The following is a 56,001-nucleotide window of genomic DNA, read 5'->3' on the forward strand; positions in this document are numbered from 1 at the left end:
AAACGATCCTTTTCCCTTCTATGAGAATTTTTACGCAGGTGGTTTAGGATCGGTACGAGGCTTTACATCCAATACATTGGGGCAACCTACCACGCCGGGAGTTGAAGGAGGGCGTGATCGCACAATGGGCGGTAATGTGTTGGTGGAAGGTAGTGCTGAAGTGATCTTCCCCATGCCCTTTGTAGAAAATCAGCGTTCTGTGCAGCCTTCGCTGTTCCTGGATGCCGGTAATACGTTCTTGAGCTCCTGCTACAAGGTATTAGAAGCTGATGTGGGTCGTCAGCAGTGTAGTTCTGGCGTCGACCTGGGCGATTTGCGCTATAGTGTGGGCGTTGGCCTTTCCTGGTTAACACCGGTTGGTCCGCTGACCTTTAGCATCGCGGAGCCGCTTAAAGACAAAAGCGGTGATGACACACAGTTCTTCCAGTTCTCGCTGGGACAAACATTCTAACTTTGCTAAAGGGGCGCGCCCTTGGTAGCGCCCCCGCTTGATGATAAGGAAGTGACTCGATGCGTAAACTGACAGCGGCCGTGTGCTTATTTGGTGCGATTGTTTTACCGGTTCATGCAGCAGAAGCTGCAGAGGTTGCCGTGCTGGATTGGCGAGCTGCGCTGATGAATACCCAGTCGGCTCAAACCTCGCTAAATCAGCTGGAAAACCAGATTGGCAGTCAGCAGAGTGAAGCCCAAAGCCTGGGAAATGAGTTACAGCAGTTGCAAGAACGCTTGCAGCGCGAAGGCGAAACGATGTCTCAGTCGCAGCGCGAAACACTGATCGCTGAGCTGCAGCAGAAAGGTTCGCGTTTTGAGCAGTTACGTCGTGATGTTATGGAGGCTCAGCAGCGTTCAGAGCAGCAGTTTCTGGAAGGTGCGGAACTCAAGCTTGAGCAAGCGGTGGAGCAAGTGCTGAACCGTCACAATATTGATGTATTGGTTGAGCCTCAAGGAGTGCTTCATTCCTCGGTTGATTTGCCTAATGTGACTGATGAAGTTACGCAAATATTTGATTCGATGTAATTAATTTTTTAATGACTGTTGGTGTAGCTGTGCTGCACTATTGCTTTATTGGGCTCCCATGACGCACGCATCTCACCATCTTACACTTGCGGACATTGCTCGCCATTTAGGGGTCACCTTTGAAGGTGATGCCGCGCTACCCATTCGTGGTTTAGCAACACTTAAAGAGGCCACATCTGATCAAGTGGCCTTTTTAACAAATCGCGCTTACCTCAAGGATTTGGCCACCACTCAGGCGGCAGCCGTGCTGCTTCACCCTGAGCATGGCAAGAGTTGCCCGGTGCCAAAGCTTGAGATGGAAAACCCCTACCTGGGGTATGCCAAACTCTCTCAGCTATTTGACCCATTGCCTGCACGTGATAAGGCCGGTATCCATCCCACCGCGGTCGTTGCCAACAGCGTAACGCTGGGTGAAGGCGTCTCGATCCAGGCCCACGCCGTAGTAGAAGCGGGCGTAACACTGGGTGACCACGTTGTGGTGGGCGCTGGGAGTGTCGTTGGGGCTGATAGCGTTATCGGCGAAAATACTCGGCTGCATGCCAATGTGACCGTGTGTCATGGCGTGATTATTGGCAAGCGGGTCATTTTACAAAGTGGCTGTGTGATTGGTGGAGACGGTTTTGGATTTGCCCACGACGGTGAAGGTTGGCACAAAATTGCCCAGTTAGGTGGCGTTGTGCTGGGTGATAATGTCGAAGTTGGCAGTTGCTCAAGCATTGACCGTGGTGCGCTAGGCGATACCCTGATTGGCGATGACGTTAAAATCGATAGTCAGGTACAAATCGCTCATAACGTCACTATTGGTGCCCATAGCGCTTTGGCAGGCTGTGTCGGTATTGCAGGGTCCACCAAAGTAGGCAAGCACTGCATGTTGGGTGGGGGGGTTGGATTATCAGGCCACCTAACGATTTGTGATGGCGTTCAGGTCACCGGAATGAGCCTTGTGACCAATTCGATTCATACTCCCGGTGTCTACTCGTCAGGTACGGGGGCAATGAGTAATTCGCAGTGGCGTAAAAATGCGGTGCGGTTTAAGCAGTTGGATGATATAGCCAAGCGGTTGTCTCGGCTGGAAAAAACGACGCGTGACACCTAAAAGCCATATTGTTTACTAAGTAAGTAGCTTGAGACGAGAGGGCGGCAGGGTATAATTCCTTGCCCTTTAACCAGACGAAGTGCTGGTATTTGCCTGATGCCTATCAGGCGTTTTTCATTTTGAGGTCGTTACGATGGTCATGGATATTAACGAAATTCGCGAATACTTGCCCCACCGCTATCCGTTTTTATTGGTGGATCGAGTGACAGCATTAACTGTGGGCGAATCCATCGTTGCGTTCAAAAACGTTAGTATTAACGAGCCATTTTTCAACGGCCACTTTCCACATCATCCGATTATGCCGGGTGTGCTGGTAGTCGAAGCACTGGCCCAGGTTTGCGGTATTTTAGGCTTTAAAACAGTTAACAAGCTGCCAGCGGATGGCTACGTGTACTACCTGGTGGGTAGCGACAATGTACGTTTCAAGCGCCCGGTTATGCCTGGTGACCAGCTTCAACTGGAGGCTAACGTAATTCGTGGCAAGCGAGGCATTTGGAAATTTGCGTGTCGCGCCACGGTTGACGGAGAGCTTGCCTGTGAAGCAGAAATTATTTGTGCTGAGAGGAAGGTTGCTTGATACATCCTACTGCACTGGTTGACCCAACGGCAACGCTCGCAGATGACGTTGAGGTTGGCCCTTTTAGTGTTATTGGGCCTAACGTCACGATCGGCGAAGGCTCCATAATCGGCCCGCACGTCGTGGTCAAAGGACCCACTGTGTTGGGGAAGCGCACGCGTATTTTTCAGTTCGCCTCGGTAGGTGAGGATTGTCAGGACAAAAAGTACGCTGGTGAACCTACTCGTCTGGTCATGGGCGACGATAACGTTATCCGTGAAGGCGTGACGCTTCACCGTGGTACGGTACAAGACCGTGGTGAAACGACGATTGGTTCCCGCAATCTGTTTATGGCCTACGTACACGTGGGCCATGACTGTGTCATTGGCAATGACTGTATCCTCGCCAACCAGGTAACGCTCGCCGGGCACGTAACGCTGGGTGATTACGCTATCCTGGGTGGCCTGTCTGCCGTGCACCAATTTTGTCACTTTGGTGAACATGCCATGGCGGGCGGTGGCTCTATTATCACTAAAGACACGCCTGCCTATGTCATGATTAACGGCAACCCGGCAGAAGCGCGTGGTCTGAATCTGGTCGGCTTAAAACGCCGCGGCTTTAGCCGTGAGGCAATTAATGCACTGAGCGTTGCTTATAAGATGGTCTATCGCCAGGGGCTTACCGTCGAGCAAGCGCTTGAAGAGATGCGTGCGCGCTTTGATATAGAGGAAGTGACGGAGTTCGCTGACTCTATCGAGCGTTCGACCCGCGGCATTACGCGCTAACCATGTCCATTCGCTTATGACCTTGCAGCGTGTTTATCTGGTGGCTGGCGAGCTTTCGGGGGATATCCTTGGGGCTGGTCTGATGCGTGCGCTTAAGTCGCGTCATCCAGAGGTTGAGTTTCGTGGGATTGGCGGGCCTCGCATGATCGCTGAGGGGATGCAAAGCCGCTTTCCGTTGGAAACGCTTTCTGTGATGGGGCTGGTTGAGGTCATCAAACACCTGCCTGAGCTGGTAGGTGTGCGCCGCACGCTGCGTCGCGAAGCGCTCGCCTGGCAGCCGGATATCATGGTTGGTATCGACGCGCCTGATTTTACGCTCGGCCTGGAAAAGCAACTGCGTAATGCCGGAATCAAAACGGCCCACTACGTCAGTCCTTCTGTTTGGGCGTGGCGACAGGGGCGTGTGAAAGGCATTGCCAAATCCGTTGATGGAATGCTCACTCTGCTGCCCTTTGAGGCCGATTTTTACCGGCACCACAGTGTTCCTGTCGTGTTCGTGGGTCATCCGCTTGCCGATGAGCTGCCGCTTGAAAATGACCGCATCGCAACGCGACAGGCACTAGGTCTTGATGAAGATGCGCCGGTGCTTGCTTTGTTGCCAGGCTCGCGCAGCAGCGAAATACGTTTCCTGGGTCATACGTTTTTAGCCGCCGCTGAACTGCTGTGCCAGCGCCATGCCACGCTAAAGGTTTTGATTCCGGCTGCCTCAGCACTGCGTCATGACGAAATTCAGGCGCTCTTGTCTCACTATCCAACGCTTGCCGAGCGTGTGCAGCTGTTAAATGGCCAAGCGCGAGAGGCAATGGTCGCCAGTGATGTGGTGCTCCTGGCATCCGGGACCGCCGCGCTTGAAGCCATGCTGTGTCACCGGGCGATGCTGGTTGCGTACAAGATGGCGCCGGCCACGCATTGGCTCGCCAAGCGTATGGTGAAAACCCAGTGGATATCGCTACCCAATCTGATCGCGCAGCAAAGCGTGGTGCCTGAGCTTATTCAGGACGCGGCGACACCGGAAGCTATCGCAGACCAGCTTTATGAGTTGCTTAGCGATCACGAAGCACGATTGGCGTTAGAGGCACGCTTTGCAACGATGCACGCCGACTTGCAGCGCAACGCCAGTCGACGCGCCGCTGAGGCAATCACCGCTATCGCCTTAGGCCAATCACTGGAGCAGCACAATGCCCGCTAAATCAGGCGATTTTCCGCCGCTTGAGATTGCTTATGTGGGCGAGCGCTTGGCGGGGGTCGACGAGGTTGGGCGTGGGCCGTTAATCGGTAGCGTCGTGGCCGCAGCGGTGATCCTGGACCCAGCACGCCCCATTGACGGTCTGACTGACTCTAAAAAGCTCACCGCCCGTAAGCGTGAAGCGTTAGACGTGCTGATACGCGAACAGGCGTTAGCCTTTGTGGTCGCTGAGGCAAGCGCTGCCGAAGTTGATCAGTTCAATATTTACCACGCCACGCACTTGGCAATGCGTCGTGCGATTGATGGTTTAGCCCCTGCGGCCGAGTACTTGCTGGTGGACGGTAACCGTTTGCCGGGACATAGTTTGCCGGGGCAAGCCGTGGTCAAAGGCGATGCGCGCCATCCCGCCATTGCTGCGGCGTCGATTCTTGCCAAGGTCGCGCGCGATGCCCAGATGGTTACGCTGGATATGCGCTATCCTGAGTACGGCTTTGCACGTCACAAAGGCTACCCAACGAAAGAGCATCTTGAGGCGCTATCCGCTCACGGGCCGCTTGAAGAGCACCGCCGAAGCTTCGCCCCCGTTCAGCGCCAATTAGCCCTCATTTAAGTGCTGTCGCTACGTTAAATTAACGTTATTTCATTTCTTTTTACCGAGATTCTACCGAGAGTGTCATGACGGTACCGTTTGTTCATCTACGTTTGCACAGTGAATACTCCCTGGTCGACGGCTTGGTAAAACTTAAGTCGTTGGTCAGCACTACCTTTGATCGCGGTATGCCGGCATTGGCGCTAACCGACGAAACAAATCTGTTCGGCTTGGTGAAGTTTTACAAGGCCGCTCAAGGGGCCGCACTCAAGCCCATTATTGGCAGCGACTTATGGCTCTTTAATCCCCACGATGAGTCACATCCTTACCGTATAACGCTGCTGGCGATGAACGATGTCGGCTATCGCAACCTGACCGAGCTGATCTCCAAGGGCTGGACCCACGGCCAGCGTCAGGGGCGGGCCATTTTGGATAAGCGCTGGGTGCTTGAACAAAGTGAAGGCCTGATTGCGCTTTCCGGTGCGCGGGAGGGCGAAATTGGCCGCCATCTGCTTTCCGACCATGAACGTGAAGCGCGCCAACTGCTTGAAGAGTGGCAGGTTGCCTTTCCGGATCGTTTCTATTTGGAGCTGATTCGTACCGGGCGTCCGCTTGAAGAGGCGTGCGTGCATGCCAGCGTCAAGCTTGCCATCGATACCGGCACGCCAGTGGTGGCCACCAATGACGTACGCTTTCTTGAGCGGGAGGATTTCTGGGCGCATGAAACGCGTGTCGCCATTGGTGAAGGCAAGGCGCTGGACGACCCGCGCCGTGAACGCCGCTACACTGAAGAGCAGTATTTAAAAAGCCCGGACGAGATGGCAGCACTGTTCTCGGATATCCCCGAGGCGCTGGAAAACAGCGTGATGATTGCCGAGCGCTGCAGCGTGGATGTACGTCTGGGTGAGATATTTTTGCCTGAGTTCGAAATCCCCGAGGGAATGACCCTGGATGAGTTTTTCCGCAAGGTCTCCCACGACGGCCTGACGGATCGTCTGAACTTCCTGTTTCCTGTCGAGCGCTACCCGCGCGATAGTGACGAATACAAGGAAATTGATCAGCGTTACCGCGACCGGCTGGAGTTTGAGCTCAACGTTATTATTCAGATGGGCTTCCCCGGCTACTTTCTGATCGTCATGGACTTCATTCAGTGGGCCAAGGATAACAACGTACCGGTCGGGCCCGGGCGAGGTTCCGGTGCGGGCTCTCTGGTTGCCTACGCGCAAAAGATCACCGACCTTGACCCCATCGGCTACGACCTGCTGTTTGAGCGCTTTTTGAACCCTGAGCGTGTTTCCATGCCCGACTTTGACGTCGATTTCTGCATGGAAAAACGCGACAAGGTGATCGAGTACGTGGCCGAGCGCTACGGGCGCGACGCGGTATCGCAGATTGTTACCTTCGGCACCATGGCGGCTAAAGCCGTGGTACGCGACGTGGCACGTGCTCAGGGCCGGCCGTACTCACTGGGTGACAAACTCTCCAAGCTGATCCCGTTTGAAGTGGGCATGACACTTGGCAAGGCGATCGAGCAGGAGCCTGCGCTTAAAGAGTTCATTGCTAACGACGAAGAAGCTGAAGAGATCTGGGAAATGGCCCTCAAGCTTGAGGGCACGACCCGGGGCACCGGCAAGCACGCGGGTGGCGTGGTCATCGCGCCCACCAAGCTGACCGATTTCTCGCCCTTACTGTGCGATGAAAGCGGCAATGGGCTGGTGGTTCAGTTCGATAAAAACGATATCGAAGACGCCGGGCTGGTCAAGTTCGACTTTTTGGGGCTGCGTACGCTGACCATTATCGACTGGGCGCTTGAGATGGTCGATAAGGTTCGCGGCGTGAATGGCCAGGAACCGCTGAACATTGATGCGATTCCGTTGGATGATGGCAAAACGTTTGAAATGCTCAAGCGTGCTGAAACCACCGCCGTTTTCCAGCTCGAATCTCGCGGCATGAAGGAGCTGATCAAGCGCCTGCTACCGGATTCGCTGGACGACATGATCGCTCTGGTGGCGCTGTTCCGCCCCGGCCCGCTGCAGTCAGGCATGGTCGATGACTTTATCAACCGTAAGCACGGCCGTGCCGAAGTATCTTATCCACACCCGGATTACCAGCACGAGCTGTTAAAACCGGTGTTGTCGCCTACCTACGGTATTATCCTTTACCAAGAGCAGGTCATGCAGATCGCTCAGGTAATGGCCGGTTATTCGCTGGGCCAGGCCGATATGCTGCGCCGGGCGATGGGTAAGAAAAAGCCCGAAGAGATGGCCAAGCAGCGTTCAGGCTTTATGGAAGGCTGCGCGGCCAATGGTATCGATAAGGATCTTGCCGGTAATATCTTCGACCTGGTGGAAAAGTTCGCCGGTTACGGGTTTAACAAGTCGCACTCTGCCGCCTATGCGCTGGTGTCTTATCAGACCGCGTGGCTGAAGGCCCATTATCCAGGGCCATTTATGGCCGCGGTTATGTCCACCGAGATGGACAACTTGGATAAGGTAGTGCCGTTAATCGAGGAGTGCCGCAACCTCAAGCTGACCGTTACTCCGCCGGACGTTAACGTAGGCGGCTACAAATTTACCGTGGATACCGAAGGGCGCGTGGTTTACGGCCTGGGGGCGATTCGTGGGGTGGGCGAGGGGCCCATCGGGGCAATTGTCGAGGCGCGCCAGACGGGTGGGCCGTTCACCGACCTGTTCGATTTCTGCCGTCGGCTTGACCCTAAGCGTATGAACAAGCGCACCCTGGAAGCGCTGATTCGCTCAGGGGCGCTGGATAACCTTGGCCCTAACCGGGCCGTGCTGGCGGCTTCTATGGAAGATGCCCTGAAGGCCGCCGCCCAGAACCACACCAACCAGAGCCTGGGCATGCTGGACATGTTCGGCGAGGCTTTTGCTGATGCCGAAGACGAAGCGCTCGATGTCTACACTGAGTACCTCGGTGCGCGAGAATGGACCGACCGCGAGCGCCTTTCAGGTGAAAAAGATACCCTCGGGCTTTATCTTACCGGGCATCCGATTGATGAATATGAGCGTGAATTAAAACGCTTTGTATCAACACGTATTAGCGATTTAAAACCCTCCCGCGAACCTCAGCGGGTGGCCGGGCTGGTGGTTGCGATGCGTACCATGAAGTCCAAACGTGGCGATACCATGGCGTTTATCACCCTGGATGATCGCACCGGGCGTATTGAAGCATCGTTGTTTGGTGAGCTATTCGACCAGTTACGTGGTCAGATAGAGGCTGATCAGGTATTGATTGTTGAAGGCGAAGTTTCCAGTGACGATTTCTCGGGTGGGCTGAGACTGCGTGGAAAAGATGTAACGCCTATGGTCACTGCCCGTATTCGCTATGGCGATGCCGTTGAGCTTGCACTGGACGCCGAGCGTATCAATGGCCGCTTGGTCGAGAGTCTGCGCGATAGTTTAGCGCCCTACCGGGATAATGGCGGTTTGCCGGTGCGGTTGCAGTATCGCCATGCCCAAGCCGTCGGCTGGCTGGAGCTTGCCGGTGAATGGAAAGTCGCGCCCAGTGATGACTTGCTGCTTGCGTTGCGCGATGTGGAAGGGCAAGCGGGGGTTCAGCTACGTTACCGCTAAACCTGACCGTATGACGGTTGGGTAGTGTCGTTGAGCAGACCCTGCCTTGCGTGGCAGGGTCAGGATGCGATAATACGTCTATTAGATACTCGTTTCGACAAGGCCTTTTTATAGGCAGCTTACAGGCAGAGCCGATGAATCCCAATTATCTCGATTTTGAACAGCCCATTGCCGAGCTTCAGGCAAAAATTGAGGAGCTACGTTTGGTTAGCTCCGACAGCGTTAATCTCTCCGATGAGATATCCCGGCTGGAGGAGAAAAGTCGTAAGCTGACCGAATCGATCTTCAAGGACTTGACGCCCTGGCAGGTCTCTCAGCTATCGCGTCATCCTCAGCGCCCTTATACGCTCGACTATCTTGAGCATATGTTTAGCGACTTTGACGAGCTACATGGCGACCGTAACTTCGCTGATGACGCTGCTCTGGTAGGCGGCGTTGCGCGCTTGAATGATAAGCCGGTCATGGTGATCGGCCACCAGAAAGGGCGCGATGTTAAAGAGAAGGTGCGCCGTAACTTCGGTATGCCTCGCCCCGAAGGTTATCGTAAAGCGTGTCGTCTGATGGAAATGGCCGAACGCTTCAAAATGCCGATTTTAACCTTTATCGATACCCCCGGTGCTTACCCAGGCATTGACGCGGAAGAGCGTGGTCAGAGTGAAGCGATTGCCTACAACCTGGCGGTCATGTCGCGCCTGAAAACACCGATTATATCAACGGTTGTTGGCGAAGGCGGCTCCGGTGGGGCATTGGCGATCGGCGTATGTGATGAGCTGTACATGCTTCAGTACTCCACCTACTCGGTTATTTCGCCAGAAGGCTGTGCGTCTATTCTCTGGAAAAGTGCCGAAAGAGCCTCTGATGCGGCCCAGGCAATGGGGATCACCGCAGAGCGCTTAAAAGTGCTTGGCTTTGTAGATGGGCTGATTAAAGAGCCGCTAGGCGGTGCGCATCGTCATCCGATGACGACGGCGGAGCGTGTGAAAGAGACCATCACCGAGGGCCTTGAGCGCCTCCAGGCACTGGATGCCGATGCCCTGCTGGAGCGCCGTTATAAGCGCTTAATGAGCTATGGCGCCCCAACTGCCTAAGCAGCTTGAACGCCTGTTAAACGACGCCCTGGTGGAAACCCCACCGGGGCGCTCTATTTGGGTCGCGCTCTCCGGGGGGCTTGATTCCGCATTGCTGCTGACGCTGGCAGCTTCTGTTTGCCGCCAGGCCAATCGCCCGCTGCGCGCCATCCATATTCATCATGGCTTGCAGGCCGCCGCCGATGACTTTGAACAGCACTGCCAAGCGCTTTGCAAGCAGCTTGGCGTGCCGCTTAGTGTGGTGCGCGTTACGGTCGACGCCGCTGGCGGTATTGAAGCGGCAGCGCGTCAGGCGCGCTATGCTGCGTTTCATGAGCATGTTCCCACGGGAGACACCGTTTGGCTGGCCCAGCATCAGGATGATCAAGCGGAAACCTTTCTGCTGGCTGCACTGCGGGGAAGCGGTATTCGTGGGTTAGCGGGAATGCCACACTGCCGTCATGCACACGGCCTTACCTTCGTTCGGCCCTGGCTCTCGATTGCCCGGCGCTGCCTGGAGGGGCGAGCCTACCAAATCGGCCTTGAATGGCGCGAAGACCCTACTAATAGCGATGTTACGCTTGATCGTAACCGCCTGCGTCATGACGTGTTGCCTCTTCTCAAAGCGCGCTGGCCCGACATGGCTGGCGCGTTTTTCCATAGCGCTAAGCATGCCGGGGAAGCGGATGCGCTGCTTAGTGAGTATGCCCAAGCGGAGTTGGAGGCGCTTCGCACAGATGCTAACAGCGCCGACTTGGAGTGTATTGATGCCCTCGCGTTGGCCACGCGCTCACGGCCTCGCCAGCGATTGCTGATACGCTCCTGGTGCCAGCAGCGATTATTGCCGACCCCGCCTCAGCGTCGTCTGGAGACGCTACTTGATCAATTAACGGCCGCACCGGACGCGAGTGTGCACGTCACGTGGCCAGGAGCGGAGGCCCGGGTGTGGCAACAGCGGCTTTATCTAATGGCGCCGCTTGAGCCGCTACCGGCCTGGCAGTGTGCCTGGGATGGCAGGGCAGGGCAGGCAACACCGTTAGGTGCGCTGGAACTCTCGTTGAAGTCCGATACGCCGCTAACGTTGCGCTGGCGCCAGGGAGGAGAAGTGATTGCGCTTGCCGAGCGAGGGCGCCGAGACGTTAAAAGGCTGCTTCAGGAGGCCCAAATTCCCCCATGGGAGCGCGAGCGGCTGGTGATGGTCATGGCGGAAGACACTTGCCTTGGCGTGGTTCAGCCGCCAGCCAGAGTGCTCTGGAAAGCGGCTAACGTAAGGTTTGTCTCGTAGGCGGTGTGCCCGTCTGTCTCTTAGTCTTCCTGTATGACGTTCAGCGTGAAGCCTGCGGCGTCCATATACGCCTGCTCCTGCTCAATATCGGTGCTGAGTAGCGTTGGTTCATCGCTGGCGGGCAGTGCCAGCGTTAAGCTGTCGGTATCAACACTAATATTCGGCAAGGGTGGGGCGTTTTCGGGGCGTGAGTGGTTAATCAGTACCGCCAGGCGCAGCAATAGGGCAAGCCGTATGCTGTGCGTGTGCTGCGCCTTGGGGAGCGCCTGCCACTCCTTGAGCGGGAATTTACGCCGATGGGCACGCACTAGAAAGGCCAGCTGATGCTGCTCCGGACGTGAAAAACCCGCCAGATCAGAGTTTTCCAGCAGGTAAGCGCCATGGCGATGAAACTGGCTATGGGAAATAGCCAAGCCAATTTCGTGTACATGGCTGGCCCACTGAAGATAGTAACGGTGTTCATGGGTGAGCGACCAGACGCCTTGCACCTGCTTAAACAGACGTAGTGCGGTCTCGGCCACGTTATCGGCCTGTCGGGTATCCACGTCGTAAATGCGCTGGAGAACGTCAAGGCTTTTGGAGCGCGTGTCTTCTGCGCTATTGCGTCCAGCCATATCATAGAGCACACCCTCGCGCAGGGCGCCGTCGGCAAAACGCATTTGATTCAGATCAAATGCCTCGAAGATGGCACTTAAAATGGCCACCCCAGCAGGGAAAACTCGTGCGCGGTCAGGCTTTAGCCCGTCGAGCTCGACTTTGTCCAGCTGTTTGCACTTGAGCAGGCGCTCACGCAGTTTTTTGAGCCCGCTACGCGTAATCACACCTTCAGTGGGTGTGTCGCCGTAGGCGAGAAGAACGCTGGCTACTGCTTTAATAGTGCCACTGGAGCCTACTGGGTCTTCCCAGCCAAGGCGCAGGTAGGGGCGCTGGATATGGGCAAGTTCTGATAACGCGGCCAGTTCGGCGCGGCGCATGCGCTTTTCACTCATCTCGCCGTCAGGAAAGTAGCGGCTGGTAAAGGTCACACAGCCCATGCGCAGGCTTTCCAGCGCCTTGGGTTCAAACTCTTCACCAATGATAAATTCTGTTGAGCCGCCACCAATATCGACAATCAAGCGGCGTCCGTTTTCGGCCAAGGCATGAGCAGCCCCTAGATAGATAAGCCGGGCCTCTTCACGGCCCGCAATAATTTCGATGGGGTGACCAAGCTGTGTTTCAGCCCGTTCAATAAACGCTTGGCTATTGTGGGCGTCACGCAGGGCGTTGGTGCCCACGATACGCAGGTTTGCGCTCTCAATATCGCTTAAAAACGGCGCGAAGCGACCCAGGCAATCCAGGGCGCGCTGAATGGCTGCTTCGTTAAGCTTGCCTTCTTCATCCAGTCCAGCCGCCAGTTGGACTTTTTCACCCAATCGAGCAACGACTTGTAGACGCTCATTTTGATAGTTGGCTACCAGAAGGTGAAAACTGTTGGAGCCGAGGTCAATGGCGGCTAGCCGCTGTGGTACTGCGTTTTCCAGTTCGCTAACAGGAGGTGAAATGTCCTTGGGCATGAGCTATCCTTCGTATTGGCTTTGCCAAGGTTGCGGTGCACTTGGGCTATTGTCAATTGGCAAAGACTTGCGTTTATCGCGGGCCTTGACTACCATCGAACTACAGGCCTGACTCGACCTTGCCTGCTACAGGGCTGATTGCTAGAAATTACCCAAAAATTACTAGAAATAGCTCTGCTGACAAGAGATCGTTGATAGCGTGTCGATTCAGCTGTCTTAGTATTATTTATTTAATGCTGTACTTACCTTGGCTAAGCACGCGATGATTGTGCTGCGCATGTTGACTAACTAACGCTTATCCAGCATGTTAACAAGATACTGCTTATCCATATAGCATCAGCCATATTTCCAAGTCGTCAGATGACCCGCTGATTGGTTCTTTCCTTATGCTAATCAGAGCAAACAGCTGCATGTACCCTCGAACTGAGCCATAACTCATATGCCTCATTGCACCAACGCCATGAGTTTGCACATGCCCAGCGGCTTACCATCGAGTACGTGCTTTATCGGGATCTGAACGCATCACACGGCGCCTAGCCATATCAGTACGTGCTACGCCTCCTGTCTTATTCTGGCGCCTTGCGCCTAGCTTCCAGAGCAACTTTCTAACACACCGATGAATCTCACTGAACTCAAGCAAAAAACCGTTCCCGAGCTGCTCGATATCGCCCGCGAAATGGGTATCGATAACCTGGCCCGTTCGCGCAAGCAGGACATCATTTTCGCCATCCTCAAACGACACGCTAAAAGCGGTGAGGATATTTACGGCGACGGTGTACTGGAAATTCTTCAGGATGGCTTTGGCTTCCTGCGCAGCGCCGACAGCTCGTATCTCGCCGGACCGGACGATATCTACGTATCGCCCTCGCAGATTCGCCGCTTTAACCTGCGTAAAGGCGACTCCATTTCCGGCAAAATTCGCCCGCCCAAAGAAGGCGAGCGCTACTTTGCCCTGCTCAAAGTTAGCCAGATCAACTTTGACCGTCCGGAAAATGCCAAGCACAAGATTCTCTTTGAGAACTTAACGCCGCTGTTCCCGGATGACCGCATGCGGATGGAAATCGGCAACGGTTCCACCGAAGATCTTACGGCCCGTATCATCGACCTGACTGCGCCGATTGGTAAAGGTCAGCGTGGCCTGCTGGTGTCTCCGCCTAAAGCGGGTAAGACACTGATGCTGCAGAACATCGCCACCTCGATTACGCGCAACAACCCTGAGTGCCATCTGATCGTACTGTTGATCGATGAGCGCCCGGAGGAAGTTACCGAAATGTCGCGTACCGTACGCGGTGAAGTCGTGGCTTCCACTTTTGATGAGCCGCCGGCGCGCCACGTTCAGGTCGCTGAAATGGTTATCGAAAAAGCCAAGCGTTTGGTTGAACACAAGAAAGACGTGGTCATCCTGCTGGACTCGATTACCCGCTTGGCCCGTGCCTACAACACCGTCGTGCCGAGCTCCGGTAAAGTGCTTACCGGTGGTGTCGACGCGCATGCGCTTGAGAAGCCTAAGCGCTTCTTCGGTGCGGCGCGTAATATCGAAGAAGGTGGCAGCCTGACCATTATTGCCACGGCCCTTGTGGATACTGGTTCGAAGATGGATGAAGTCATTTTCGAAGAGTTCAAGGGTACCGGTAATATGGAAGCGCACCTTGATCGCAAGCTGGCGGAAAGGCGCGTCTTCCCGGCAATCAACATTCGTCGCAGCGGCACGCGGCGTGAAGATCTGCTGGCGTCTGAGGAAGAAATGCAGCGCATGTGGATTTTGCGCAAGCTGCTCAACCCGATGGAAGACACGGCTGCCACGGAATTCCTGATTGATCGTCTGAAGGATACCAAGACGAATCTTGAATTCTTTGAAGCGATGAAACGCCGCTAGGGTTGATTAATACTTGCATAGCGGCGTAAGCCTATCGGGGAGTGTGTCTTGAAGTATAACGACTTGCGCGACTTCATCGCGGCGCTGGAAGCGCGCGGTGAACTCAAGCGTATCCAAGCCGAAGTCGATCCTTACCTGGAAATCACCGAAATTTGCGACCGCACGCTGCGTGCCGGTGGCCCGGCACTCTTGTTTGAGAATGTGAAGGGCCATGATATGCCGCTGCTGGGCAATCTTTTCGGTACGCCAAAGCGCGTGGCGCTGGGGATGGGGCAGGAGTCGGTCGAAGCGCTGCGTGAAGTGGGCAAGCTGCTGGCCTTTTTAAAAGAGCCAGATCCGCCCAAGGGGTTGAAAGATGCCTGGGACAAGCTGCCTATCTTCAAACAAGTGCTTAGCATGGGGCCTAAAACCGTTAAGCGGGCGCCTGTGCAGGAAGTCGTTTTTGAAGGTGACGAGGTTGATCTTGACCGCCTGCCTATTCAGCACTGCTGGCCGGGCGATGCAGCGCCTTTGGTCACATGGCCGCTGGTCATTACCCGAGGCCCGCATAAAAAGCGTCAGAACCTGGGGATTTACCGGCAGCAAAAGATCGGCAAGAACCGCCTGATCATGCGCTGGCTCTCCCACCGTGGCGGCGCGCTGGATTTCCAAGAGTTTCAACAAGCGCATCCAGGCGAGCCTTTCCCGGTTGCCGTGGCGCTGGGTGCCGACCCGGCCACAATCCTGGCGGCCGTTACCCCCGTTCCTGACTCACTCTCCGAATATGCGTTTGCCGGGCTTCTGCGCGGCTCGCGTACCGAACTTGTTAAGTGCGGCCATTCAGACCTTGAAGTGCCTGCCTCCAGTGAGATTATTCTGGAAGGGGTTATCTATCCTGATGATATGGCACCGGAAGGCCCGTACGGTGATCACACCGGCTATTACAACGAGGTGGATCACTTCCCGGTCTTTACGGTAACGCGTATGACCATGCGTCGGGATGCGATATATCACTCCACCTATACCGGGCGACCACCGGATGAGCCTGCCGTTCTCGGGTTGGCACTCAACGAAGTGTTTGTGCCGATACTCTGCAAGCAGTTTCCCGAAATTGTCGACTTTTACCTGCCGCCTGAAGGCTGCTCGTATCGCATGGCGGTTGTCACCATGAAAAAGCAGTACCCAGGTCACGCCAAGCGCGTGATGATGGGGGTATGGAGCTTTTTACGTCAGTTCATGTACACCAAGTTCGTGATTGTGCTGGATGACGACGTTGATGCGCGCAACTGGGAAGACGTGATCTGGGCGATTACCACTCGTATGGACCCGGCGCGAGATACCGTGATGGTTGAGAATACGCCTATCGATTATCTGGATTTCGCCTCGCCTGTCTCTGGCTTGGGTTCCAAAATGGGGCTCGATGCGACCAACAAATGGCCAGGCGAAACGGACCGTGAGTGGGGCACACCCATCGTGATGGACGATACGGTCAAAAAGCGCGTTGACGAGCGGTGGGAAGAGCTGGGAATCGGTATTCCTCTGCCAGCACCGCGGCATGGCGGTTAAGAAGGTAGTCAAGTTTAGCGGCGCACGTTGATCGATTTTTCATATAGAGGTTTTCATGAGCGCAAGGACGTTAACCTGCCAGGTAACGGCCGTTGAGGATTTAAATCCTGACGTATTTGGCGTGACGCTAAAAGGGCGCGCAGAATCAATGCAGCATGCGCCTGGGCAATATCTAGAACTTAAATTGGATGACAACACCTGGGTGCCCTTTTCAATTGCCAGTGCCGAGCAGGGCGATGGCGTCATTGAACTGCATATTCAGCACTGGCCTGAGCGTGATAATTCAGTACGACTTCGAAACTTGCTCCAGGTGGCCAATCAGCTAACGCTGCGCTTGCCCGGCGGTGAATGTGTGGTTGACGCGCAAAGCGAGCGTCCGCTGCTACTGATTGCTGCCGGCACAGGGTTTTCACAAATGAAAGCGATTGTTGAGGCCACCCTGCGTGACCAGCCCGAGCGGCCAATCTCACTCTGGTGGGCTGCCCGTGAGCATCGCGACCTTTACGCTGAAAGCCTGGCGACTGAGTGGGCGCAGCGCTATCCCAATGTAACGTTTAAAGCGGTCACCGAATTTCCGCTAACCGAGCCTTTGGCAAGCGGCGAGCGTATTCATCACCATCAGGGCCGGGTTGATCTTGTACTGGAGAAAGCGGCGCTGACGTTCAGCGATTATGACGTGTATCTCTCCGGCTCGCCCGGCATGGTATACGCCTGCCTGGATGTGTTGGAAGCCAGAGGCGTGGTGAGTGAGCGGGTTTTTTCCGACGTATTTGCTTATGCGCCGCGTGGGTGATTGACCCACGGTGTTAGTCTGTCACTTTTGGCTATGGCGCTGTTTGTTAATCAACAGTTGCCATTTGCCAAGCTTAAGGGCAGGATAAAGATATACATTTTTTAAAACGACTTTTCGCGGCCCCTTGGCTTGCCAATCATCAGGAAAAATATGCACACACAAGCGCCTTTTCACACTACTAACCGCCTGCCTTTTGTGGCGGTTAGTAGTGTGCATGAGCGTTGTGGCCTATTTTGGATATTGGTTTAGCCACGGTGTGCCCGCGGCCGACGGTTAACGTCGCGCTACCAGGCACACCTTCCAGGTTGCCTGCCGAATCTTCAAGCCCCGGTTGGTAACCCCGCCGGGGCTTTTTGCGTTTAACGGCTTTTGCCATAGGAATTTCATTAAGGAGCTTCACCATGATGTATCGCGCTTATAACGTCACTATCGCTACCGGCTATGTGGGCTATGGCTGGCGATTTAGCGACGCGCGGTCGGTGCAAGCTGCCACCTCCGACCGTGCCCGTTTGGGTGGTAACGCCAATCAACGATGTCATGTGATACCGGAGAGTTAATGATGAATGCCCAGGCAAGCCTAGCCCCGATCAAGAATGCTAACGCCAAACCCCTTGGCGACAGTACGCCCAGCCCTGTTAATCACTTACCAACACCCGCCGAGTTACGCCAAAGCGTTGCCGTTGATGCTCGGTTAGGCCAGCAAATTTCTCAACAGCGAGAAGCGGTTCAGAAAATATTAAGTGGTCAGGATAAAAGATTATTGGTGGTGGTAGGCCCCTGTTCTATCCATGACCCGGACGCAGCGCTTGAGTACGCTGACCGTTTGGCGGCGCTAAGTGAACAGGTGGATGAGCAGATTTTACCGGTAATGCGGGTTTACGTTGAAAAGCCGCGCACGACGGTTGGCTGGAAAGGGCTGGCCTATGACCCTGATTTAGATGGTCGTGGTGATATGCCCAAGGGCATTACCCTCTCTCGTGAATTGATGCATGCCGTTGCCGCCCGAGGCCTGCCGGTGGCCACCGAGCTGCTTCAGCCCATGCTCGCGCCCTACCTGGATGACCTCTTAAGTTGGGTAGCGATTGGTGCGCGCACGACAGAGTCGCAACTGCACCGTGAGCTGGCCAGTGACTTGGCCGCGGCGGTCGGATTCAAAAATGCCACCAGCGGTGATGTACAGGTCGCGATTGACGCCATACAAGCTGCCGCTCATGGGCATCAGCGCTTTGCTCAGGACAGCCATGGACGTCCCATCATGCAGCAAACAGCCGGTAACCCTCATACGCATGTCGTGCTTCGCGGTGGGCATGGCGAACCTAACTATCAGGCAGCGCATGTTCATGCAGCGATCAAGGCGCTGCATGAGGCGAGTCAGAACCCACGTTTAATGGTCGACTGTAGCCACGCCAATGCACGTAAAGATCATCGTCGCCAGAATGAAGTAATGCTGGATGTACTGGCTCAGCGGCAGGCGGGCAACGCCAATCTGGTCGCCTTGATGCTTGAAAGCCACCTGTTTGAGGGCAAGCAGCCGTTGAATCCTAGTGCACTGCGTTACGGTGTCTCGGTAACCGATGCCTGTGTTGGCTGGGAGGCAACCGAGCGGTTGTTAAAAATGGCCGCAGAACGATTAAGCTAACATTAAGCGACTCAGGCTTGTTTGCGTTGGTCAGCCCCGTATTATAGGGCACTCATTTGGATTGCGAGGTTGGCCATGGTGTTTACCCTTGAGCCGCATGATGTACAACGCTACCGCCGTAAGGCGCGTATGATTAGCTTTGCGATGGCGGGCCAGCTGGCCATTTTTGGAATGCTGTTTTCCATGCTGCTGACCTCTGCCCTGGGCAGCAGCTTATGGCTCTACGCGTTGGGTATCTTCTTGGGGCTTCTAGCCACCAGCGCACTCTTTGCGGTGCTGCGCGAACGGCCCTGGATGACTGAGATGCGCTACGTATGGCAGTTAAAGCAACACCTGTCGCAAATCAGGGGCTATTTACCTACGCTTAGGCGTGCACTTGAAGATGATAATCAAGCCGCGCTTAATATCGTGACCTTTTACCATCAAGGGATAACGCAGCTAGCCGAGCTAAATGGTCGAGAGCCCTCTCAAGACCCCACGTGGCTGGACGAGAAGCATCACTTGGCGGAAAAACGGGCAGCATTGGGATTGCCGCCCAGGTTTGATACCTTTGATCCGCAGGATCTACACGCCTTTAAGCGAAGCTAGTGCATTACACAATAAATCACGCGCGCAGGGAGCCTTGATAGATGACGTTTTTTACCCCCCTTCGACTAGCCGCTGTGGGTGCTTGTTTGATGGCACTCACCGGCTGTGCCTCTACGTCTTCACCAGCAGACGAGTCTGGCACAATGACCGTTAACAGCAGTGCCCCATTGCTGCCCTCGGTACTTTTTGCTGGAAACGCCGAGCAGTACCAAGGCTGGCACTGTCAGCCCGCTGACCAGAATTTAGTGACAGCGACGAATACTAATGACCTACGGCTTTGGTCGCTGCACGGTGCCTGGCAGCTGCCTCAAGCGGTCGTCGCCAACGGGGCTCGCTACCAGGATGGCGGTATCAGTTTTTGGAATCGAGGTAACCAGGCCATGGTAGAAACACCGCGTGGCCAGCTGCAGTGCACCCTTGGCGAAGAGAGAAACGTTCTTACTCGTTCAGAGCGTCCAGGCGTTATGTTTTTTGGGCATGGCAATGAGCCTGGTTGGGTGGTAGCGCTCGCACACGATTCCCCCACGTTAACCCTGGAGCTTAACTACGGCGAAGAGCGTATTGAGTTGCCCTATATGGTGAGCGTGATGGACAACGAAGCGGGCCGGGTGGTGCTTGAAAACGCCCGCGTTGAGCCTTTCTTTCGGGTGCGTATTGAAGCGGGCGCTTGCTTTGACAATATGAGCGGTTTTCCCTTCCCTGCGCGGGTAACGCTCAGCTACGGAGGTGAGCAGTTCAGTGGTTGTGGGCAGGGAATCGCCCCCTAAGCTTTTATTTCAGCGCCTATCAGCCATCACTGCTAGCGGTGCGGTGGCCACCGCTTAGCAGTGGTATTGACGCGGGGCAGCGCGCCACTCAGGCGAGATAAAGTCGCTTGCACAAAGCGCCATGGCATCTCCAGCGGCCCTTGCTGCGAGACGCGACAGCATATTTAGCTGCAGCCCACGTGCAGTCTCGATCTGCTCGCTGACATCCACAGGTATCCATGTGTCATCCTGCAGCGCTGCGAGGGTGAAGCTGAACGGGTGAAAGCCGGGATAGCCCAGCCGAAGATCGGTAGCAATTAATGTTTCATGTCCCTCAATATTGATGGTGTCATAGCGCAAAAAAGGGCCAGTAAACCACATTAGCCGCTGGCCAAGCGGGCCCGCCAACGCACTCTCTTCAAGCGCTATATTGCGGTATAACGGCTCCAAACGTGGCTGACGCTTGCCATCAAATACGCTAATCAGACCTTCATAGTAGTGATCCTCATTGACCACGGTAGCCCGCCATAGCACCGTGTTAAAAGGGGTTGGTTGAACCAGTAAAGGCGCCTCCTCTAGCCCCATCTCGGCAAGAACCGTTGCCAGCCGGTGCTCAATGTTCAGCTTCGCTCCGGCTGCTAGTAATAAGTAAACGCTTGAGACAGCCAGCGCGGCCGTAGCGTACTTTTGTACCTGTTTTGACGCGATGCCTACGATTAAACCAATTAGAAGAGGCAGGGTGTAGAGCGGGTCAATGATAAATACAATCGGCCAAGCGACCGGTGATGTTTCTAGCGGCCAGAAGAGCTGCGTGCCATAGGTGGTCAGAGCATCAAGCAGTGGATGCGTGATTAGCGTGAGTGTAAAAAACCACCACCAGTGGATGAAGGAAATATCGCGTGCAGGGGCAAAACGGCGGCTAAGCAGGGCTAGTAACGTCGCGAGTCCGGTCAGTACAAATAACGAGTGGCTAAATCCACGGTGCTCGGTCACATTAGCGATAGCATCGCCATAGTCCAGCGCTACGTCCAGGTCGGGCAGTGTGCCCATTAGTGCCCCTATGAGAATGGCTTTACGGCCCAAGCGCCGACCCAGCACCGCACCGCCAATCGCAGCGCCCAACGCCGCCTGTGTGATTGAGTCCACTAACGTCTCCTTTGAGATAGCCCTCAAATAGCACTATACAGATTTTTCTTTGAATTCGACCTTGTATACTAAATCTGTCTAATGGTTGGTTAAAGCAGGCCGTCATTTAAACCGATAGTGGTGTAGGTCGGGCTGAATAATGAGCTTTGATGAGCATTTGGGCATAAGCCATCTGATATGCACAAGATTTGCTGGTTAAGGCCTATTCTGTTTCCATCCACATAATGGATATCCGCGTTAACATTCATTCACCGGTCTTAATGAAAAGGAAATAACATGCAGTTTTTACACACGATGGTACGTATCAGCGATCTGGATGCATCGCTTTACTTTTACTGTGACCTGCTGGGTCTTAAAGAAGTACGCCGTAAAGAGAACGAAAAAGGCCGCTTTACGCTGATCTTTCTTGCCGCCCCCGAAGATGAAGAGCGCTCTGCGCAGCTCTCCGCTCCCGAGCTTGAATTGACGTATAACTGGGACCCTGAAACCTATACTGGCGGCCGTAATTTTGGTCACCTGGCCTATCGGGTAGACGATATTTACGCGCTTTGTCAGAAGCTCCAGGACGCCGGTGTTACTATTAACCGCCCCCCACGGGATGGGCACATGGCATTTGTAAAATCGCCTGACGGTATCTCAATCGAGCTACTGCAAAAGGGTGACACGCTAGCACCTCAAGAGCCATGGGCTTCCATGGAAAACAGCGGTAACTGGTAAAACCTATAAGGTGACGATTATGTCCATGAAGACGTTAACGCTGCGTCATTGCTTGCTGCCCTTGTGTGTATCGGCGGCTTTGCTTTTGAGCGCATGCAGCAGTTCGCCCGCGCCTCAAGAGGGGCATGAAGCACCGAGCAGTGCGGAGCTTTCAGGAGCGATAGTAGATCAGCGCTGGGATCTTTTGTTGATCGGAACAGATGAGAAATTAGCGTTTAACGAAACGCCGTTTTTTGAAATCTCTCGCGATGGAACGATTGCCGGTTATGACGGCTGTAACCGCTTTACGGGGCAGATAAGCTTGGGCGAAGGGCACCGCTTCGATGTAAAAGAGCTGGCGAGCACGCGTATGGCGTGCCCCGATATGGAAAACGCCGCGCAGGTAACGAACATGCTGGAAGGCGCCTATCGTTATCTCATTGACCATGACCGGTTGGTCTTGTTCGGCCCGGATAGCCGAGTGCTTGGCGGCTGGCGTGAAGGTAAATAAGCATCCCTCCATGGTTGGGCTACTGGTATTTCGTGATCCGGAATATCAGTAGTCCACTCTTCAACCGTTGAGGGGGCTTGTCCAGTAGGCCCGAGCGAACGTTTTAAAAGCTTACTTGAACGATGGCGTTTCCGTCGCGCTGTGCGTTATTTGTTGTTCTGCTCCGCCGATGTGACCGCGCGGGGCGCTGAATGGATAGCAGGTTTCAGTGACGCTAATTGCTGAGCGGTTGTGATAAACTGCCTGTTAGTATGAGATATTTCTAATGCAGCGATGGTCAGTGCCAAATCGTCTGCCAGTACTCGCGCCATACGAGCCTCGTAGGTAAGCCAGCAGCTCAGTGCTCGATGGATGGCACTATCGACATGCTTATTGGTAAAGGGTTGGTCTCTAAACAAGAGCAACCATCCGTGATGCGTGCCAGCTAGGCTCAACTTGACCGCGAGACTTCCCTGATGGCTGCCCTCGAATTCGATGACATCCGTTTGCTCAGCGTCATTACTTAACCATGACAGCTGCTGCAACAGCTGATGGTCAGAAGGGCAGTGACCAAAGCGATGGAGCGCGCCCTGAGAGGCTAGACAAATACCGCATGCATGGAAAATATCACGCCATCTTTGGCGATGCCGATCGAGAATTTCCTCAATGTTTGTGAAGAGATGGATATCCTTGCTGAGTAGTCTTCGCGATGTTTTTAGCTTTGCCTGCTGCCTGTCGATACATTTAGCACTTAATAAACCCAATTGATGCATTGCTATATCTACCAGCGAGCTGATCCAGTGTGTAGAGCCTATGTACGAGGATGGCGGGTGAGCAACGTAGCCCCAGGTTTCATGCTCTCCGTTTAATGCATAATACGTCAGCTGTGAATGGGATAGGGCTTCAAAGGACCGGATCGAGCTTATTTCATCTTCGTACTCAATATTACTGCCAAAGGAAAAATAGTAGATCAAACGCAACTGCCCGGTAGGGAGATAGTGATATAAAGCGACAGGTGTGTTTTTGGTCACTAACATATGGTGAAGCGTTTTCGTTAACTGCCTAGAAAGTTCGATGTGATTAGACGCAGACAAGAGTAAAAAGCATTTATCGTGAAATTCTGCAAAATGCTGGTCCCGCAGATAAATTATCTCACCCATCTTGAAGCCTCCTGTAACGTCAAGTCTTGCCGCTTACAGCTCCGCGAAGCAGCCGGAATGATCCAAAACTCAAAATTGAATTAATGATTCAATCAAAAGGTGAACTGCTATTCAACCATTATTGAATAATCAATTCACATTGTGGGCATGAATGAAAAGCTAATGTTTGCGGAGCGTTTAAAAATAGCGATGGTTTCGGCGGGATATGATGTTCGGCCGTCGACTCTAGAACGCGAGTTCAATTTGCGCTACTGGGGAAGACCCATCACTTTCCAGGCAGTTAGGCGCTGGTTGCGTGGTGATTCGATTCCCAATCAGGACAAACTGCAACTTTTAGCGAAGTGGCTGTGTATTGATCCGCACTATCTGCGCTATGGAGAAGGAAGTGCCCATCGCGTCAGTGAGCCGCATGCTGCTTGGGAGGTATCTTTCAGTAACGAGGAGCGTCACGTGCTGTCGCTGTATCGTAATCTACCGGCTGCTCAGCGTAAGGTAGTACGTGACGTGTTGGAGACATTCGTAAAAGCTTATTCAACCGACCCGGACGGAAAAGAGTAACAAGTCGTTTTATCCCGGTTCAAAGAGCGCATACGGTGAACACGCCGAGCATAAAAAACGCCCGGCTCCAGAAAGGAGCCGGGCGTTTTTTGAAAGGCCGGTGGGGGAGAGCTTACAATGCCTTGATCTTGGCCCGTTGCTCTTCCAGCAATTTCTTGGCCGCTTGGAACTCGGCTAGCTTGCCGCGCTCTTTTTCGACGACGGCATCGGGGGCTTTAGACATAAACCCGGGGTTGCCCAGCTTTTTCTCAATGCCAACCATCAGCTTGTCCTGCTTTTCGATCTCTTTATTCAATCGGGCAAGCTCGGTGTCTTTGTCGATCAAATCGGCCATCGGCACCAGAACTTCCATATCGCCCACTAATTGTGTGGCTGAAAGCGGGGCATCGTTTGGGTTTTCAAGCCAGGTCGCGCTTTCCAACTTGGCCAGCTTGGCCAGGAAATGGCGGTTACTTTCCAGGCGCTTGGCATCTTCCGGTTTGCCCTTGGTTAACAGAACGTCCAGCGGCTTGCCGGGGGAAATATTCATCTCGGCGCGAATGTTACGCACGGCGATAATGACGCCTTTGAGCCATTCGATATCGCGGGTGGCCTGCTCGTCGATCTTGTTCTCATCGGCTTCCGGCCATGCCTGAAGCATCAATGAGGTGCCTTCGCCCATAAACGTGCCCGCGAGGGGCGACACGCGCTGCCAAATCTCTTCCGTAATATACGGCATCATCGGATGCGCCAGGCGTAGAATGGTTTCTAGCACGCGCACCAGCGTACGCCGTGTGCCGCGCTTGGCTTCAGCGGAGGCATTTTCGTCCCACAGTACTGGTTTGGAAAGCTCAAGGTACCAGTCGCAATACTCATTCCAGACAAACTCGTAGAGCGCTTGCGAGGCGTGGTCAAAGCGGTATTCGTCCATCGCCTTGGTCACCTGGGCTTCGGTCTTCTGCAGCTCGGAAATGATCCAGCGGTCGGCCAGCGACAGTTCCACCTCGCTGCCCTGACCTTGAGAAGCGATGCCGCAATCTTCGCCTTCGGCATTCATGAGCACGTAGCGCGAGGCGTTCCACAGCTTGTTGCAGAAGTTGCGGTACCCTTCCAAGCGGTTCATATCAAATTTAATATCGCGCCCAGTGGTGGCCTGGGAGAGGAACGTAAAGCGCAGCGCATCGGTGCCATGGGCTTCAATGCCGTCTTTAAATTCGTCTTTGGTCGCTTTGGCAATCGCCTTGGCTTTTTGCGGCTGCATCATATTGCCGGTGCGCTTTTCAAGCAGTGCATCCAGCGTAATGCCGTCGATAAGATCAATTGGATCGAGTACGTTGCCCTTGGATTTGGACATCTTCTGGCCCTGCCCATCACGTACTAGACCGTGGACATACACGGTTTTGAAGGGCACCTGGCCGGTGAACTTTAGGGTCATCATAATCATCCGGGCTACCCAGAAGAAGATGATGTCAAAGCCTGTCACCAACACGCTGGTGGGGTGGAAGGTTTCAAGTTCCGGGGTTTTTTCTGGCCAGCCAAGTGTGCCAAAGGTCCATAAGCCTGAGCTGAACCAGGTGTCCAGCACGTCTTCGTCCTGAGTCAGCGCTATATCAGCGCTCAGGCCGTGCTTCTCTCGGGCTTCGGCCTCGGTGCGGGCAACGTAGACGTTACCTTCGGCGTCATACCATGCCGGAATACGGTGGCCCCACCATAGCTGGCGGGAAATACACCAATCCTGCAGGTCGCGCATCCATGCAAAATACATGTTTTCGTAGTTCTTGGGCACGAACTGGATGTCGCCTTTTTCCACCGCCTCGATAGCGGGCTTGGCAAGGTCTTCGACTGCCACGAACCACTGGTCAGTCAGCAGCGGCTCAATCACATCACCCGAGCGGTCGCCATAGGGCAGGGTGTTGTTGACGGCTTCCACTTGCTCCAGTAGGCCAAGTGCGTCCATATCGGCAACAATTTGCTTACGTGCTTCAAAGCGGTCAAGGCCTGAGTACTTGGCGGGCAGGCTAGCGTCTTCTTCCGGCTGGGGCTGGCCTTTAAGGTTGAAGATTTCCGCCTGCTCAAGAATCGTGGCGTCTTTGGAAAAGACGTTGATCAGCAGGTGGTTTTGGCGCTTGCCGACTTCATAGTCATTGAAGTCGTGGGCCGGGGTGATTTTCACACAACCCGAACCTTTCTCCATATCGGCGTGTTCGTCGGTCACTACAGGGATGCGGCGGCCCACCAGCGGTAGCTCAATAAATTTGCCCACCAGCGAGGCGTATCGCGCATCTTCTGGATTAACCGCAACGCCGGTATCGCCCAGCAGAGTTTCGGGGCGAGTAGTGGCCACCACGACATAATCCTTGCCATCGGCGGTTTTAACGCCGTCGGCCAGCGGATAACGGAAGTGCCAGAAGCTGCCTTGCTGCTCCTTGTTCTCCACTTCCAGGTCGGAAATCGCCGTGTGCAGCGTCGGGTCCCAGTTGACCAGCCGCTTACCACGATAAACCAGTTTCTCTTCATGCAGGCGCACGAAGACTTCCTGAACGGCTTTATAGAAGCCGTCATCCATGGTGAAGCGCTCGCGACTCCAATCAACGCTGGCGCCCATGCGGCGCAGCTGGCGGGTAATGTGCCCGCCAGACTCTTCCTTCCACTCCCAAACTTTATCAATAAACGCATCGCGGCCCAGGTCGTGGCGCGTTTTGCCCTCTTCTGCCGCGATCTTGCGTTCAACCAGCATTTGCGTGGCGATACCGGCGTGGTCGGTACCTACCTGCCACAGCGTATTGTTACCCTGCATTCGCTTCCAGCGCGTCAGGGTGTCCATGATGGTGTCCTGGAACGCGTGGCCCATGTGCAGGCTGCCGGTGACGTTGGGCGGCGGAATCATGATGGAGAAAGGCGCGCCCTTACCCGAAGGGGCAAAGCGGTTATCGGCTTCCCAGCGCTGATACCAGTGGGTTTCAATCTGTTCGGGTTGGTAGGTCTTTTCCATGGGGAGTCGGCTCACAACGTGCAAAAAATGGTGACAAGTATAGCGCGATAAGAGGCAGAGCGTCAGGCCTTTGCCGAGGGGAGATGTAACCCACGCATCGCGATTAAACCCAACACAGGGCCTGGCAACAACCACCAGATAACCGCCACGCTCTGGCTTGCCCAAAGGGCGGTTACCAAGGCAATGGAGGGAATGGTCAAACCAAAGCCGATAGCGTTCATCATGGCCAGGGCCGCGCCCAGCCGTTCGGCGGGCGCGTGGGCCGATGCCAGCGCCGAAAACTGCGCTGAATCGGCTATCACGCTAACGCCCCAAACGCCCAGCAGCGCCAGCAGTAACCAGGGTGAAAGGCTGCCCAATAGCGGGTAAACTAGGCAAAGTACGCCCGATGTTAATAGCGCCACAAACGCAACGTGGGCGCTACCCGCTTTCCGGCTCCAGCGGCCTGCCCACACGCAGCCAGGCAGGCCAAGGGCAATAACGGCAAAGCTTAGCCACGGCTGCAGGCTTGCTGATGCATTGAGCCGCTCAAGCTCGCGGCTAACCAAAAAGGGCACCAACGCCCAGAATGCATAAAGCTCCCAACAGTGGCCGAAGTAGCCCAGCGCGGCCTTGCGAAACGGACGCTGCTTGAACGCACCAAGCCCGGCCCAGGGGCGCCCGCTTCCGGCTTTGGCGGGTAGGTGGGGGCCAACACCTAGCCGGAAAACCATCAACGCTGCGACCAGTGCCAACAGCGATGCCAATAGCAGTGGCCATTGCCAGGGCAGATGCAACGTTAATCCGCGCAGTAAATGGGGCGAGGCGATGCCTAGCGTTAACATGCCGACAAGCCAACCCAGGGCCGCGCCCGCATGCGAAGGTGTCCAACTCACCACCAGCTTCATGCCCAGCGGGTAGATGCCTGCCAGGCATAGGCCGGTGGCAAAGCGTGCCACTGCCGCCAGCGTTATGCTGTCGGCAACGCCAATAAATGCCGCGTTGATAAGCGCACCGAGCACCGCTGACAGCGCAAACAGATGGCTTGCCCGCATGCGGTCGGCAAGGCCGGTAATGGCGATTAGTAGCGTACCGGTGATAAACCCGGCCTGCACCGCGATGGTCAGTAAACCGAGATCACCTTCACTAAGACCCACCGCCTCCTGCAATGCCAAGCCAACGCCATTAACGCTAAACCACAGCGAGGTGCCAAACAGCTGAGCGAGGACGATAACTGCCAGTGGGTAGCGGGTTAGCCTAGAGGAGGTCTGCATTAGTACTCTCGTGCGTTGAGTTATTGTTGTTAAAACTGAGTATCCAAAGAGAACTACTCCTGTTCGCTCGATAAGCGAGCTCGAGCGCTTTCAATAGATTGATGCAGTTTGGCCTGCAAGGCCTCGCGGGATGGTAGGACGGTCAGGTATTCCGCCACGTGAATACCGCTGTTATCTAGCTCCAGCAGTTCAATCTGTTCCTGTTGCTTACCGGCACAGAGAATGATTCCTAGCGGCGGATTTTCATCAGCTTCTTGCTCATGTTTAGCCAGCCAGCGCAGATAAAGCTCCATCTGGCCTTTAAATTCAGCCTTGAAGCGCCCCAGTTTAAGGTCGATCGCTACCAACCGCTTAAGCTTGCGGTTGTAAAACAGCAAATCAATGTAGAAATCCTCGTCATCAATCTGAATGCGCTTTTGGCGCGCCACAAACGTAAATCCTGCGCCCAGCTCCAGAAGAAACTGCTCAATCTCGCGAAGAATAGCGTCTTCCAGATCTCGCTCCAGGTAACGATCATTTAAGCCGAGAAAATCCAGCACATAAGGATCTTTCAACAGTAGCTGTGGTGAGGGTTGGCCAGCGTTGCGCAGGTTTTGTAACTCATGATGAATGGTTTCATCCGGCTTGCGGGAAATAGCGGTTCGCTCAAATAACATTGACTGGATACGCTGCTGTAACTGACGGGACGACCAGCCTTCAAGCTGAGATAGCTCAATATAAAAATCGCGCTTGAGCGAATCGTCGAGATAAATCAGGCTTTTTATATGGGTCCAGCTTAATTGTCTCCGCAGTGCGGAGACTTTCTTCTCTTCAGGAAACGTCTCGGCGAAGCGGATCATATGGCGTAGATTCTTTGCCGAAAATCCACGGCCGTACTCACTCGTTAATTGTCTCCCCAGTGAAGAGACAATTTGCTCACCATAACCGGCCCGCTCTTGCCTCAGAATTTCCCGATGAATGCGGTTGCCTAATTGCCAATAGAGAAGCGTTAATTCAGCATTGACGGATATTGCTGCCCGCTCTCTTGCTATGTCGATTAATTGGCGAAGCTCAGGCAGGAGTATTGAATCCTGAGTTGAGGGCTGGCTCATACCGTTTGATCCTTTCGATCAACAAGACCTGAATTATGTTCTTCGGGGGTTGATTGGGCGCTTTCGCTGAGCTCTGGCATTACCCAAGCTTATGCGGCACCACTTCGTGGCCCAGTTCTTTATAGCGCTGCCAGCAGGCGCGTTTGGCGACCAGAACGTGTTGATGCTGGTTGATAATTTCGGCAACGCGCGCATAGCGCTCAACGCCATCAGGAATATCGGGGTGCAGATTGAGAAGCGCGGTTTCTGCTTTGGGCGTAGGCAGGGTTTGCCAGCCCAGCGTTATCGGTACGCTGGCCGCCATTTCACTGTCTTCAAGCGCGTGGGGTAGGTAGGCATCTTCGCGAAAATTCCACAGGGCCGCGTCAGCCTGCTCGGCCAAGGCCTTGTCTTCGCAGTGAAGGTGTAGCCGGTACCCCTTACGCCAAATGGTTTCGGCCAGCTTACAGGCGAATGCCAAACGCGCTTCCAGGGTGGTATCCGGGAGGATATAAAAATCGATGCGCGCCATAGCGGCTCCAGCTCTTTCAAAACGCGTTTAAAACAGTGCCGCCGCCAGGGCTGGCGGCGGAGGGAGGCATTACACCAGCCGGGTGAGCCAGCCGTGCTTGTCTTCACTGCGCCCGTACTGCACGTCGAGCAGCTTTTTACGAATGCGCATGGCCACGTCGTTGCCACCGTCGCCGTTCAGGCGAATACGCTCATTTTCCGTCACCAGCTCGCCCACCGGAGTGATGACTGCCGCGGTTCCGCAGGCGAACACTTCGCTAATCTCGCCGGACGCCGCGCCTTCGCGCCACTCGTCAATGCTGATGGGGCGCTCTTCGGGGGTTAAACCTTCGTCTTTCGCAAGCGTGAGCACCGAGTTGCGGGTAACGCCTTCCAGAATGGTGTCGGTTAAGCGTGGCGTCACCAAGCGCCCATCCTTGAAAACAAAGAACAGATTCATGCCGCCCAGCTCTTCAACCCATTTGCTTTCCTCAGCGTCAAGGAAGGCCACTTGGCCACAGCCGTGAGCTTCGGCCTCTTTTTGCGCGGCCAACGAGGCGGCGTAGTTACCGCCGCACTTGGCAAAGCCGGTGCCGCCTGGGGCGGCCCGTTTGTAGTGCGAGGAGAGCCAAATGGAAACCGGGCTGATGCCGCCTTTAAAGTAAGACGCTGCCGGAGAAGCGATCACGTAGTAGTCCACTTCATGGGCCGGGCGCACGCCCAGGAAAGCTTCCGAGGCGATCATGAACGGGCGGAGGTAAAGGCTGCATTCGTCGGCATCGCTTGACGGCGTGGGCACCCAGGTCGTGTCCTGAGCCAGCAACGCCTTGATGGAGCCAATGAAGTCTTCATCGGAGAGTTCCGGCAGTGCCAGGCGGCGGGCGCTACGGCGAAAGCGCTCGGCGTTTTTCTCAGGGCGGAAGGTCCAGACCGAGCCATCGGCATGGCGGTAGGCTTTGATGCCTTCAAAAATTTCCTGGCCGTAATGCAGGACCGATGCGGCCGGGTCGAGCGTCAGCGGGCCGTAGGGGCGTACCTGGTGGCCGTGCCAGTCGGCATCGACCGTCCAGCGGATATTGACCATGTGGTCGGTGAAGTGCTTGCCAAAACCTGGGTTGGCCAGGATGTTGTCACGAATGCTGTCGGCCGTTGGCTGATTGGACGGCAGGATTTCAAAACGAGTCGTAGAGCTAGTGGGCACGGCGTGTTTTCTCCGCTAGAGCCAGGCCCCGAAGGGCGATATAAGCGTGTCGTTAGCGTAGCGCGTGCCATAAACGATAGAGCACACGCTAATACTTCCAGATTTAACGGTTGTGGCACTCAAAGGCAACCATTGAGCGCACGATCCGTGTGATTAGTTGGCGCTGATTTCTACCTGGCCGTCGGCTTCACGGTCCAGCAGGTACTGGGAAAGCAGGCCAACCGGGCGGCCGGTGGCGCCTTTCTGTTTGCCCGAGTGCCAGGCGGTACCGGCGATATCCAGGTGCGCCCATGGGAAATGATCGGCAAAGCGCGATAAAAAGCACGCGGCGGTAATCGTACCTGCCGGGCGCCCGCCAATATTGGCCAGGTCGGCAAAGTTGGATTCCAACTGCTCCTGGTACTCATCCCACAAGGGTAAATGCCAGGCGCGGTCCCAAGAGGCTTCACCGGCTTCCAGAAAATCGAGCGCCAGGTCGTCATCGTTGGAGAGCAGGCCCGTCGCGTGGTGGCCCAGGCCAACAATCACCGCGCCTGTTAGCGTGGCGATATCGACAACGCTTGCTGGTTTAAAGCGCTCGGCGTAGGTCAGTGCGTCGCACAGTACCAGGCGGCCCTCGGCATCAGTATTAAGCACTTCAACCGTTAGACCTTTCAGCGTTTTAATAATATCGCCAGGCTTGGTGGCAAGGCCATCGGGCATGTTTTCTGCGGCGGCGACAATAAATACCAGGTTGAGCTTGGGCTTGAGCGCAAGCATGGTCTTCACGGTGCCGAATACGCTGGCGGCGCCGCACATGTCGAATTTCATTTCGTCCATGCCTTCGCCGGGTTTCAGCGAAATGCCGCCGGTGTCAAACGTGATCCCTTTGCCTACCAGGACGTGGGGGGCTTCTTCACTCTCCGTCGCACCGTTGTACTTCATGACAATCAAGCGCGTAGGTTCGTGGCTGCCTCGGCCAACCGACAGTAGTGAGCCAGCGCCGAGGGCATCCAGCGCCTCTTCGTCGAGAATGTCCACCTCTAACGCGCCGTTGGACGTCTTACCCAACTGCTCGGCCTGTTGGGCCAGGTAGCTTGGCGTGCACACATTGCCCGGTAAATTGCCCAACGTGCGGGCGTAGTTGATGCCTTGGCCAATCGCTGCGCCAATCTGGGCGCCTTGCTGGGTAAGCGTCGCGTTTTCAGGCTCGCTAAAAAGCGTGAGTGCGTTAAGGCGCGCTAAAGGCGCTGGCTGCGACTTAAACTGGTCAAAGCGGTAAACCGCGCGTTCCGCGGCCTCCAGCACCTTGCGCGCTTTCCAGCTGCTGTCGCGGCTTTCAAGAGGAACATCATTAAACGCGATGCTTGCTTCATCGACTGGCAACTTGGTCAGCGCCACCATGGCCGCATCCAGCGCTTTTAAAAAGGCGCCTTCTTGGCACTTTTCGCGCTCTCCGAGGCCTACTAACAAAAGCCGTTCTGCGCAAAGCCCCGGCGCGAAAGGAATCATCTGTACGTTGCCAAGCGTAGGATCGAAATCGCCGCGCTCAAGCAACTGACCGATTAAACGTTCACTGGCGTCGTCCAGGCTGGCGGCCGTGGGCAACAAGTCGCTACCTTTAAACATGGGGATGACGAGACAAGCCGTTTCGGTTTTGGCCGGATTGGCGGTCTGAACGGAAAATTCCATAACGTCTCCAACAAGACAAGCATCGAGGGATTCGGGATAATGCCCCGTACTGGGTGTTGGGTTAGTGTACCCAAGCCATGGGCGCATTGCATGGCATCCTGCACGATTAGCCGGAGAGGGCATTGATTTTATTTCGGTACTTAACTCGCGAAGTGTTACTCACCATGTCGGCTGTGGCAGGTATCTTGCTGCTGGTCATTATGGGCAGTCGTTTTATTCGTTACTTCTCTGACGCGGCGGAGGGAGATATCCCCGTTACCATTCTGGGTAGCTTGATGATGTTTCATCTACCCGGCTTTATGGAACTGGTGCTTCCGCTCGCGTTTTTTCTAGGCATCCTGCTGGCCTATGGCCAAATGTATATGAACAGCGAAATCACCGTGATGGTGGCCTGTGGCATGAGCCCTCTGCGGCTGTTGCGAGTAACGTTGCTGCCCGCCTCGGTAGTGGCGGTGCTGGTGGGCTTTTGTAGCTTGTGGCTAACCCCCGCCGGGGCGTTGCAAACGGCAGCGACGCTTGCAGAGCAGCGCAGCCGGTTGGATGTTTCGGTACTGGCACCCGGGCGGTTCCAGGATTTCGGTGGTGGGCGTACCGCTTATATCAGCGATTTCAGCAGCGATGGCACCGAGATGCAGGAGGTGTTGGTTCATGAGCAGCCTAATACAGAAAACCCACATAGCTTTGTTACTCGGGCCGGTTCCGGGTATCAGGAAACGCGCGTTGAAACGGGCAGCCGCTTTTTAATATTGGAAAATGGCGAGCGCTACGGTGTGGTGCCGGGCCAGCAGGATGCCCAGCGGCTAACGTTTGAGCGCTATACGATGCGCCTGGGGTTAAGTCGTGGCCTTCAGGAGTTTGATTCTATTGAGTACGCTACCACAGCAGCGCTTTGGGATGACCCCAATCCACGCGCTCAGGCGCAGTTTCAGTGGCGTACCGGCTTGCCGTTCATGGTCTTTGTATTAGCGCTCATCGCCCAGCCACTTTCTCGGGTGAACCCACGGCAGGGCCGGTTTGCCAAGCTACTACCGGCGGTATTTTTGTATGTGGCTTATTTGAGTTTACTGCTTGCTGCGGTCGATGCGATTGGCAGTGGAAAGCTCTCGCCATTGGTTGGCGTTTGGCCCGTGCATCTCTTGTTTTTAGCCCTCGGCTTGCTGCTTTTGTGGCGCTCACAACGTAAGGGGATGCGCTAATGCTGGCTGATCGTCTGGATCGTTACATCGCTCGCAACGTGCTGGGGGCAATTATCGTTGTGCAGTTCGTACTGCTGGGGCTGGATATCACCATTGCCTACATTGGCGACCTGAGCGACGTACAAGGGAATTTTACCGCGTTTGATGTGTTTCTCTATCTACTGATGCGCGTGCCTTGGCGATTTTATCAATACGCGCCCGTAGCGGTACTGATAGGTGCACTCATTGGCTTGGGAAGTATGGCTTCCAGTAACGAGCTGACCGTGATGCGTGCTTCAGGTCGTTCGCTGGCGCGCATCGTTTGGGGCGTGATGAAACCGGTGTTGCTGGTGGTTGTGGCCGTGCTACTGGTTGCTGAGTTTGTAAGCCCGCGCACCGAGCAGTTTGCCGAAGCGTGGCGGCTTGAGCAGCGCCAGGGGGAAAGCGCTCAACCCGCCAGCCGTAGCGGCTGGCAGTTTGAAGGCGACAGCGTTTACCGATTTGGTGCCATACGGGCCGATGAGGTCGTGCTTGATTTAACCCGTTACCGGTTTGATGGGCGCCGCCTGGTGGAAGCCACCCACGCTGACCGGGCGCACTGGGAAGAGGGCGCTTGGCGGCTTGCAAACATCACCACGACACGTATCTATGATGACCGCACTGAATCCGACTATCAGGCCAGTGCTGTTTGGGAAACACAGATTACGCCGGTGCAGTTAGAGCGGCTGCTGCACTCGGTCGATAGTCAGGCACCCAGCGAGCTATGGGCGTATTCACGCTACCTTCAAGAGCAAGGCTTAACGGCGGATCAACCGCTGTTGTACTTTTGGCAAAAAGTCTTAATGCCCCTCACCATGGGATCGCTGGTATTGATAGCGGCGTCCTTCGTGTTTGGCCCGCTGCGTACTGTAGCGGCAGGGACTCGCGTCTTTTATGGCGTCGTGACCGGGCTGTCATTTAAATATATGCAGGATCTGCTTGCGCCTGCGTCGACGATCTTTGGGTTTTCGCCCGTATGGGCAGTGCTGGTGCCAACACTCGCCTGCGCTGCTGTTGGGGTTTACTTCCTGCGCCGTAATGGCTGACGTCATGGGCGCTGGTTTAGGTCGCCGCCTGGGCGCTCTGCTCTACGACAGCGTGTTGGTGGTGGCGCTCTGGCTGATTGTAACCATTGTCCATCTGGTTTTTTTTCGACTGATGTTGGGGCAGCCCGTTGAAGCCGTGGGTGTTTCTGCGCTATCGGTTTGGAGCCTGCGCGCGCTGTTACTTGTTTCCGTCACTTTTTTCTTCTGCTTTTTCTGGTCTCGTAGCGGCATGACGCTGGGTATGCAGGCATGGCACCTGCGCGTGCAAACACCGAACGGGCAAAGAATTACGCTTAAACAAGGCCTTGTTCGCTGTGCCACGGCTTGGCTCTCGTTGGCGGCGCTGGGCATGGGCTATGGGTGGGTGTTTGTCGATAAGCAGCGGCGTAGCTGGCCAGATATCGCCTCCCATACCTGTACAGTGGTAGTGCCAAAACGCTAGGACAAAAAACATTAGTTTCTTCGCAACTAAATAACTAACAAGCTGAATTGAATAATAAAAGCTAGATGCTAAGGGCAATCACTGCTAAAGAGCATCTGTTTTTACTTGCAAAGATGTATGCGAATCATTTACATTCGCCTCATGTGATTAATGAGGTGTCGCCATGTACGTTTGTGTGTGCAAGGGAGTAACCGATCATCAGATACGTCAGCAAGTGAGCGACGGAGCGCGCAGCTGGCGAGAAGTACGTGAAGCCACCGGCTGTGCGACCCAGTGCGGCAAGTGCGCTTGTATGGCTAAATCGCTAACGCGTGAAGCGGTACAAAATGCCCGTTTGGAAGCCGATATGAGTCTCGCTTACGCCGTATGACGCGAATCACTCTTGTTAGAGTTATCGTTAGCAAATAACTGATTTGTTTGAATTTTTTGATCTCTTCTTTATACTCTCAGAAAGCTGGGAGTATGCCTTTGCGTGGCCTATACTCCTTTGTTAACGTAACTGTTTGATTGCTTAGATGAACTCTCAGCATTACAACGAAAAGGTGACGTCATGAAAGGTGATCCCCAGGTAATTCAGCATCTCAACAAAGCGTTAGGCAACGAGCTTATCGCTATCAATCAGTACTTCTTGCACGCCAAGATGTACAAGGATTGGGGCCTAAAAGCACTCGCCAAATGGAAATATGACGAGTCCATTGAAGAGATGCAGCACGCCGATAAGCTAATTGAGCGCATCCTGTTCCTGGAAGGTATTCCTAACCTTCAGGACTTGGGCAAGCTGCACATTGGCGAAAACGTTAAAGAGATGCTCGAAAGCGATCTGCGTATTGAGCACGACGGCCGTAACGACTACATCGAAGCCATCACGTATTGTGAAAGCGTTAAAGACTACGTTTCACGTGATTTGCTGCGTGATCTGCTCGCCGATGAAGAAGAGCACATTGACCATATCGAAACCGAGTTGAAGTTGATTGAGCAGGTCGGTATTCAGAACTACATGCTGCGCCAAATGCAGCTGGCGGGCGACCACGAGTAAGCGCTAGCCCAGCACTTATTGACGACCGCTCACAAAAATGCCCCCGACAGTGTCGGGGGCATTTTTTTTGCCTGTCATGAGTGCTATCGCCTAACGGGCGGGCTTGCTTGACCCCACAAAACTTGAAAGCGATACCGCCAGTACCGAGAGCAGCACCAGCGCCAGCGCAGGAATCAGCACCGCCCAGGGCGCACGCTCAATGTACGGCATGCCTTCTGCCAGCACTAACCCCCACTCTGGCGAAGGTGGCCGTGGCCCCAGACCCAAGAAGCCCAGTGCCGCAAGCGCCAGCGCAACCCCTGGCAAGCGCAGCATGGCGTGGCGAAATACCGGGCCAATCACCGCAGGAAGAATATAGCGGCCCATCAAGCGCAGTTGCCCCACTCCTAGGAGGGGCGTTATGCGCACGTGGGGCTGGGCTTTTGCCTCGGCGACCAGCGCTGCTGTATGCGCCGCCAGGGGTGCCCAGGCCACCGCGGTAACCGCAATAACGGCGCCGCTGGTGCTGGGTCCCATCAAGCCGGCGACGATAAGACCCGCAATGGTGGGCGGCGTTGCCTTGGTAATCTCAATGGGGCCGGTGGCAAGCTTGGGTGCCAGGCCAATCAAGAGCCCCAATATCAGCGTGAAAAATACTACCGCAACCGCCATGCCAATCGTGGAGAGCGCGCCATGGGCCACGCGGGCCAGAATATCGCGCCCAGTGCCGTCCGCGCCTAGCGGCAGGCCAAGGCTGGGTGTTTCCAGGCGCATAAAGGCCGAACTAAACGGGTCGCGGGTAATGCCTGCAATCACTAGCACACACAGCAGAAGAACCGCGACGCTCGGGACGATCCACGCTCGCCGCGATACGCTTTGCTCGGTGTGGGTAACGGGCAATGCGCCCAGCCGAAATGCCCGGCCGAGCAGCAGCGCACGGCCAATGTTGGCAAGGCTGCCCAGCACAATCGCAATCACCAGCAGAATAAGAATGCCGGTTTGCAGTGCAGGCATGTCCTGGGCTGATGCCGCTCCCAGCGTTGCCCGGCCAAGGCCCGGAATCGAAAACACCTGCTCGACGGCTATCGCACCGCCGGTTAGGCCGACCATGACCATACCCACTTGAGGCATAAGGCTTGGCAGCGTACGGCGCAGAACGGAGAGCGTAATACGGCGATGAGAGAAGCCCGCCACACTCCAGGTGGCCACCCAACGCTCAGTAAAGGTGGCCGAGAGACCATCGCTGAACAAGCGGCCCAGCAGGCCGCCTGCGGGAAGCCCCAGCGCCAATGCGGGAAGCACCGCGTAGCTCAAACCACGCCAACCATAGGGCGGCAACCAGTTAAGCCAGGCGGCAAACACCACCAGCAGCAGCGAGGCGAGTAGAAACTCCGGCAGGGCCGTTAATGCCGCGCCCACGGTGCCAGGCGAGCGGCTAATCTGGCCACGCAAACCCTGCCGCACCACTGGCAGGCAAATAAGCGTTGCGGTAACCACCGCCACCAGCATGGCAAAGCTCATTAGCAGCAAGGATACCTGTGCGCTTTTTAGCAGGCCGGGCAGCACCGGCGCGCCTGAAATCCATGAGTTACCTGCATCACCCTGCAAAAGCCCCAGCAGCCAGTGCTTCAGCATCTCCAGCGGCCCGGATTCCAGACCCAGCTGAGCACGAATGGCCGCCAGTGCTTCTGGTGTTGCCTCCTGTTCGGCAGAACGCGCCCGCAAGATGCTGAGCGCCGGGTCGCGGCCTGAAAGCCAAGGCAGTAGCCCCACCAGAACCACAACGCCTGCCAGTGTCACTAGGCGTGACAACAGGGGAATAAACGGCTCGATGCGTAAGCGGCGCCACAGGGGCTGTGATGTTGCGTTAATCATGCGTGGCGCGCCTTCAGGACTCGCTATCAGTATCGATAGCGGTTTTTTCGGTGATCAGCATGCGTTCACGCGGGTCGCGTTCGGCGTTGCTAACCCGTGCTGATTCCCCCTGAATGACCCGCTCGTGGAGCATCGGGATCGCCGCATCGGTGCGCAGAATAGCGGCTTCAGCGTCGATAATCGCTTGGCGGCGTGCTTCACCGGTGGGCTGCTGTGAAGCGTTGGCAAGCGCCTCATCAACGGCCGGGTCGCAAAGCTGGGCGATATTGAAAGAGCCTTCGCAGGCGAAGTCGCTGTACATGTAGGCCACCGGGTCGCCAGAATCCAGCACAGTGGCACGCGACAGGATAAAGGCGTCAAACTCACCGGCTAACGCGTCGGACTCAATATGCGCGTACTCGCGCACTTCCTGCGTTACCTTGAAGCCAGCCTGGGTCAACTGCTGCTCAAGCAGGACGGCGACTTCCGGCAGCTCAGCGCGATCGGTAAAGGTCGCCAGAGTGATTTCGACGCCCTCTGGTGCGGCAGGCGCGGTACGGTCGTCTATTGAGGTGCGGTGTTCGCTTGCCCAGGCCAGCGCCGGACCCAGCAGACCTTCGGCAATATCGGCACGACCTTCGTAAACGGTCTTCACAATGGCGGCACGATCAATCGCTTCACGCGCGGCCGCTCGAAGGCCGGGGTCCGCCATGGGGCCTGATTGGGTGTTCAGATACAGCGTGTTGGTGCGCGGCATGGGCACTTCGTGCACCAGCGCCTGGTCCAGCAGCGCCACTTGCGATACCGGAATGGCTTCTACCACATCGGCGGTGCCGGTTCTCAGAGCAGCGGCGCGCGCCGTACCGTCGGAGACATAATCCGCATCAATACCGGCAATGGCGGCGGGCTCGCCCCAGTAATCATCAAACCGGTCGAGCGTGGCGCTGGTGGTGCCATTGATCTCTTTCAAAACAAAAGGGCCGGTGCCTGCTTCGATGGGATTCACCCGGCCATCGTCGCCGTAGGCGCTAGCGGCTAGAATCGCCAGCTGCGGGCTGGAAAGCCGGTTGGCAATCAGCGGGTCGGCTTTCTCGGTACGTACCAGCACGGCATTGTCGCCATCGGCTTCAATGGTCATGTTAACGCCGTCCAGAATACGCGGCTTGGGGGCCGCTTGAGTGGCGGCTGTCAGGGAATTCACGACGTCGTTGGCGGTCAGCTCGGTACCGTCGTGGAAAACCACACCGTCACGAATCACAAAGCGCCACGTTTGGTCGTCCACCTGCTCCCACTCGGTCGCCAGGAACGGCTGCGGGTCACTGTTGGCATCCAGACGAACCAGAGTTTCAGCGTTACTCCAGCGCGATAGTTTAAACGCGTCGTCGGATAACGGACTCAACCCTGAACGCGGCGGCTGAAGCATCGCGACGCTAATTCGCTCGTCGGCGTCTGGTGAGGTAGAGGTTTCATCACGCTGGTTATCAAAGCAGCCAGCGAGTAGAAAAGGCGCGGCCAGGACAGCGGGTAACGGTAGGCGAAACTTGTGGCGTAGCATTGGGGAGTCTCCATGTCAGGAACAGAAGTAGACGTTAACAACAGCCGCCAAACGTTCGTAAGCAAACGCTTGGACGCCATGTTGGCGAAACGGATTATTCGTCGCGGATAGGTTGTTTATAAGCCCGCTATAAAAGCGCCCCCACGTCCGTCGGACGACAGTGCGGGTAAGCGCAGGTAGGCAGTTGAGAGACGGCCTTGATCAAATCAAGCGTGATGGGATGGCGAGGTGCGCGCCAAAGCTCAGTGGTAGGGCGGTCTTCAACAATCCTACCGTCGTCCATTACCAGGGTGCGCTTGCAAAGGTTGGCGACCACGGATAAATCGTGGGACACCATCAGCAGGCCTGTGCCGTTCTCATCGCAAAGCCGCTTCAGCACGTTAATCACCTGGGCGCGTACCGGCAGGTCAAGCCCGCTAAGCGGCTCGTCGGCCAGTAAAAAACGCGGGCGGGTAGCGATGGCTCGGGCAATGGCTACCCGCTGCGCCTGGCCGCCGGAAAGCTCATGGGGTTTGCGGTCCAGGAATGAAGTGCCCAACCCCACGTGCTCAAGTGCTTCTTGGGCGCGCTCAATCGGGTCGCACTTCACCTGAAGGCGAATCAGCGGCTCAGCAACCAGTGCGCGCACGCTCATTCGCGGGTCAAGCGAAGAAGCCGGGTCCTGGGGAATATACTGAACCGCTTGGCGGTACCAGCGCAGGCGGGCCGTGGACGCGGGGCGCACTACTTTATGTTGGCAGGTAATTGACCCACTATCAGGCGCTTCAATCGCCAGCAGCGAGCGCAACAAGGTAGTTTTTCCCGAGCCGGACAAGCCCACCAGTCCCACGCGTTCTCCGGGGTAAAGTGTAAGGTCAACATTGTTGATGATGTGCTTACGCTCACCTGCTCGCCAAAACACCTCACGCGGCAGCGTGACGCTTTTATTAAGCCCGCGTGCCGATATAAATGCTTCTCTACCCACGAGTGCTTCCTGACGACTAAACGGTAGGGGGCTTTGCATCAGGCGCTCTTTAAGTAATCAACGGATAGAGGTTCGGTCACGCTCGTGAACTGGGCTGGCTGTACGCTATGCGCAGCGGCCACCAACTCTTGAGTAAAGCGGTGTTGCGGGGCGGTAATCAGGGTATCCAGCTCACCGCTTTCAATCATGACGCCGCGCTCGATAACCACCGCGCGTTGGCACAACTGAGCGGCGGCGTGAAGGTCGTGAGTGATAAACAGCAGAGACGTGGCCGTTTTGCCGGTATGTTCGCGCAGGGCGCGGAGTACCTGCGCTTGGGTGACGACATCCAGTGCGGTCGTAGGCTCATCAGCAACGAGCAACGAGGTTTTACAGGCCATGGCAAGCGCGATACACACGCGCTGGCGCTGGCCACCGGAAAGCTCGGCAGGCGTGCGTTTTATCAATCGCTGTGGGTCAGGAAGACCCATGGCTTCCAGTAACGCAATAACGGCGTGCAGGGCCGCTTTACGTGATAAGCCGTGATGACGCGTGAAGGGCTCGCGCAACTGAGAGCCGATAGTTACCAGCGGGTTGAGCGCCGAAAGCGAATCCTGAAACACCATGGAAACACGGGTTTCATTGCGCCGCTGTGCAGCAGGGGTGTGAATAACGTCCTGGCCAAGAAGGCGAATGCTTCCCTGTACCTGAGCATTAGGTGGCAAAAGCCCTAACACCGCTTTCGCGGTAAATGATTTCCCCGACCCCGATGCGCCCAATAGGCATACGCGCTCATCGGCCATCACGTCAAAGGAGAGGCCATCAACCACCGGCTGTTGATCAATTTGAATGCGCAGATCACGCACGGATAAAACGGGGTCGCTGCACATTGCCAACATTTCAAATCAGGCCATTAAATCGCTATTAATAGTTATGATATAACGTTTTCTATGGGGTCGACAATATACCGTAATAAAATCCGGGGGCAGAGGAAGAGAGTAATAGAAAGAGCAGGCGCGGGAGTGATGAAAAACGTAGCAGAGATGACAAAAGGATAGGCACAAAAAAAGCGCTGACGGTGCAGCGCTTAATGCTTGCCGGGCAGCAGGCTGCCCGGGGTATGGATTTATTTGGAGGAGGCCGCGAGAACGTCTTCACTAAAGTTAGTGGCAGGCTCATCAACCGTAAAGGTCGCACGGCTCAAACGACGTACACGCTTCATAAACAGGGCGATGCACACCAGCGTACCCATTGCCGCCACCACATAGCTCACCTGCAGCGACAGGCCAAAACCAATGGGCGCATAGGCGATATAGGTAAAGGTGGCCATGGTCATGAAGACCGCCGGAATTGACGTAATCAGGTACGGTTTGCGCGATAGCACCAGATACATCGTGGCGACCCATAGCGCAATCACGGCGGTGGTCTGGTTTGCCCAAGAGAAGTAGCGCCACAGTAGCGTGAAGTCCATGTGGGTGAGTGCGTACGACACGACAAACAGAGGTACGGCAATCAGCAGACGCTTAACGATCGGGCGTTGATCAATTTTCAGGTAGTCGGCAATGATCATGCGTGCGCTACGAAACGCGGTGTCGCCAGAGGTGATCGGAAGAACGATAACGCCCAGTATCGCTAGCGTGCCGCCTACGGCGCCAAGCATAGTAGTGGACACTTCGCTTACCACGGCAGCAGGGCCGCCCGCCGCCAATACGTCAGAAAGACTTTGGTCTCCGTGGAACAGGCTCATGGCTGCTGCTGCCCAGATCATGGCGATAATGCCTTCGGTGATCATCATGCCGTAAAAGATTTTGCGCCCGCTGGTTTCGTTTTCCGTTGTACGCGAAATAATGGGCGTTTGCGTGGCATGAAAGCCCGAAAGCGCGCCGCAAGAAATCGTTAAAAACAGTAACGGGAAGATAGGGGCGCCTTCCGGATGCATATTCTGGAACGAAAGCTCAGGAATCGGTGCGCCCGTCACAATCATGCCAATGCCGATACCCGCCGCGCTGAACAGTAACAGCGCACCAAAGTAGGGGTAGATGCGGCCGATCACCTTATCAATCGGTAGCAGTGTCGCAATCAGGTAGTAGACAAAAATCGCCATAATAATCAGGGTAAGTGATATCGGCGTCATATTGTCCAGCAGCGCGGCGGGGGAGGTGACAAATACGGTACCCACCAGCAGCAGTAGTAAAATCGCAAAGCCGTTAACCACGTGCTTCATGACTTTACCCAGGAACTTGCCCGCCAGTTGAGGCAGGTGAGCGCCGTGGTTGCGAATCGAGATCATGCCCGTTAGATAATCATGCACCGCACCGGCAAAAATACACCCAACCACGATCCAAACGAAGGCGACCGGACCGTAAAGTGCGCCAAGAATAGGGCCAAAAATGGGCCCGACACCGGCAATATTAAGTAGTTGGATAAGCGAGTTACGCGTTGTGTTCATCGGTACGTAGTCGATGTTGTCACGCATACTATAGGCAGGCGTTTGACGCTTGCGATCAGTGACAAAGACCCGTTCAACGAATTTACCGTAGGTAAAATAACCCACGATTAACAGCAGTATCGAGACGATAAAGGTAATCATGTTGGGCACTCAGTGGTCAGGGGATAGTGAAAGACGACAGATGAAAAATCAGCTAGGGCGCTGATTAGTTGGCAGAATGTACAGTGTCGTTAAGCAAACCGCTTTAAGACTTTAGTGGCCCACTGAGCGTAATGACACACATCAATATGAAAACGGGCAGCCTTGGGCTGCCCGGTCATCTTCTTGTAAAACGTAAGCGCGTTATGAAGGTGTTACACCGCAGAGCATGCGCGCACCACCGCCACCCAAGTGTGGCTCGTCTTCATACGTGTCGCCGCCCTCATGAATAATCAGGGCGCGGTCTGTTATGTCGTCGATGCTCAGCCGAGGTGCCAGCACGGGCAGGTTCGCTTCCCCATCGTCGTTGACGGTCAGTACCGGCAGGTCACCCAAGTGGCCTTCGCCATAAGGACCCTGGTGGGTATCGGTATTGTCCGGGTCGTAGTGGCCGCCGGCGGCCTGGGCAGCGGTCATTTCGCCGTCATCGTTTTCGGCCGGTTCGCAACTGGGGTTTTCATGCAGATGAAAGCCATAAATACCCGGCTCTAGACCGGTAAGGGATGGCGTCAATAACACGCCTCCGAGTTCGGAGCTTTCAATCGTCACGGTACCGAGTGCATCGTTTACGCCTTCGGACGTTACCTCGTGCATATTCACTTCAAGCGATTCGCTCTCATTGGTTTGAGCACTAGCGGTAGTGGCCAGTAGCAGGGCTGCGGCGATACCGGTGAGCGGAGCTGAATAACGCATAGTTCGTTCTCCTTTCCTGTTCCGTGGAAGCCCCCGAAGGGGTGCCTTTACAAGGTAGTTGCCGAGTCCCCATGTTGCCAACGCTGGTTGGCTAGCTTTAACCTAACGTTACGGATGACATCAGCCTGCCCAGCCGCGACAATAGCGCCTCGTTTTTACCCAGGAAGTGCTATGTTGCCGCTTAGAATCCTCTATCAGGATGAGCACCTTGTCGCCGTGCATAAGCCCGCCGGGCTTTTAGTACACCGCTCGGCGCTGGCACGGGGTGAAACGCAGTTTTTGTTGCAGCAACTGCGTGATCAGATAGGCAAACGCGTTTATCCCGTGCACCGGCTGGACCGGCCGACGTCGGGCGTTATTGTGTTTGCCCTCTCCTCGACTGTCGCCGGGCTTTTAAGCGAAGCGTTTAGTGAACGCCAGGTCGAAAAGCGCTACCTGGCGGTGGTGCGTGGCAAAGCACCTGATGAGGCGCGTCTGGACTATCCGCTACGTGAAGAGGATGGCTCGCGGCCTAAAGCAGAGATGCCTGCGATGCCCGCCATGACCGATATACGCCGCCTGGACAGTGTCGAGCTTCCCGTTCAGGTCGACCGCTACCCGGTAGCCCGTTATTCGCTTATGGAGGCGCGCCCGCTTACCGGGCGCCGCCATCAAATTCGCCGCCATTTATCCCGGCGCGGTTACCCCATCATTGGTGATGCCAAGCACGGTAAAAGCGTCCACAATCGCTTTTTTGCCGACCAACTGAATGCGCCACGCTTGTTGCTGGCGGCCACGCATTTAGCCTTTGATCACCCCGTGCTGGCTAAACGGGTTGCGCTAACCTGTGCCCTGGATGACACCATGACCGCCTTATTTCATCATTTAGGCTGGGCAGGCCACCTGCCGTTGGACAGCGTGCGAACTCCGCCGCTGACAGCGCCCTCTGCCCTTCAAACGCTTTAAAAAGAGCTTGCCATGTCTACTACGCCTTCACTTCCACCGGTTACCCCGGCAAGTGCTGAGCCAGCCTCTGCTGGCACGGCTTCTAACGACCATGTTTCTAACGACTATGTTTCTAAAGGCCATGCTTCGAACGACTATGAGTTCCGGTTTGGCGGTATTCGGCGCCTTTACGGGAAGCGCGCGGCTACCGCGTTTCGCCATGCGCATGTGGTGGTGGTGGGCGTAGGTGGCGTAGGTAGCTGGACAGTGGAGGCGCTGGCGCGCTCAGGTATCGGTAAGCTTACCTTGATCGACTTGGACGATGTGTGTGTCTCCAACGTCAACCGTCAACTGCACGCGTTGGATGGCACTATCGGTAAACCTAAAGTGGACGTGCTGGCTGAACGCTGTCGCCTGATTGCGCCGGAAATCGACATCGTCGCTGACACCGCATTTGTCACGCCCACGAACCTGGCCGAGCGCATTCCCGAGGACGCCGACCATGTAGTGGATGCTATCGACAGCGTTATCGCCAAGGCCGCGCTGATTGCCTGGTGCAAGCGGCGTAAAATCCCGATTACCGTGACCGGTGCCGCCGGTGGGCAAACCGACCCCACACGTATTCAAGTGGCCGACTTAACCCGTACCGAGCACGACCCGCTGTTATCCAAAGTGCGCTCGCGTCTGCGCCGGGATTACAACTTCTCGCGCAACCCCAAGCGGCGCTTCTCGGTCGAGTGTGTCTACTCCGACGAGCAGCTGGTGTATCCCGGCAGCGACGGTGAAGTGTGCCTGCAAAAGCCCGGCAGCGGTGACGCCACCCGCCTGGACTGCGACTCCGGTTTTGGCGCCGCCACGTTCGTCACCGGCACGTTCGGCTTTGTCGCAGCCTCTAAAGTGCTCGAACGCCTGGCTAAAAAAGCCAACCAGCCAGCCACTCAGAAGGAAAGCCAATGACCGCCCCCGTTCCCGGTATTTACCGCCACTATAAAGGCGCACTTTACGAAGTGGTTGGCACTGCCCACCACAGCGAAACCGAAGAGCCACTGGTGATCTACCGCGCCCTTTATGGGGAGTACGGTTTGTGGGTGCGCCCGCTTGAAATGTTTATGGAGACGGTTACTAAAGAGGGCCAGACCCAACCACGCTTTGCGCTTGAGAAGGCGTTTTAGTAAAAGTTAACTTTGGTTATGTAAGAGATATCTTACAAGCTTGTAAGACATTACCGCCACGTATTGGTCAGGCCTTGCTCTGTTGACCCTGGTCGCTATCCTCATCGCTCCTATTGACGAGATAACAATCCAGGGAGCGGCCGGATGGCAAATGGAAATGGTCTTTACTTCACTCTGACGCTTCCGGGCGAGAGCAGCGTGGCGGTGGTCGACTTCACCTATCGCGAGGCGCTCTCACAGCCTTTTGAACTGGTGCTCAACCTGGCCAGCCGTGATGGCAGCCTGGACGCCACCGAGATGCTGGATCGCAACGCTACGTTGACCATCTGGCAGTCGGGTGAAGCGCTACGCCAAGTGCACGGCATCATTAGTGAGTTTGCTCGCGGCGACCGTGGCCACCGCCGTACCTTTTACTCCCTGGTACTTCGCCCCGCCCTGTGGCGGCTTTCTTTGCGCCACAACTCGCGCATTTTTCAGAAACTTGACCCGGTCGCTATCATTACCACGCTGTGTAATGAGCGGGGCATCAGCGATGTCACCTTTACGCTAAACCGTGACCTCATCGAGCGTGAGTACTGTGTGCAGTACCGCGAAACCGACCTTGCCTTTATCGAACGCCTGGCTGCTGAAGAGGGGCTGTTCTACTTCCATACATTTGAAGCGGGTGCCCATCGTCTGGTATTCACGGATGATCCTAATTCACTAACTAATCTTGGCGAGCGCACTTACCATAATCGGGCTGGCGGCACCGCTCCCACGCGCCATGTGCGTAAGCTGCGTCATACCGCTCGCGTGGCCAGCTCATCTGCCACGCTGAAGGATTACACGTTCAAGAACCCCGGTTACGCGCAGTTGCACGAGCATCAAGGGCCGAATGTTGAACAGCACGGCCAACGGATGGATTACGAGCATTACGACTATCCCGGCCGCTATAAGCAGGATGCCTCTGGTAAGCCCTTCACCCGGATCCGCCTGGAGCACCTGCGGCGGGAGGCCGTGACCGCCGAGGCACAAAGCGATTTGCCCGAACTCGCCCCCGGCGTTCGTTTTACGCTGAGCGACCATGATGTGGAAAGCCTCAACCGTGATTGGCAGCTGATCGAGGTCATTCACCACGGTGAGCAGCCCCAGGCACTTGAAGAAGACAGCTTTACGGTAGGCGATTCCGCCGATATGACGCGCTACCACAACACCTTGGTACTGGGGCCAGGCGATGTCGCCTGGCGCGCCACGCCCAACCCCAAACCGCGTGTGGATGGCCCCCAGGTAGCCATGGTGGTCGGCCCGCCTGGGGAGGAGATTCACTGCGATGAGCATGGCCGCGTCAAAGTACAGTTCCCTTGGGACCGCTACGCCGAGCCTAACGAGAAAGCCAGCTGCTGGGTGCGCGTGTCACAAGGCTGGGCGGGCGGCGGCTACGGCAGTATCGCTATTCCCAGGATAGGGCATGAGGTAATTGTTTCGTGTCTTGAAGGTGATCCCGATCAGCCGTTGATTACCGGGCGCACCTACCACGCCGCCAATACCGCGCCGTATCCGCTGCCTGAACACAAGACCCGCACCGCGATCAAGACCCAGACCCACCAGGGCGAAGGCTTCAACGAGCTGTGCTTTGAAGACAAGGCGGGCGAAGAATTCATCTATATGCATGCCCAGAAGAACATGGAGCTGCATGTCCTGAACTCCCGCCAGAAGCGCGTCGAGTTCGATGATACCGCGACCATCGGCAACAACTCACACCTGGCGGTGGCCAAGGACCGCGTCGAGACCATCGATGGCAACCGCGATGTCACCGTACATACCAACCACACCGAGCAGATAGACGGCGACCGCGGCCTCACCGTGGGCGGCAGCTATCAGACCCATGCCAACGGCGATATCACCTTTAAAGCCGACGGCGAGCTGATTCTGGATGCCAGCAAGATCACGCTCGTGGCCGGTGGCGCGGCGCTGGTGGTATCAGGGGGCAGTGTCGATGTTACGCCGGTATTGAACGTGGGCTCGGCTTCGCCCAGTGCCGCAGCGCTACCGCCCATTCCTGCCGTGCTGGAAGCCGCCGCAGGGGAAGGCAGCCCGTTTGTTTCCCATTGCCCGCTGGAAGGAGCCTGACGCATGGCAACGGCTGACTACTGGGTAGCGCGCTGCCATGTCATGGCCCACACCCCCAGCGCCCGGCGCTGGGAAGAAGACACCGATGAAGCCATCACGGTCGCCGCCGTCCTCGCCAGCAGTGAAGACGAGGTAAGAGCGCGCCTACAACAGCAGTGCCATCAAGACGGCCTGGGGCTGGTGCGCCTGGAGAGTATTGAAACGCTGCTTGCTCGCTGCCGCCGGGAAGGCCTGGTGCAAACGCTGGTTGAATTGGCGCACACGACGTCAACGAAATACCCGGTCGCCTACGGCGACATGGTGCCTCTGTTGCCAGAAAAGCCGCCTGAGCCGCAAGATGCTCAGCCGGCGATTCCCCCGGTCAGCTACCAGGAAACGACCTGGCAAGCGCTGTTTGCCCGCGACCAGTCGCCGCTCTGGGCAGTCATTGACGGCGTCAACTGCCGGGAAACCATGGCGCGTTTGGGCCAGACCGACGCCCAGCACGCCTGCCTTTACGCCACCACAGACACCGCCACCCAGGCCAATGCCCCATGGCTTGTACGCCTGGAAGCCGACAGCGATATTCGCATCTGGCTGGAAAACCTGCCCCAGGATCAGCACTGGGGTGTGCTGTTTCACTCCCATGCCACGCTCAAGCAACTGCGCACGCACCTTCGCAAGTTCACCATGCTCTGGACCCCGGCCAACGACCAGGCCCCGGTGTACTTCCGCTTCTACGACCCCCGCGTTGCCCTGGACATGAGCCAAGCGCTCGAGCCCTGGAAGCTGGCCGCCTTTATGGCGCCGCTGGAAGCCGTCTTTATTCCTGCTTCCCCGCTGATGGTGTTTCCGCCAGCGCTGACGTTAATCCCCTCCATCGCGCTGGAGACGCCCGCTCAGCAGGTACAGGATAGATTGCTGATGATCTCGCTCAGCGATGACGCCCGCGACGCGCGAGGGCAGGTACGGCAGTTTGCCATCGGCCAGGAAGAGTTTGCGCGATTTGGCCGCTTATTGAGTGTTCGCGCTAAGCGGAATATAGCGAATGAAATGAGCGCGCAATTTGCTACCCACTCCCCTGAGCAGCTATTGGTCGCTATTGAGAGTGCAACAAAGCTAGGCGGAAAGTATGGTCTTACCTCTAGAAAGCAGATTAAAACCCTTGCTCAATGTGTTCTTTATTTTGGTGATGATTTTGACGAGCGCTATCCAGCGGTATCTCGGACTCTGAGTAATACGCGCTTATTAACTTGGCAGAAACGACAGTTTATTGACGAATGGTTCTTCCGAATGCAGCTCCAGACTGATTTTAAAGAACGCATTACGGCTACGCATGAGAGAGACATCACATGGCGTAAAGAAGACCTACGGAAAGGAACAAGCCAATGAGTTACTTAGCCACACCTGACGATCTTATATATATACTGGCGACAGATGGTGATCGCTTCTCTGCTGAAGAGCGCCGCGTTCTTGAAGATCAAATTAGTCACTCCGTGGATCTTCGAGATGATGACGATTCAGCTCCCGCTGGATGCCCGGTAATGCGTTCTTGGGCAAATCGTTGGGTAGAGCTCGGTGGCAATGAAGGGCAACCTCTTACCAGTAGTGTATTACCGCCTGTGCCCAGTGATGGCAAAACAATGGACCCAGACTTTGCCGCTATTTGTGTAGAGTGCCGCTCCAACGAACCGTGCTGCTTCATTAACGGCACAGTTTCAGATAGTAGCGACGACTCACGTAAAATAACCTGGCCCCCAGAGCGTATAGCAGGTGGCCCTGAACCTATTTATGCAACCAGGTTACTTGTCATTGCCAAGGAAATGGAAGGAGCATATCTAACCGCCAATGTGAAAACCGAGTGGGGAGGACAGCGTTGCCAAGTAGGTCACTTGAACCGTCCACGGTTAGAAACAACAGGGCTGGTAGATGGTCGCCAGCGCATTGAGGAACAGCAAGCTGAAGTAGCGATGGGCTATTACCAATATATAAACACGACAATGGCCTTGAAGAAGTACGTGCCTGAAAATGTACTGAACGCACTGTTTGCCATGGATGCAATGCTCGCCATCGCCTCCACACTAAAGGGAAGCGAAGGGGCATCGTTTACTCCAACGCAGTGCCTTACGGATCCTGCCATGGGAATGGCTTTACAAGTGATTCCAGTGCCCTATGTCAGTCTGAAGGGCAAACTGGAGCTGGCGAGCCACATAGGGTTTACCACCGCCGGGGTGACAGCCTCTGCTGAGGCAAGGGGAGATTTAACCGGCAAGTTCGCCTCGTATGAGATTTCAGCGGAAGGAACAGCCGGTGGTTCAGCGAATACGGGACAAGCTGCGGATCGTGAAAGTACGGCTCCCGGTCTGGTCGGCATGATGGCACGCATCATTGGTACGCTGGATCACTACGTATCAGAAGGCAATGAGCAACGCCAACCACTGGATCGAACCAAGTATGCCTCGGGTGCGCGCCTCACCAAGTCACTGACTCTGGAGTCAGAAGGGATTGAACTCGAGGCGAAAACCAGCTCGCCAGACCTGCAATTTTCCATTGCCAGTCTGTCGACGGTATTCAGTATTGGCGTTTCCGGAAAGCTCGATTTTATAGACGCGCTAGCCATGGCGTTCTCAGGGCCTGGGCATAAAGCCATTCAAGAAGCGCGCGCTCGTATGGCCGCCGGCGAGCATATTTCTGCCACGCTGGACGCTTATCTGGAAATGGCTGCTACAGGGAGCCTGACTCACTCCATCGATAGCGGTGCCAGTATCACCATTCCCGCGAATGGCAGTCTGGAGGGAGCGAATGAAGCCATCCAGCAAGAGATTGGCGGAAAGATAGAGATCAAAGCGCGAGCTGAGCTCGCTATTGAAGTCGAAGCTGAAGCATGGATATTTAGTGCACGAGCAGGGGCTAGTGGCTCTCTACATACTTCCTGGTGCTGGGCGGTGGAGAAAAGAGATGGCGAGCGCCAGCGTAGTTATGAATTTGAGGGAGTGGTGCTAACGCTGAGAGCATATGTAGAAATTGAGATAGACAATAGTGACGACGATAATGTTGAGCAAAAAGGGCCAGACCTAAGCGGTATAGCAGAGGTGCAGATTACCGATCTATTTAAACATGCTGAAGAGCATATCAATGATTCAAGAGAAAAGGCAGAAGAAATAGCGCGACAACGTGAAGATCCTCCTCAGGGGAGGGGAACTTATATTATCTGGGAACCCAAGGAGCCCCAATGGCAAGCTTATTAAGTCGTTTTTTTATATTGACCTTTATTACTATTATTTGGCAAGGATATGTCATGGCTGACAATTTCGAAAATCGCTATAACGCTTATATACATACCGAGGGCAGTGCCTGGTCTTTACGTATTAATGATATTTTTGTACGTAACAATGACAAGGTCGCTTACTCTGATGCCTCTCCCAATATTGGCATGCATTTGCGTGAAGGCGAGAACACGCTATCGCTACTTTTTTCACCTGTAACGGGACAGGATGCTGAAACAGGTGAATATAATTACTCTTTACATGATGGTGTTTTAATTGATATCGCCCTTGGTCGCAACCAATGGACAACAGGCGAACGCGAGCGTATTCACCTGGTGCGCATGCGTTATAACGAAGAAGAAGGTCAATTCGAACACTTGGAAAATACAGCGGGCGGGGAGGAGCAGGTATTAAACCAGCCACATCTTCGTAGTGATGGTCGTCCTCAATTGTCCGAGTTTGAAAACATCATTTTTGGTGGAGGGTGGACACTGGATGGCTACCGGCTGGATATTACCTTTACTGTCGATGACCCTATACCCTCGGCTCATTGGGAAAAAGACGCAATTGAGCTTGAAGATACGCCCGAACTGCGCCGTGAGCTGCGTGAAGCCTATCAAAATATCCACGGAATGATTGATCGCAACGATGCAGAAGCCATTTTTCGTGAGGTAGAGCCCGTTTGGGGGCGCACGGCATATATGCTCACTGAACGAGAATCTGCAAGAGCCTTCATTGAAAATACCCACAATGGATTGGCCGCTTTTAAAAGAGTGCGGCCCGATGGTGAAGAACTTTTACCACTTTACTGGGAAGATAACCCGCAAGATGATCAAGTAGAGTTTATGGCGAATAACCGATTGGTACGTATTCGCCCTACCCCCATTTTGTGGGAGCACCCCCCGAGTGGCAGCAAGCGTTACGCTAGCTTCCCGGTGGTGTTTTACAAGTCTAAAGGCGGCGAATGGCGAGTAGCCAGAATACTGGTGGATATATGAAACCCGTAGCCCGCAAAGGCGACCTGCACAGTTGCCCCATCCCTGGCCACGGTACCACCGAAATCGTCTCCGGTTCGCCCTCTAAAGTAGAGGGCCAGCCCGTAGCGCGGGTGGGCGATGAAACCGGCTGCGGTGCGACCATTATCGAAGGCTCAAGCCACTCCCATCACGATGGCCGCCCCACGGCTTATCTTGGCTGCAAGACGGATCATGGCGGTGAGATTATTACAGCTTCAAGTATCGCCAAGGTTCAGCCCTAACCTTATGGGGAATGATAACTATACAAGGAGAGAGGTCGTGAAAGGAGTCGTTGGGCGGTTAGTGGCAAACGCATCATATGGAAAATACAGTGCTTTGGCTATCGCTTGGCTTGCCATCGCTTGCTTAGTCAGTTTATCGACCAGCGCCATGGCGCAGCCAATTGACCGCCAGTACTGGGTTGATATTCATACCCAAGGTGCCGCGTGGACGTTAAGAATTAATGATATAAATGTGCTCTCTCATAAATTGACAGAGCAATACTCTATTTCGTACCCAATTAGCACAAGCCTAAGGGAAGGACAAAATACGGTGTCGCTTATTTATGCACCGTTACTAGAGCAAGATCCTGAAACAGGCGAGTTTATCCAAGGGCCTAAACCAACCTTCTATGTCGATGTCTCCATTGAGGCGATCAATACTAGCACCCAGCAGAAGGAGCTAATTAATACACTGCAATTGCGTTACGATATGGATACTGGGGAGCTGGTAGATTTCTCCAATAATCCTGCCAATGCTCTTGGCGAGACGATACACCAGAGCGAACATCTGCGTACCCGTGGGGAGTTTCAGATTAATTCGCCAAGCAGATTAGTCGTGGATAATGGTGATTTACTGGCGGCGGAACGAGTAGATATGAACTTCCGTTTGCTGGATACCATTCCCGATTTTCACTGGGTGAACGATGCCACGCCACTGCAAGATACCCCTCGGTTACGGCACGAGTTACGCCAAGCCTATGAGCGTCTGCATCGCCTATTTGAAGAAGGTAATACAGACGCGATAGTACGCGAATTTGAGCCGGTTTGGGATCGGGCTGGTTTGCTGATGGCCGGAGGAAAGAGCGCTAGGGATTACATTGAATCACTGCCTGTTGGCTCACAACTAGTTGGATTGCATCAGGAGCCGAATGGTCCAGTTTTACAACCATTGGACATTGCTAATGATCCAGCAGACGATAGTTTAGAGTTTATGGGAGATGGGCGCCTTGTGCGTATTTTACCCAGTCCGATTTATTGGTCTTATCCCGGGCAGCCAGATAAAGAAGAAACGGCTATCCCTATGTTGTTTTATCGTACATCAGCAGGCGAGTGGCGTATTGCGGCGGTTGCTTCATGAAACCTGTTGCGCGTAAAGGCGATTTGCACAGTTGCCCCATCCCCGGCCACGGCACCACCGAAATCGTCTCCGGTTCGCCAGCCCGTGGCGCGGGTGGGGGATAAAACCGGCTGCGGCGCGACCATCATCGAAGGCTCCAGCCACTCCCATCACGATGGGCGCCCCACGGCATATCTTGGCTGCAAGACGGATCATGGCGGTGAGATTATCACCGCCTCGAGTAGTGCCAATGTCGAGCCGTAATGCCAACGGGATGTTTTAAGGCTCAAGGACGCTTAATCCGTTCTTAAGCGTTACCCATCACGTCATGGCACGGTTTGAATGATGTTCAGTCGTGCCAACATTTAATCAAACAGTATGGATTGTGAACCATGAAACAATGGATTGTTGCTCCTTTTTTGTTGGTAGTCGTGATGGGGAAGGTATTGGCTGGTCCTTCGGAAATACCTCAATCAGGCGTCTATGCCGTGGACTCGATAGAAGCGGTAGAAGCGAACCTTATGGCGGATTCCATGTTGCCCGAGATTGAAGCGAGCATGGAGCGCGCCTGGGCCAGGTTTGATCGCGAAAGCCGCACAGCTGAGATCTATATGGAAGCGCAGGAAGCGCCTCTACATTACGATTTCGATTTCGAGACCAACCAGGCGACAAGCCCGGACAACCCTACTGCTGGGCTTCGGCTCGAAACGCCCGAACAGTTTGTGATGATTCATGGCGTGCCGTTTGAAATCGCTTTCACCTTCCAGCAGATAGATGAGGAAGGGCCTGAGTTTGCCGCTTTGCAATCGGCCAGGGATGAATGGTTGGAGAACAAACAGGCGGCTGTAGATGAGCAGGGGGCAGGTCTAGCCGAGCTTTTCGATGTCGAACCTCTTTCGCCTGATGTGTCCGACTGGGTAGATTGGTACGTACCTTACGTATTCGATGTGCCGATTGATTGGAATGATCAAGACGTCAAGCTTTCCAAGCCTGATTTATTCGCGTCGGAAGGGCTGCTGTTCTCTACCGATTTCGGGGTGCCAACGCTTTTGATCGGGCAGTTGGTGGCTGATGCTGACGCCTTTCGGAAAAGCGTTATCGCGTCTGACGATGTTCAGGAAACAATTGAACTGGAAGCACCGGACCGGTCGCTGACTATTTTCATGAATCAGGATGGCAATCTCGGGCTTGTCGGGATTATACCCAATGATCAAGAAGCCACGAGCTTCTGGTTAATGGAGCCCAGTGATTTTTTGGTGACAGAAGATATCAAGAGATTCATTGCAATGTTTTATACCATCCGTACGTGAGATTCTCAGGCATAAGAGCATGCTTCGCTCACTGACCCATACTATCCCTAACGTGAGAAAAAACGCTATACGTTAATTCCAGGCGGGGCTATCCATGTGCTAGGTGTTCTTGTAATGGAGCGAAAACATCAAAACGAGACCATTTAAAGTGGCATTTCTCCAGGCTGTACAACGATTGCAGCTTGGAGTAGTACTTTTAGTAAGCCGGCCTACGAAGATAAGCTAGATGGGAAATATAATTCATTTCAAGGCTGTTTGAATAGAAAGGATACTTGTTGATCCGTGTTGCTCGCTACAGTGGCCCGCGCTGCTATCTACCCTTTAACCTCGAAATGATTTTCATCGCACTGACTTATGATGTTAATCCAAGCGTGCTTTTTGTATCAGCATTTAAAGTGAGAGCAGTTAATGATTGAGTTTTTAAATGTTAAGAAAGGGTATGGCGTTTTTTTATATTTGGGCATGTGCTTTTTGGATCGGCATACGTTTGCTTTTTAGTATTGTGATGATTCCTTTGTATGATTATGGGCGCAGTGTTTCCTGGGATGAAGTGCCGGCTGTTATTTTGGAAAAAGTATGGTGAAGGTGCCAGGGAGAAAGCGGCATTCATCGCCAAACTATAGAGCTGAGGTCAGCTATGCGTATACATTCGAGGGGAGTCGGTACGTCAGTAATAAAGTTAGTAACTATGACAATATTTTTAGCTAATGACCCCAACTGGCTTGACCGCGAGCTTGAGTACACTAGCCGGGGCGCGAATACGTTCACTGCTTGGGTTAATTCCTCAAACCCCAGCGACTCTTATCTTGTGAGAAGTGTTTGGAAGGGAACTACGTTT

The 56,001-nt window shown here is 55.0% G+C and carries 52 protein-coding genes (1 of these 52 cut by a window edge); 36 read left to right on the plus strand and 16 right to left on the minus strand.

Features of this window, described 5'->3' with window-relative positions:
* The 10 genes from bamA to tilS form a co-directional block, all read left to right on the plus strand.
* On the plus strand, window positions 1-451 hold the end of the coding sequence (gene bamA, locus ACT3R4_RS04875) for an outer membrane protein assembly factor BamA (RefSeq protein WP_441677869.1). It extends 1,901 nt beyond the left edge of the window; 451 of the gene's 2,352 nt are visible here — the last part of the coding sequence; its start codon lies beyond the left edge, outside the window; the stop codon is at window positions 449-451.
* A gap of 59 nt (window positions 452-510) precedes the next feature.
* The gene (locus ACT3R4_RS04880) at window positions 511-1,017 is read left to right on the plus strand and encodes an OmpH/Skp family outer membrane protein (RefSeq protein WP_087109986.1); all 507 of its coding nucleotides are present in this window, start codon (window positions 511-513) and stop codon (window positions 1,015-1,017) included.
* A 58-nt stretch (window positions 1,018-1,075) separates the two neighbouring features.
* Window positions 1,076-2,113 (plus strand): UDP-3-O-(3-hydroxymyristoyl)glucosamine N-acyltransferase, encoded by a 1,038-nt coding sequence (gene lpxD, locus ACT3R4_RS04885; RefSeq protein WP_441677871.1) that lies wholly within the window; start codon window positions 1,076-1,078, stop codon window positions 2,111-2,113.
* Window positions 2,114-2,246: 133 nt separating this feature from the next.
* Window positions 2,247-2,690 (plus strand): 3-hydroxyacyl-ACP dehydratase FabZ, encoded by a 444-nt coding sequence (gene fabZ / locus ACT3R4_RS04890; RefSeq protein ID WP_087109982.1) that lies wholly within the window; start codon window positions 2,247-2,249, stop codon window positions 2,688-2,690.
* The gene (lpxA, locus tag ACT3R4_RS04895) at window positions 2,687-3,454 is read left to right on the plus strand and encodes an acyl-ACP--UDP-N-acetylglucosamine O-acyltransferase (protein WP_193055211.1); all 768 of its coding nucleotides are present in this window, start codon (window positions 2,687-2,689) and stop codon (window positions 3,452-3,454) included. The genes fabZ and lpxA overlap by 4 nt, the downstream gene beginning before the upstream one ends.
* Before the next feature lie 16 nt (window positions 3,455-3,470).
* Entirely contained in the window at window positions 3,471-4,643 is a 1,173-nt protein-coding gene (lpxB, locus tag ACT3R4_RS04900; RefSeq protein ID WP_441677873.1) for a lipid-A-disaccharide synthase, read from the plus strand.
* The gene (rnhB, locus tag ACT3R4_RS04905) at window positions 4,633-5,250 is read left to right on the plus strand and encodes a ribonuclease HII (RefSeq protein WP_172118488.1); all 618 of its coding nucleotides are present in this window, start codon (window positions 4,633-4,635) and stop codon (window positions 5,248-5,250) included. Before lpxB ends, rnhB begins: the two co-directional genes overlap by 11 nt.
* 65 nt (window positions 5,251-5,315) lie before the next feature.
* On the plus strand, window positions 5,316-8,822 hold the full coding sequence (gene dnaE, locus ACT3R4_RS04910; RefSeq protein WP_441677875.1) for a DNA polymerase III subunit alpha: 3,507 nt from the start codon (window positions 5,316-5,318) through the stop codon (window positions 8,820-8,822).
* A 134-nt stretch (window positions 8,823-8,956) separates the two neighbouring features.
* Complete coding sequence (locus ACT3R4_RS04915; protein WP_441677877.1) at window positions 8,957-9,910, plus strand: acetyl-CoA carboxylase carboxyltransferase subunit alpha; 954 nt, start codon at window positions 8,957-8,959, stop codon at window positions 9,908-9,910.
* The gene (gene tilS, locus ACT3R4_RS04920) at window positions 9,891-11,174 is read left to right on the plus strand and encodes a tRNA lysidine(34) synthetase TilS (protein ID WP_441677879.1); all 1,284 of its coding nucleotides are present in this window, start codon (window positions 9,891-9,893) and stop codon (window positions 11,172-11,174) included. Before ACT3R4_RS04915 ends, tilS begins: the two co-directional genes overlap by 20 nt.
* Before the next feature lie 20 nt (window positions 11,175-11,194).
* Here the strand turns inward: tilS and ppx are convergent, their stop codons facing one another.
* Window positions 11,195-12,727: an exopolyphosphatase gene (gene ppx / locus ACT3R4_RS04925; protein WP_441677881.1), complete on the minus strand. Its 1,533-nt coding sequence runs from the start codon at window positions 12,725-12,727 to the stop codon at window positions 11,195-11,197.
* Between the two features lie 616 nt (window positions 12,728-13,343).
* Here ppx and rho point away from each other — a divergent pair.
* Genes rho through ACT3R4_RS04940 form a run of 3 tightly spaced genes read left to right on the plus strand, consistent with a single transcriptional unit; the run spans window position 13,344 to window position 16,941 of the window.
* Window positions 13,344-14,603: a transcription termination factor Rho gene (gene rho, locus ACT3R4_RS04930; RefSeq protein ID WP_018918241.1), complete on the plus strand. Its 1,260-nt coding sequence runs from the start codon at window positions 13,344-13,346 to the stop codon at window positions 14,601-14,603.
* A gap of 48 nt (window positions 14,604-14,651) precedes the next feature.
* On the plus strand, window positions 14,652-16,148 hold the full coding sequence (gene ubiD / locus ACT3R4_RS04935; RefSeq protein WP_087109967.1) for a 4-hydroxy-3-polyprenylbenzoate decarboxylase: 1,497 nt from the start codon (window positions 14,652-14,654) through the stop codon (window positions 16,146-16,148).
* Window positions 16,149-16,203: 55 nt separating this feature from the next.
* Window positions 16,204-16,941, plus strand: a complete 738-nt coding sequence (locus ACT3R4_RS04940; protein WP_087109965.1) for an NAD(P)H-flavin reductase — start codon at window positions 16,204-16,206, stop codon at window positions 16,939-16,941.
* 202 nt (window positions 16,942-17,143) lie between these two features.
* Here ACT3R4_RS04940 and ACT3R4_RS04945 read toward each other — a convergent pair whose 3' ends face one another.
* Entirely contained in the window at window positions 17,144-17,317 is a 174-nt protein-coding gene (locus ACT3R4_RS04945) for a hypothetical protein (RefSeq protein WP_441677883.1), read from the minus strand.
* Window positions 17,318-17,342: 25 nt separating this feature from the next.
* On the opposite strand from ACT3R4_RS04945, the gene ACT3R4_RS04950 reads away from it, so the two are divergent.
* The 4 genes from ACT3R4_RS04950 to ACT3R4_RS04965 all read left to right on the plus strand — a co-directional run bounded on the left by ACT3R4_RS04950 (window position 17,343) and on the right by ACT3R4_RS04965 (window position 19,935).
* A complete protein-coding gene (locus tag ACT3R4_RS04950; RefSeq protein WP_172118479.1) occupies window positions 17,343-17,498 on the plus strand; it encodes a hypothetical protein in 156 nt (51 codons plus the stop codon).
* 2 nt (window positions 17,499-17,500) lie between these two features.
* The gene (locus ACT3R4_RS04955) at window positions 17,501-18,580 is read left to right on the plus strand and encodes a 3-deoxy-7-phosphoheptulonate synthase (RefSeq protein WP_441677957.1); all 1,080 of its coding nucleotides are present in this window, start codon (window positions 17,501-17,503) and stop codon (window positions 18,578-18,580) included.
* Between the two features lie 75 nt (window positions 18,581-18,655).
* The gene (locus tag ACT3R4_RS04960) at window positions 18,656-19,168 is read left to right on the plus strand and encodes a DUF3087 family protein (protein ID WP_441677885.1); all 513 of its coding nucleotides are present in this window, start codon (window positions 18,656-18,658) and stop codon (window positions 19,166-19,168) included.
* A 41-nt stretch (window positions 19,169-19,209) separates the two neighbouring features.
* Complete coding sequence (locus ACT3R4_RS04965) at window positions 19,210-19,935, plus strand: MliC family protein (protein ID WP_441677887.1); 726 nt, start codon at window positions 19,210-19,212, stop codon at window positions 19,933-19,935.
* Between the two features lie 54 nt (window positions 19,936-19,989).
* On the opposite strand, the gene ACT3R4_RS04970 is transcribed toward ACT3R4_RS04965, so the two are convergent.
* The gene (locus ACT3R4_RS04970) at window positions 19,990-21,060 is read right to left on the minus strand and encodes a metal-dependent hydrolase (protein ID WP_441677889.1); all 1,071 of its coding nucleotides are present in this window, start codon (window positions 21,058-21,060) and stop codon (window positions 19,990-19,992) included.
* 276 nt (window positions 21,061-21,336) lie between these two features.
* Between ACT3R4_RS04970 and gloA the strand changes: the two genes are divergently transcribed.
* Window positions 21,337-21,777: a lactoylglutathione lyase gene (gene gloA, locus ACT3R4_RS04975; protein ID WP_441677891.1), complete on the plus strand. Its 441-nt coding sequence runs from the start codon at window positions 21,337-21,339 to the stop codon at window positions 21,775-21,777.
* Window positions 21,778-21,796: 19 nt separating this feature from the next.
* Window positions 21,797-22,267: an META domain-containing protein gene (locus ACT3R4_RS04980; protein WP_441677893.1), complete on the plus strand. Its 471-nt coding sequence runs from the start codon at window positions 21,797-21,799 to the stop codon at window positions 22,265-22,267.
* A 146-nt stretch (window positions 22,268-22,413) separates the two neighbouring features.
* Here the strand turns inward: ACT3R4_RS04980 and ACT3R4_RS04985 are convergent, their stop codons facing one another.
* Window positions 22,414-23,406 carry a GAF domain-containing protein gene (locus tag ACT3R4_RS04985; RefSeq protein WP_441677895.1) on the minus strand — a complete coding sequence of 331 codons (993 nt, stop codon included), beginning with the start codon at window positions 23,404-23,406 and terminating at the stop codon, window positions 22,414-22,416.
* A gap of 162 nt (window positions 23,407-23,568) precedes the next feature.
* Here ACT3R4_RS04985 and ACT3R4_RS04990 point away from each other — a divergent pair, with 162 nt between their 5' ends.
* Window positions 23,569-23,964, plus strand: a complete 396-nt coding sequence (locus ACT3R4_RS04990) for a transcriptional regulator (protein ID WP_441677897.1) — start codon at window positions 23,569-23,571, stop codon at window positions 23,962-23,964.
* A gap of 112 nt (window positions 23,965-24,076) precedes the next feature.
* Here ACT3R4_RS04990 and ACT3R4_RS04995 read toward each other — a convergent pair whose 3' ends face one another.
* The 6 genes from ACT3R4_RS04995 to ACT3R4_RS05020 form a co-directional block, all read right to left on the minus strand.
* Window positions 24,077-26,935: a valine--tRNA ligase gene (locus ACT3R4_RS04995; protein WP_441677899.1), complete on the minus strand. Its 2,859-nt coding sequence runs from the start codon at window positions 26,933-26,935 to the stop codon at window positions 24,077-24,079.
* A gap of 62 nt (window positions 26,936-26,997) precedes the next feature.
* Entirely contained in the window at window positions 26,998-28,188 is a 1,191-nt protein-coding gene (locus ACT3R4_RS05000) for an MFS transporter (protein WP_441677901.1), read from the minus strand.
* 53 nt (window positions 28,189-28,241) lie between these two features.
* Window positions 28,242-29,279, minus strand: coding sequence for a PDDEXK nuclease domain-containing protein (locus ACT3R4_RS05005; RefSeq protein WP_172118565.1), 1,038 nt, complete (start codon window positions 29,277-29,279; stop codon window positions 28,242-28,244).
* A gap of 79 nt (window positions 29,280-29,358) precedes the next feature.
* Complete coding sequence (locus ACT3R4_RS05010; protein ID WP_441677904.1) at window positions 29,359-29,790, minus strand: DNA polymerase III subunit chi; 432 nt, start codon at window positions 29,788-29,790, stop codon at window positions 29,359-29,361.
* 69 nt (window positions 29,791-29,859) lie between these two features.
* A complete protein-coding gene (locus ACT3R4_RS05015) occupies window positions 29,860-30,969 on the minus strand; it encodes a branched-chain amino acid aminotransferase (RefSeq protein WP_441677906.1) in 1,110 nt (369 codons plus the stop codon).
* Between the two features lie 153 nt (window positions 30,970-31,122).
* Window positions 31,123-32,640 carry a leucyl aminopeptidase gene (locus ACT3R4_RS05020; RefSeq protein WP_441677908.1) on the minus strand — a complete coding sequence of 506 codons (1,518 nt, stop codon included), beginning with the start codon at window positions 32,638-32,640 and terminating at the stop codon, window positions 31,123-31,125.
* A gap of 122 nt (window positions 32,641-32,762) precedes the next feature.
* Between ACT3R4_RS05020 and lptF the strand changes: the two genes are divergently transcribed.
* From lptF to bfr, 5 genes are all read left to right on the plus strand, one after another.
* Window positions 32,763-33,836 carry an LPS export ABC transporter permease LptF gene (lptF, locus tag ACT3R4_RS05025; protein ID WP_441677910.1) on the plus strand — a complete coding sequence of 358 codons (1,074 nt, stop codon included), beginning with the start codon at window positions 32,763-32,765 and terminating at the stop codon, window positions 33,834-33,836.
* A complete protein-coding gene (gene lptG, locus ACT3R4_RS05030) occupies window positions 33,836-34,900 on the plus strand; it encodes an LPS export ABC transporter permease LptG (protein WP_441677912.1) in 1,065 nt (354 codons plus the stop codon). Before lptF ends, lptG begins: the two co-directional genes overlap by 1 nt.
* Entirely contained in the window at window positions 34,893-35,342 is a 450-nt protein-coding gene (locus ACT3R4_RS05035) for an RDD family protein (RefSeq protein ID WP_496203796.1), read from the plus strand. Before lptG ends, ACT3R4_RS05035 begins: the two co-directional genes overlap by 8 nt.
* Before the next feature lie 163 nt (window positions 35,343-35,505).
* Entirely contained in the window at window positions 35,506-35,712 is a 207-nt protein-coding gene (locus ACT3R4_RS05040; protein WP_087109929.1) for a bacterioferritin-associated ferredoxin, read from the plus strand.
* Between the two features lie 180 nt (window positions 35,713-35,892).
* The gene (bfr, locus tag ACT3R4_RS05045; RefSeq protein ID WP_441677916.1) at window positions 35,893-36,378 is read left to right on the plus strand and encodes a bacterioferritin; all 486 of its coding nucleotides are present in this window, start codon (window positions 35,893-35,895) and stop codon (window positions 36,376-36,378) included.
* A 90-nt stretch (window positions 36,379-36,468) separates the two neighbouring features.
* On the opposite strand, the gene ACT3R4_RS05050 is transcribed toward bfr, so the two are convergent.
* The 6 genes from ACT3R4_RS05050 to sodC form a co-directional block, all read right to left on the minus strand.
* Window positions 36,469-38,232 carry an ABC transporter permease subunit gene (locus tag ACT3R4_RS05050; RefSeq protein WP_193056462.1) on the minus strand — a complete coding sequence of 588 codons (1,764 nt, stop codon included), beginning with the start codon at window positions 38,230-38,232 and terminating at the stop codon, window positions 36,469-36,471.
* Window positions 38,233-38,245: 13 nt separating this feature from the next.
* Window positions 38,246-39,766, minus strand: a complete 1,521-nt coding sequence (locus ACT3R4_RS05055) for an ABC transporter substrate-binding protein (protein ID WP_441677918.1) — start codon at window positions 39,764-39,766, stop codon at window positions 38,246-38,248.
* Window positions 39,767-39,893: 127 nt separating this feature from the next.
* On the minus strand, window positions 39,894-40,769 hold the full coding sequence (locus tag ACT3R4_RS05060) for an ABC transporter ATP-binding protein (RefSeq protein WP_441677920.1): 876 nt from the start codon (window positions 40,767-40,769) through the stop codon (window positions 39,894-39,896).
* Window positions 40,769-41,608 carry an ATP-binding cassette domain-containing protein gene (locus ACT3R4_RS05065; protein ID WP_441677922.1) on the minus strand — a complete coding sequence of 280 codons (840 nt, stop codon included), beginning with the start codon at window positions 41,606-41,608 and terminating at the stop codon, window positions 40,769-40,771. Before ACT3R4_RS05065 ends, ACT3R4_RS05060 begins: the two co-directional genes overlap by 1 nt.
* A 227-nt stretch (window positions 41,609-41,835) precedes the next feature.
* Window positions 41,836-43,299, minus strand: coding sequence for a carbon starvation CstA family protein (locus ACT3R4_RS05070; RefSeq protein ID WP_441677924.1), 1,464 nt, complete (start codon window positions 43,297-43,299; stop codon window positions 41,836-41,838).
* Between the two features lie 201 nt (window positions 43,300-43,500).
* Window positions 43,501-44,049, minus strand: coding sequence for a superoxide dismutase [Cu-Zn] SodC (sodC, locus tag ACT3R4_RS05075; RefSeq protein WP_441677926.1), 549 nt, complete (start codon window positions 44,047-44,049; stop codon window positions 43,501-43,503).
* 171 nt (window positions 44,050-44,220) lie between these two features.
* Between sodC and ACT3R4_RS05080 the strand changes: the two genes are divergently transcribed.
* The 11 genes from ACT3R4_RS05080 (at window position 44,221) to ACT3R4_RS05130 (ending at window position 55,163) form a co-directional block, all read left to right on the plus strand.
* Window positions 44,221-44,994, plus strand: a complete 774-nt coding sequence (locus ACT3R4_RS05080; protein WP_193056466.1) for a pseudouridine synthase — start codon at window positions 44,221-44,223, stop codon at window positions 44,992-44,994.
* 12 nt (window positions 44,995-45,006) lie between these two features.
* Complete coding sequence (tcdA, locus tag ACT3R4_RS05085) at window positions 45,007-45,930, plus strand: tRNA cyclic N6-threonylcarbamoyladenosine(37) synthase TcdA (protein WP_441677928.1); 924 nt, start codon at window positions 45,007-45,009, stop codon at window positions 45,928-45,930.
* Window positions 45,927-46,145 carry a DUF1653 domain-containing protein gene (locus ACT3R4_RS05090; RefSeq protein WP_441677930.1) on the plus strand — a complete coding sequence of 73 codons (219 nt, stop codon included), beginning with the start codon at window positions 45,927-45,929 and terminating at the stop codon, window positions 46,143-46,145. Before tcdA ends, ACT3R4_RS05090 begins: the two co-directional genes overlap by 4 nt.
* 144 nt (window positions 46,146-46,289) lie before the next feature.
* Window positions 46,290-48,254 (plus strand): type VI secretion system Vgr family protein, encoded by a 1,965-nt coding sequence (locus ACT3R4_RS05095; RefSeq protein WP_441677932.1) that lies wholly within the window; start codon window positions 46,290-46,292, stop codon window positions 48,252-48,254.
* A 3-nt stretch (window positions 48,255-48,257) separates the two neighbouring features.
* Window positions 48,258-49,625, plus strand: coding sequence for a DUF4123 domain-containing protein (locus ACT3R4_RS05100; RefSeq protein WP_441677934.1), 1,368 nt, complete (start codon window positions 48,258-48,260; stop codon window positions 49,623-49,625).
* Window positions 49,622-51,481, plus strand: coding sequence for a hypothetical protein (locus tag ACT3R4_RS05105; RefSeq protein ID WP_441677936.1), 1,860 nt, complete (start codon window positions 49,622-49,624; stop codon window positions 51,479-51,481). Before ACT3R4_RS05100 ends, ACT3R4_RS05105 begins: the two co-directional genes overlap by 4 nt.
* Window positions 51,466-52,497, plus strand: a complete 1,032-nt coding sequence (locus ACT3R4_RS05110) for a hypothetical protein (RefSeq protein ID WP_087106466.1) — start codon at window positions 51,466-51,468, stop codon at window positions 52,495-52,497. Before ACT3R4_RS05105 ends, ACT3R4_RS05110 begins: the two co-directional genes overlap by 16 nt.
* Window positions 52,494-52,757, plus strand: coding sequence for a PAAR domain-containing protein (locus ACT3R4_RS05115; protein WP_441677938.1), 264 nt, complete (start codon window positions 52,494-52,496; stop codon window positions 52,755-52,757). Before ACT3R4_RS05110 ends, ACT3R4_RS05115 begins: the two co-directional genes overlap by 4 nt.
* A 37-nt stretch (window positions 52,758-52,794) precedes the next feature.
* The gene (locus ACT3R4_RS05120) at window positions 52,795-53,874 is read left to right on the plus strand and encodes a hypothetical protein (RefSeq protein ID WP_441677940.1); all 1,080 of its coding nucleotides are present in this window, start codon (window positions 52,795-52,797) and stop codon (window positions 53,872-53,874) included.
* Window positions 53,875-53,967: 93 nt separating this feature from the next.
* Window positions 53,968-54,117 (plus strand): PAAR domain-containing protein, encoded by a 150-nt coding sequence (locus ACT3R4_RS05125; RefSeq protein ID WP_441677942.1) that lies wholly within the window; start codon window positions 53,968-53,970, stop codon window positions 54,115-54,117.
* A gap of 128 nt (window positions 54,118-54,245) precedes the next feature.
* Window positions 54,246-55,163, plus strand: a complete 918-nt coding sequence (locus tag ACT3R4_RS05130; protein WP_441677944.1) for a hypothetical protein — start codon at window positions 54,246-54,248, stop codon at window positions 55,161-55,163.
* Window positions 55,164-56,001: the final 838 nt, after the last annotated feature.

Origin of the sequence: Halomonas sp. AOP7-E1-9 (assembly GCF_052376035.1) — a bacterium.
Taxonomy (GTDB): Bacteria; Pseudomonadota; Gammaproteobacteria; order Pseudomonadales; family Halomonadaceae; genus Vreelandella; species Vreelandella citrativorans.

Bases quoted from the DNA above. Each gene is read 5' to 3' on its own strand.
- ACT3R4_RS05130 (WP_441677944.1), top strand. From the start codon at position 54,246: ATGAAACAATGGATTGTTGCTCCTTTTTTGTTGGTAGTCGTGATGGGG.
- ACT3R4_RS04950 (WP_172118479.1), top strand. From the start codon at position 17,343: ATGATGTATCGCGCTTATAACGTCACTATCGCTACCGGCTATGTGGGC.
- ACT3R4_RS04995 (WP_441677899.1), bottom strand. From the start codon at position 26,935: ATGGAAAAGACCTACCAACCCGAACAGATTGAAACCCACTGGTATCAG.
- ACT3R4_RS04960 (WP_441677885.1), top strand. From the start codon at position 18,656: ATGGTGTTTACCCTTGAGCCGCATGATGTACAACGCTACCGCCGTAAG.
- ACT3R4_RS05095 (WP_441677932.1), top strand. From the start codon at position 46,290: ATGGCAAATGGAAATGGTCTTTACTTCACTCTGACGCTTCCGGGCGAG.
- ACT3R4_RS04880 (WP_087109986.1), top strand. From the start codon at position 511: ATGCGTAAACTGACAGCGGCCGTGTGCTTATTTGGTGCGATTGTTTTA.
- ACT3R4_RS04990 (WP_441677897.1), top strand. From the start codon at position 23,569: ATGTTTGCGGAGCGTTTAAAAATAGCGATGGTTTCGGCGGGATATGAT.
- ACT3R4_RS05110 (WP_087106466.1), top strand. From the start codon at position 51,466: ATGGCAAGCTTATTAAGTCGTTTTTTTATATTGACCTTTATTACTATT.
- ACT3R4_RS05055 (WP_441677918.1), bottom strand. From the start codon at position 39,766: ATGCTACGCCACAAGTTTCGCCTACCGTTACCCGCTGTCCTGGCCGCG.
- gloA (WP_441677891.1), top strand. From the start codon at position 21,337: ATGCAGTTTTTACACACGATGGTACGTATCAGCGATCTGGATGCATCG.
- ACT3R4_RS05000 (WP_441677901.1), bottom strand. From the start codon at position 28,188: ATGCAGACCTCCTCTAGGCTAACCCGCTACCCACTGGCAGTTATCGTC.
- ACT3R4_RS05090 (WP_441677930.1), top strand. From the start codon at position 45,927: ATGACCGCCCCCGTTCCCGGTATTTACCGCCACTATAAAGGCGCACTT.
- ACT3R4_RS05060 (WP_441677920.1), bottom strand. From the start codon at position 40,769: ATGCAAAGCCCCCTACCGTTTAGTCGTCAGGAAGCACTCGTGGGTAGA.
- ACT3R4_RS05080 (WP_193056466.1), top strand. From the start codon at position 44,221: ATGTTGCCGCTTAGAATCCTCTATCAGGATGAGCACCTTGTCGCCGTG.
- ACT3R4_RS04945 (WP_441677883.1), bottom strand. From the start codon at position 17,317: ATGGCAAAAGCCGTTAAACGCAAAAAGCCCCGGCGGGGTTACCAACCG.
- ACT3R4_RS04965 (WP_441677887.1), top strand. From the start codon at position 19,210: ATGACGTTTTTTACCCCCCTTCGACTAGCCGCTGTGGGTGCTTGTTTG.
- sodC (WP_441677926.1), bottom strand. From the start codon at position 44,049: ATGCGTTATTCAGCTCCGCTCACCGGTATCGCCGCAGCCCTGCTACTG.
- bfr (WP_441677916.1), top strand. From the start codon at position 35,893: ATGAAAGGTGATCCCCAGGTAATTCAGCATCTCAACAAAGCGTTAGGC.
- rho (WP_018918241.1), top strand. From the start codon at position 13,344: ATGAATCTCACTGAACTCAAGCAAAAAACCGTTCCCGAGCTGCTCGAT.
- lpxB (WP_441677873.1), top strand. From the start codon at position 3,471: ATGACCTTGCAGCGTGTTTATCTGGTGGCTGGCGAGCTTTCGGGGGAT.
- ACT3R4_RS05065 (WP_441677922.1), bottom strand. From the start codon at position 41,608: ATGTTGGCAATGTGCAGCGACCCCGTTTTATCCGTGCGTGATCTGCGC.
- lpxD (WP_441677871.1), top strand. From the start codon at position 1,076: ATGACGCACGCATCTCACCATCTTACACTTGCGGACATTGCTCGCCAT.
- rnhB (WP_172118488.1), top strand. From the start codon at position 4,633: ATGCCCGCTAAATCAGGCGATTTTCCGCCGCTTGAGATTGCTTATGTG.
- lptG (WP_441677912.1), top strand. From the start codon at position 33,836: ATGCTGGCTGATCGTCTGGATCGTTACATCGCTCGCAACGTGCTGGGG.
- ACT3R4_RS05070 (WP_441677924.1), bottom strand. From the start codon at position 43,299: ATGATTACCTTTATCGTCTCGATACTGCTGTTAATCGTGGGTTATTTT.
- ACT3R4_RS05005 (WP_172118565.1), bottom strand. From the start codon at position 29,279: ATGAGCCAGCCCTCAACTCAGGATTCAATACTCCTGCCTGAGCTTCGC.
- ACT3R4_RS04955 (WP_441677957.1), top strand. From the start codon at position 17,501: ATGAATGCCCAGGCAAGCCTAGCCCCGATCAAGAATGCTAACGCCAAA.
- ACT3R4_RS05100 (WP_441677934.1), top strand. From the start codon at position 48,258: ATGGCAACGGCTGACTACTGGGTAGCGCGCTGCCATGTCATGGCCCAC.
- fabZ (WP_087109982.1), top strand. From the start codon at position 2,247: ATGGTCATGGATATTAACGAAATTCGCGAATACTTGCCCCACCGCTAT.
- ACT3R4_RS05105 (WP_441677936.1), top strand. From the start codon at position 49,622: ATGAGTTACTTAGCCACACCTGACGATCTTATATATATACTGGCGACA.
- tcdA (WP_441677928.1), top strand. From the start codon at position 45,007: ATGTCTACTACGCCTTCACTTCCACCGGTTACCCCGGCAAGTGCTGAG.
- ACT3R4_RS05040 (WP_087109929.1), top strand. From the start codon at position 35,506: ATGTACGTTTGTGTGTGCAAGGGAGTAACCGATCATCAGATACGTCAG.
- ACT3R4_RS05115 (WP_441677938.1), top strand. From the start codon at position 52,494: ATGAAACCCGTAGCCCGCAAAGGCGACCTGCACAGTTGCCCCATCCCT.
- ACT3R4_RS05035 (WP_496203796.1), top strand. From the start codon at position 34,893: ATGGCTGACGTCATGGGCGCTGGTTTAGGTCGCCGCCTGGGCGCTCTG.
- ACT3R4_RS04985 (WP_441677895.1), bottom strand. From the start codon at position 23,406: ATGGGTGAGATAATTTATCTGCGGGACCAGCATTTTGCAGAATTTCAC.
- ACT3R4_RS04915 (WP_441677877.1), top strand. From the start codon at position 8,957: ATGAATCCCAATTATCTCGATTTTGAACAGCCCATTGCCGAGCTTCAG.
- dnaE (WP_441677875.1), top strand. From the start codon at position 5,316: ATGACGGTACCGTTTGTTCATCTACGTTTGCACAGTGAATACTCCCTG.
- ppx (WP_441677881.1), bottom strand. From the start codon at position 12,727: ATGCCCAAGGACATTTCACCTCCTGTTAGCGAACTGGAAAACGCAGTA.
- ACT3R4_RS05020 (WP_441677908.1), bottom strand. From the start codon at position 32,640: ATGGAATTTTCCGTTCAGACCGCCAATCCGGCCAAAACCGAAACGGCT.
- ACT3R4_RS04980 (WP_441677893.1), top strand. From the start codon at position 21,797: ATGTCCATGAAGACGTTAACGCTGCGTCATTGCTTGCTGCCCTTGTGT.
- tilS (WP_441677879.1), top strand. From the start codon at position 9,891: ATGGCGCCCCAACTGCCTAAGCAGCTTGAACGCCTGTTAAACGACGCC.
- ACT3R4_RS05010 (WP_441677904.1), bottom strand. From the start codon at position 29,790: ATGGCGCGCATCGATTTTTATATCCTCCCGGATACCACCCTGGAAGCG.
- ACT3R4_RS05050 (WP_193056462.1), bottom strand. From the start codon at position 38,232: ATGATTAACGCAACATCACAGCCCCTGTGGCGCCGCTTACGCATCGAG.
- ACT3R4_RS04940 (WP_087109965.1), top strand. From the start codon at position 16,204: ATGAGCGCAAGGACGTTAACCTGCCAGGTAACGGCCGTTGAGGATTTA.